This is a genomic window from Geobacter sp. (assembly GCA_009684525.1).
Classification (GTDB): domain Bacteria; phylum Desulfobacterota; class Desulfuromonadia; order Geobacterales; family DSM-12255; genus Geoanaerobacter.
The window spans coordinates 56,192-107,537 of the sequence record WKKR01000008.1; the positions used below are offsets into that span (position 1 = coordinate 56,192).

Annotated in this window: 42 protein-coding genes (1 of these 42 only partly in view); 27 read left to right on the plus strand and 15 right to left on the minus strand. The window is 62.1% G+C overall.

What is annotated here, in order from left to right:
• The 3 genes in view from GJT30_18390 to GJT30_18400 are tightly spaced (at most 36 nt apart) and all read left to right on the plus strand, a layout consistent with a single transcriptional unit that may run on beyond the window.
• Positions 1–624, plus strand: partial view of a 2-oxo acid dehydrogenase subunit E2 gene (locus GJT30_18390; protein MSM41589.1) — the 3' portion only. The gene continues 648 nt to the left of window position 1, outside the view; 624 of the gene's 1,272 nt are visible here — the last part of the coding sequence; its start codon lies off the left edge, out of view; its stop codon occupies positions 622–624.
• A 36-nt stretch (positions 625–660) separates the two neighbouring features.
• A complete protein-coding gene (locus tag GJT30_18395) occupies positions 661–3,084 on the plus strand; it encodes an AAA family ATPase (GenBank protein MSM41590.1) in 2,424 nt (807 codons plus the stop codon).
• Entirely contained in the window at positions 3,081–3,428 is a 348-nt protein-coding gene (locus GJT30_18400; GenBank protein ID MSM41591.1) for a c-type cytochrome, read from the plus strand. The genes GJT30_18395 and GJT30_18400 overlap by 4 nt, the downstream gene beginning before the upstream one ends.
• A 9-nt stretch (positions 3,429–3,437) precedes the next feature.
• On the opposite strand, the gene GJT30_18405 is transcribed toward GJT30_18400, so the two are convergent.
• Positions 3,438–4,529: a glycosyltransferase gene (locus GJT30_18405; protein MSM41592.1), complete on the minus strand. Its 1,092-nt coding sequence runs from the start codon at positions 4,527–4,529 to the stop codon at positions 3,438–3,440.
• A gap of 134 nt (positions 4,530–4,663) precedes the next feature.
• Between GJT30_18405 and GJT30_18410 the strand changes: the two genes are divergently transcribed.
• Complete coding sequence (locus GJT30_18410; protein MSM41593.1) at positions 4,664–5,371, plus strand: response regulator; 708 nt, start codon at positions 4,664–4,666, stop codon at positions 5,369–5,371.
• A gap of 27 nt (positions 5,372–5,398) precedes the next feature.
• On the opposite strand, the gene GJT30_18415 is transcribed toward GJT30_18410, so the two are convergent.
• Positions 5,399–7,420 (minus strand): molybdopterin-dependent oxidoreductase, encoded by a 2,022-nt coding sequence (locus GJT30_18415; protein ID MSM41594.1) that lies wholly within the window; start codon positions 7,418–7,420, stop codon positions 5,399–5,401.
• A gap of 189 nt (positions 7,421–7,609) precedes the next feature.
• Between GJT30_18415 and GJT30_18420 the strand changes: the two genes are divergently transcribed.
• The 9 genes from GJT30_18420 to GJT30_18460 all read left to right on the plus strand — a co-directional run bounded on the left by GJT30_18420 (position 7,610) and on the right by GJT30_18460 (position 16,876).
• Positions 7,610–8,497, plus strand: coding sequence for a DUF815 domain-containing protein (locus GJT30_18420; protein ID MSM41595.1), 888 nt, complete (start codon positions 7,610–7,612; stop codon positions 8,495–8,497).
• Positions 8,498–8,553: 56 nt separating this feature from the next.
• Positions 8,554–9,543: a zinc-binding dehydrogenase gene (locus GJT30_18425; protein MSM41596.1), complete on the plus strand. Its 990-nt coding sequence runs from the start codon at positions 8,554–8,556 to the stop codon at positions 9,541–9,543.
• A gap of 13 nt (positions 9,544–9,556) precedes the next feature.
• Positions 9,557–9,847 carry a Dabb family protein gene (locus tag GJT30_18430; protein ID MSM41597.1) on the plus strand — a complete coding sequence of 97 codons (291 nt, stop codon included), beginning with the start codon at positions 9,557–9,559 and terminating at the stop codon, positions 9,845–9,847.
• Positions 9,848–10,155: 308 nt separating this feature from the next.
• Entirely contained in the window at positions 10,156–10,809 is a 654-nt protein-coding gene (locus tag GJT30_18435; protein MSM41598.1) for a DUF1956 domain-containing protein, read from the plus strand.
• Entirely contained in the window at positions 10,806–12,248 is a 1,443-nt protein-coding gene (locus tag GJT30_18440) for an efflux transporter outer membrane subunit (protein MSM41599.1), read from the plus strand. The genes GJT30_18435 and GJT30_18440 overlap by 4 nt, the downstream gene beginning before the upstream one ends.
• Positions 12,245–13,540, plus strand: coding sequence for an efflux RND transporter periplasmic adaptor subunit (locus GJT30_18445; GenBank protein ID MSM41600.1), 1,296 nt, complete (start codon positions 12,245–12,247; stop codon positions 13,538–13,540). The genes GJT30_18440 and GJT30_18445 overlap by 4 nt, the downstream gene beginning before the upstream one ends.
• Complete coding sequence (locus GJT30_18450; GenBank protein MSM41601.1) at positions 13,537–14,241, plus strand: ATP-binding cassette domain-containing protein; 705 nt, start codon at positions 13,537–13,539, stop codon at positions 14,239–14,241. The genes GJT30_18445 and GJT30_18450 overlap by 4 nt, the downstream gene beginning before the upstream one ends.
• Positions 14,241–15,443 (plus strand): FtsX-like permease family protein, encoded by a 1,203-nt coding sequence (locus GJT30_18455; protein MSM41602.1) that lies wholly within the window; start codon positions 14,241–14,243, stop codon positions 15,441–15,443. The genes GJT30_18450 and GJT30_18455 overlap by 1 nt, the downstream gene beginning before the upstream one ends.
• A 68-nt stretch (positions 15,444–15,511) precedes the next feature.
• Complete coding sequence (locus GJT30_18460) at positions 15,512–16,876, plus strand: MATE family efflux transporter (GenBank protein ID MSM41603.1); 1,365 nt, start codon at positions 15,512–15,514, stop codon at positions 16,874–16,876.
• A gap of 30 nt (positions 16,877–16,906) precedes the next feature.
• Here the strand turns inward: GJT30_18460 and GJT30_18465 are convergent, their stop codons facing one another.
• Positions 16,907–17,662 (minus strand): methyltransferase domain-containing protein, encoded by a 756-nt coding sequence (locus GJT30_18465; protein ID MSM41604.1) that lies wholly within the window; start codon positions 17,660–17,662, stop codon positions 16,907–16,909.
• A 55-nt stretch (positions 17,663–17,717) separates the two neighbouring features.
• Complete coding sequence (locus tag GJT30_18470; GenBank protein ID MSM41605.1) at positions 17,718–18,965, minus strand: hypothetical protein; 1,248 nt, start codon at positions 18,963–18,965, stop codon at positions 17,718–17,720.
• A 137-nt stretch (positions 18,966–19,102) separates the two neighbouring features.
• On the opposite strand from GJT30_18470, the gene rpsA reads away from it, so the two are divergent.
• Positions 19,103–20,302 (plus strand): 30S ribosomal protein S1, encoded by a 1,200-nt coding sequence (rpsA, locus tag GJT30_18475; GenBank protein ID MSM41606.1) that lies wholly within the window; start codon positions 19,103–19,105, stop codon positions 20,300–20,302.
• 22 nt (positions 20,303–20,324) lie between these two features.
• Here rpsA and GJT30_18480 read toward each other — a convergent pair whose 3' ends face one another.
• The gene (locus GJT30_18480) at positions 20,325–21,278 is read right to left on the minus strand and encodes a DUF1722 domain-containing protein (protein ID MSM41607.1); all 954 of its coding nucleotides are present in this window, start codon (positions 21,276–21,278) and stop codon (positions 20,325–20,327) included.
• Positions 21,275–21,769, minus strand: a complete 495-nt coding sequence (locus tag GJT30_18485; GenBank protein MSM41608.1) for a ferritin — start codon at positions 21,767–21,769, stop codon at positions 21,275–21,277. The genes GJT30_18480 and GJT30_18485 overlap by 4 nt, the downstream gene beginning before the upstream one ends.
• Positions 21,770–21,965: 196 nt before the next feature.
• Between GJT30_18485 and GJT30_18490 the strand changes: the two genes are divergently transcribed.
• From GJT30_18490 to GJT30_18500, 3 genes are all read left to right on the plus strand, one after another.
• Complete coding sequence (locus GJT30_18490; protein ID MSM41609.1) at positions 21,966–22,766, plus strand: DNA-binding protein; 801 nt, start codon at positions 21,966–21,968, stop codon at positions 22,764–22,766.
• Between the two features lie 176 nt (positions 22,767–22,942).
• Complete coding sequence (locus tag GJT30_18495) at positions 22,943–27,517, plus strand: CxxxxCH/CxxCH domain-containing protein (protein MSM41610.1); 4,575 nt, start codon at positions 22,943–22,945, stop codon at positions 27,515–27,517.
• A gap of 196 nt (positions 27,518–27,713) precedes the next feature.
• A complete protein-coding gene (locus GJT30_18500; GenBank protein ID MSM41611.1) occupies positions 27,714–29,927 on the plus strand; it encodes a CxxxxCH/CxxCH domain-containing protein in 2,214 nt (737 codons plus the stop codon).
• 38 nt (positions 29,928–29,965) lie between these two features.
• Here the strand turns inward: GJT30_18500 and GJT30_18505 are convergent, their stop codons facing one another.
• The 6 genes from GJT30_18505 to dusB form a co-directional block, all read right to left on the minus strand.
• Entirely contained in the window at positions 29,966–31,291 is a 1,326-nt protein-coding gene (locus GJT30_18505) for a radical SAM protein (protein MSM41612.1), read from the minus strand.
• 110 nt (positions 31,292–31,401) lie between these two features.
• Entirely contained in the window at positions 31,402–31,974 is a 573-nt protein-coding gene (locus GJT30_18510) for a rubrerythrin family protein (GenBank protein MSM41613.1), read from the minus strand.
• 176 nt (positions 31,975–32,150) lie between these two features.
• Positions 32,151–32,714: an isochorismatase family protein gene (locus GJT30_18515; protein ID MSM41614.1), complete on the minus strand. Its 564-nt coding sequence runs from the start codon at positions 32,712–32,714 to the stop codon at positions 32,151–32,153.
• Between the two features lie 48 nt (positions 32,715–32,762).
• A complete protein-coding gene (locus GJT30_18520; GenBank protein ID MSM41615.1) occupies positions 32,763–34,211 on the minus strand; it encodes a response regulator in 1,449 nt (482 codons plus the stop codon).
• Positions 34,212–34,281: 70 nt separating this feature from the next.
• A complete protein-coding gene (locus GJT30_18525) occupies positions 34,282–35,367 on the minus strand; it encodes a PAS domain S-box protein (protein ID MSM41616.1) in 1,086 nt (361 codons plus the stop codon).
• Entirely contained in the window at positions 35,364–36,347 is a 984-nt protein-coding gene (gene dusB / locus GJT30_18530; protein ID MSM41617.1) for a tRNA dihydrouridine synthase DusB, read from the minus strand. The genes GJT30_18525 and dusB overlap by 4 nt, the downstream gene beginning before the upstream one ends.
• 176 nt (positions 36,348–36,523) lie before the next feature.
• Here dusB and GJT30_18535 point away from each other — a divergent pair, with 176 nt between their 5' ends.
• Positions 36,524–36,769 (plus strand): hypothetical protein, encoded by a 246-nt coding sequence (locus GJT30_18535; GenBank protein MSM41618.1) that lies wholly within the window; start codon positions 36,524–36,526, stop codon positions 36,767–36,769.
• Between the two features lies 1 nt (position 36,770).
• On the opposite strand, the gene GJT30_18540 is transcribed toward GJT30_18535, so the two are convergent.
• Positions 36,771–38,432, minus strand: a complete 1,662-nt coding sequence (locus GJT30_18540) for an HD domain-containing protein (protein MSM41619.1) — start codon at positions 38,430–38,432, stop codon at positions 36,771–36,773.
• A 147-nt stretch (positions 38,433–38,579) separates the two neighbouring features.
• Between GJT30_18540 and GJT30_18545 the strand changes: the two genes are divergently transcribed.
• Together GJT30_18545 and hflX are read left to right on the plus strand one after the other, a co-directional pair.
• On the plus strand, positions 38,580–39,350 hold the full coding sequence (locus GJT30_18545) for an SDR family oxidoreductase (GenBank protein MSM41620.1): 771 nt from the start codon (positions 38,580–38,582) through the stop codon (positions 39,348–39,350).
• Positions 39,351–39,416: 66 nt separating this feature from the next.
• Positions 39,417–41,051: a GTPase HflX gene (hflX, locus tag GJT30_18550; protein MSM41621.1), complete on the plus strand. Its 1,635-nt coding sequence runs from the start codon at positions 39,417–39,419 to the stop codon at positions 41,049–41,051.
• A 504-nt stretch (positions 41,052–41,555) separates the two neighbouring features.
• Here hflX and GJT30_18555 read toward each other — a convergent pair.
• Both GJT30_18555 and GJT30_18560 read right to left on the minus strand, forming a co-directional pair.
• Positions 41,556–42,140 (minus strand): TetR family transcriptional regulator, encoded by a 585-nt coding sequence (locus GJT30_18555; GenBank protein MSM41622.1) that lies wholly within the window; start codon positions 42,138–42,140, stop codon positions 41,556–41,558.
• Positions 42,141–42,245: 105 nt separating this feature from the next.
• Positions 42,246–43,520, minus strand: coding sequence for an acetate/propionate family kinase (locus GJT30_18560; GenBank protein MSM41623.1), 1,275 nt, complete (start codon positions 43,518–43,520; stop codon positions 42,246–42,248).
• Positions 43,521–43,873: 353 nt separating this feature from the next.
• On the opposite strand from GJT30_18560, the gene GJT30_18565 reads away from it, so the two are divergent.
• From GJT30_18565 to GJT30_18595, 7 genes are all read left to right on the plus strand, one after another.
• The gene (locus tag GJT30_18565; protein ID MSM41624.1) at positions 43,874–45,382 is read left to right on the plus strand and encodes a transglycosylase SLT domain-containing protein; all 1,509 of its coding nucleotides are present in this window, start codon (positions 43,874–43,876) and stop codon (positions 45,380–45,382) included.
• 95 nt (positions 45,383–45,477) lie between these two features.
• Positions 45,478–46,206: a hypothetical protein gene (locus GJT30_18570; GenBank protein ID MSM41625.1), complete on the plus strand. Its 729-nt coding sequence runs from the start codon at positions 45,478–45,480 to the stop codon at positions 46,204–46,206.
• A 175-nt stretch (positions 46,207–46,381) separates the two neighbouring features.
• Entirely contained in the window at positions 46,382–47,596 is a 1,215-nt protein-coding gene (locus GJT30_18575; GenBank protein ID MSM41626.1) for a DUF401 family protein, read from the plus strand.
• Positions 47,597–47,609: 13 nt separating this feature from the next.
• Positions 47,610–48,470, plus strand: coding sequence for an OmpA family protein (locus GJT30_18580; GenBank protein ID MSM41627.1), 861 nt, complete (start codon positions 47,610–47,612; stop codon positions 48,468–48,470).
• Positions 48,470–49,171: a DNA mismatch repair protein MutS gene (locus GJT30_18585; protein MSM41628.1), complete on the plus strand. Its 702-nt coding sequence runs from the start codon at positions 48,470–48,472 to the stop codon at positions 49,169–49,171. The genes GJT30_18580 and GJT30_18585 overlap by 1 nt, the downstream gene beginning before the upstream one ends.
• A gap of 16 nt (positions 49,172–49,187) precedes the next feature.
• On the plus strand, positions 49,188–50,069 hold the full coding sequence (locus GJT30_18590; GenBank protein ID MSM41629.1) for a DUF362 domain-containing protein: 882 nt from the start codon (positions 49,188–49,190) through the stop codon (positions 50,067–50,069).
• 689 nt (positions 50,070–50,758) lie between these two features.
• The gene (locus tag GJT30_18595; protein ID MSM41630.1) at positions 50,759–51,235 is read left to right on the plus strand and encodes a hypothetical protein; all 477 of its coding nucleotides are present in this window, start codon (positions 50,759–50,761) and stop codon (positions 51,233–51,235) included.
• Positions 51,236–51,346: the final 111 nt, after the last annotated feature.

Here is a 51,346-nt window from a genome sequence, read left to right on the forward strand (position 1 = left end):
GTTACCGAGGCATGGCGCACCATCCCCCACTTCTTCGTCACCGTGGAGATCCAGATGGACGAGGTCGAGGAGGTGCGCCGCGAACTGAAGGAGAGCGGTTCACCGCTGTCGATCAACGACATGATCGTGAAGGGGACGGCCCTGGCCCTGGCCCGGTTTCCCATGCTCAATGCCTCGTTCGTCAACGACCGGATCGTCAGCCATGACGAGATCAATATCGGCATGGCCGTCAGCCTGCCGGACGGGCTGCTGGTGCCGGTAATTCGGGGGTGCCAGGCGTTGACGCTGCAGGAGATTGCCGTGCAGAGCCGGCGCCTGGTGGAGCGCGCCCGCAGCGGCCGGCTGAGCGAGGCGGAGATGAGCGGGGGGACCTTTACCATCTCCAACATGGGGATGTTCGACGTCACCGAATTCGCCGCAGTGATCCATCCCCCCCAAGCGGGAATCCTGGCCGTGGGGAGCGTCTATGACGGCATTGTGGTGAAAGACGGCCAGCCGGTGGTGGCCAGGCTGGCACGGATGACCCTTTCCGCCGATCACCGCCTGGTGGACGGTGCCTATGCGGCCCGGTTCCTCAAAGAGTTGAAACGCATACTGAAAAAGCCGGTTCTGATGCTGGTATGATGATGAACAGATGCCCCATATCCAAAGGAGGGCCACATGGCCAACGAGCAGCAGAAGTTATCCGTTGAACAGCTCCGCTGGGAGTGTGATGAGACGCAGTTCGCATTCGAGTCCACGGCCGACCTGCCGGAACTCGAAGGGACGATTGGTCAGGAGCGGGCGCTCAAGTCTCTCGATTTCGGCCTAGGGATCACCGACTGCGGCTTCAACCTTTACCTGGCGGGCGAGCCCGGCACCGGACGTTCCTCGACCATCAAGAACCTGCTGAAAAAGATGGCCAAGGACCAGCCGACCCCGCCGGACTGGTGCTATGTCTACAACTTCAAGGACCCGGATCTCCCCATCTCCCTTGCCATCGGTGCCGGCAAGGGGGCGGAGCTGGAAAAGGACATGAAGGAGCTCCTAGAGGGGGTGAAGGCGGACATCCCCAAGGCCTTGGACAGCAAGGATTACGAGACCCACAAGGCTGCCATCATCGAGGAGTACCAGGAGAAGAACGGCGAGCTGTTCAGCGCCCTAGAAAAGGATGCCGAGGCCAGGGAGTTTTCGCTGCAGCGGACCGTCTCCGGCCTGGTGATGGTCCCCCAGAAGGAGGGGCGCAACTTCACCCAGGAGGAGTTCGAGGCGCTCTCCGACGGGGATCGGGAGAAGCTTGAGCAGACCGGCAAGGAGCTGACCGACACGCTGAACGACGTGCTCCGCCAGGTGCGGGACAACGAGAAGAGCACCAAGGAGACCCTGTCGCAGCTCGACCGGGAACTGGGGCTGTCGGCGGTGGGGCGGCACATCGAACCGCTGAAGGAGAAATACAGCGAGTTCACCAAGGTGGTGACCTACCTGGATTCGGTGCAGGAGGATATCCTGCTCAACCTGGAGGATTTCAAGCCGCAGCAGCCGCAGCAGCAGATCCCCGGCATCCGGCTCCCGCGCCAGGAGCCATCCTTCGAGCGCTACGCGGTCAACGTCTTCGTGGACAACCGCGATACCAAAGGCGCCCCGGTGGTCTTCGAGACCAACCCCACCTACAACAACCTGTTCGGCCGGATCGAGCATGTCATGCAGATGGGTGGCGTGGCCACCACCAACTTCACCCTGGTCAAGCCGGGGGCGCTGCACCGGGCCAACGGCGGCTACCTGATCGTGGATGCCCGCGAGGTGCTGATCAATCCCTTTGCCTGGGACGCCCTGAAGCGCTGCATCCGGAGCGGCGAGATCAAGATCGAGGATGTGCTGGAGCAGTACCGCTTCATGACCGTTGCCTCGCTGAAGCCGGAACCGATCCCCCTGGCTGCCAAGCTGGTCATGATCGGCTCCCCCTGGATCTACTACCTCCTCTACTACCTGGAGCCGGACTACCGGAAGTTCTTTAAGGTGAAGGCCGATTTCGACAGCCGGGTCACCCGCAATCCCGAGATCGTCAGGGATTATGCCCTGTTCGTCGCTACCCACTGCAAGAACGAGAAGCTCCTCCCCTTTGACCGGAGCGGCGTGGCCGGCCTGCTGGAATACTCGGCGCGCAGCGTGGAGGACCAGCAGAAGCTCTCCTCCCAGTTCATGGAGATCGCCGACCTGATCCGCGAGGCGAGCTACTGGGCCGGCAAGGAGGGGAGCCCGGTGGTGACGCGCGATATCGTCAAGAAGACCATCGCCGAAAAGATCTACCGGAGCAACCGGGTGGAAGAGCGGCTGCAGGAGCTGTTCGAGGACGGCACCATCCTCTGCGACGTGGATGGCGGGGAGGTGGGGCAGATCAACGGTCTCTCGGTCCTGACCATGGCCGACTACATGTTCGGCCGGCCGTCCCGCGTCACGGCTCGGGTCTTCATGGGTCGCGGCGGCATGGTCAACATCGAACGGGAGGTGAAGCTCTCCGGCCCGATCCACGACAAGGGGGTGCTGATCCTCACCGGCTACCTGGGGGGGAAATTCGCCCACGACAAGCCGCTCTCCTTCTCGGCCTCCATCTGCTTCGAGCAGAATTACGAAGGGGTGGAGGGGGACAGCGCCTCGTCCACCGAGCTCTATGCCCTCCTCTCAGTCCTTTCCGGGCTGCCGATCCGGCAGGGGATCGCGGTGACCGGCAGCGTCAACCAGTTGGGCAAGGTGCAGCCGATCGGCGGGGTCAACTATAAGATCGAGGGGTTCTACGCCGTCTGCAAGGCCAAGGGGCTCACCGGCGAACAGGGGGTCATGATCCCGTCGAGCAACGTGCGGCACCTGATGCTGAACGACGAGGTGGTGGAGGCGGTCAGGGAGGGGCGGTTCCATATCTGGAGCGTGGAGACCATCGACCAGGGGATCGAGATCCTGACCGGCGTGCCGGCCGGCGACATGCAGGAAGACGGCAGCTATCCCGAGGGGAGTGTCAACTTCCTGGTTGACCGGCGTCTGCGGCAGATCCTGGAGCAGATGAAGAAATTCGGCGCCAGCGGCGAGCGTGAAAAGGACGACAAGAAATGAGGTGCAGGACCCGGCAGGCAGGGCCGCTGATGCTGGCGGCCCTCTCCCTGCTGGCCGCCTGCACGGCGCAGGCCCCGCAAGAGACTGCCGTGCGGGCGACGCCGGAAGGGGAGCGCCTCTTTCTCCGCTTCTGCAGCGGCTGTCATCCCGATGGCGGCAACAGCAGGTATCCCCAGAAAACCCTGAGCCGGATGGTGCTGAAGGCAAACGGGATCGTCACCGTGGCCGATGTTGTCGCACTTTTGCGCAACCCCGGCGAGGGGATGCCCCGTTTCGACCGCCAGACGGTTTCCGATGCCGAGGCGCGTGCCATTGCCGGGTACGTCCTTGCCACCTTCCCCTGATATCCCGTTTCAGGTTGCGTGTTGTCCGCCTTGTCGGGCATGGAGCCTGGTGAGATGGAACCAGCACCAGGTGAGAAGGGCAGCTGCGAGCCTGCCGACGGTGTTGTCGATGAGCGGTTCGCCCAGGCGATCGTAGCGGCCCAGGAAACGGGCCGGCCCCTCCCCCGGACCCAGGCCGCGCCGGAAATCGCACCGGACGTCGAGGAAAAAGGCGAGCTGCCAGGCATTTCGCCGGACATAGGCGCCGGTGGCATACCAGAAGGCCAGGCGCCTCTTCAACGGCATCTGCCGGATGAGATCCGCGGTGGCATCCAGGAACGGGGTCAGGTCGAGCCCGGTGGCCTGGCTCTGGGGGCGGTAGAGACCGGCAGTGACGTGGAAGAACCGTTCCCACTCGAGGTGTGAGCAGTTCATCAGGATGGCGTTCATGACCTGACGCTGGTAGATTCCTTCGCTCTCGAAGCGGCGGGCCGAGGTGAGGATCTCGGCGGGGAGGAGCAGCCACTTCCCCTGTTCGCGGACCCGCTCAGCCAGAAGGGTTTCCGCCAGCATGGGGGGAAACGGGGGGAAGGGGCCGATCCGGTCGAAGAAGCTCCTGGCGATCAGAAACCCCTGGTCGCCGTGGGTGCACTCAGGCCGGTGGAGACGGGCCTTGCACTCGTAGAAATAGTAGGGAAGGGAGGGGGCTGTCGTGCTGCGCGAGAAGCGGAGCGCGAAATGGCCGGCAACCGCATCCCCCCCCAACTCGCCGCAGGCCGCGGCAAACCGGTCGAGCCCCTTTCTGAGGGCCTGGGGATCGGGAAATCGCGAGTCGGCATGGAGAAAGAGGAGGACCGGAGCACTGGCGACGCCTGCGCCGGCGTTCAACTGGGGACCGCGCCCTTTTTCGCCGCTGATGATGCTCACCTTCAGGCCGTACTGTTCGCCCAGGCGCTCTGCCGTGGCGACGGACCCGTCTCCGGAACCGCCATCGCTGACGACGATCTCGCACGAGACCTCCTGCTGGCTCGCCAGGGAGGCGAACAGGCCGGCAAGGGTAGCTGCCTCGTTGTAGACCGGGACGATGATCGTCAACTCCGGTGCTGGTGTGGGATGCTGCATGGCATGGTGCTCCGGTGAATGGCCTCAACTTTTTGCCGGGCTGACCGATACAAATCAGGTGTGCCGGTTCCGCGCCGTGTACCGCACTTTATAATGGAGCAGAGCCGCTCCTGACGTTCAGGAAGGAGTTACGCGTGGCTACCCCGAAGATTCTCCTGGTTGATGATGTCAAGCTCCTTCTGGAGTTGGAAAAGAGTTTTCTCAAGCACTCCGCTGTCCGGATACTGACCGCCACCAACGGGAAAGAGGCGTTGGAGGTCATTCGCAGGGAACGGCCGGACCTGGTCTACATGGACCTCAACATGCCGGTCATGGATGGCAGGGACTGCTGCGCCGCCATCAAGGCCGATCCGCTGCTCCGTTCCATCCCCGTCATCATGGTCACCACGGCGGGCAGCGCCTCGGACGAACAGCGCTGTCGCGATGCCGGGTGCGACGATTACCTGACCAAGCCGATCGACCGCCGCCTCTTCCTGGACAAGGGGCGCCGTTATGCGCCCGACATCGACCGCCGGGAACCGCGGGTCGCCTGTATGACGGAAGTGGCCATTGTCGGGGCAGGGTCGCTCGACAGCGCCGCCAGTTCCGACATCAGTCTGGGGGGGCTCTACCTGGCAACCGATCGCAACCCATCGTCGGATAAAGAGGTCCGGATCGCCTTCACCCTGCCGGGCACCAGCACCCGGATCGAGGCAAAGGGGCGCGTGGCCTGGATGAACACCGACCAGGAGCGAAAGAAGCCCCGGCTCCCCATCGGTTTCGGGCTTGAGTTCACCGAGATCGATACCGACGCCATCAAGGCGATCCGCTACTATGTGGACAAGCAGCGCACCGGGGGCTGACGGACCGCGCGCAAGCCCCGGCTTCGGCTAGGCAGCCGATTTCCTCACATCCACCTTGGTGTCGTAAAAGGTACTCCCCTCACCCATGTCGGTAAGCCGCTGGCTGGTCAGCGCGTTCACCGAGCGCGCCCCCGGCGCGAACTCCAGCCACCAGACCCCCTCGCTCACCACCACCCCCGTTGGGACCTGTTCCGTTACCTTCAACAGAAAGAGCACCTCCCCCCGGTCGTTCCAGGCCATGACCGCGTCATTGTCTGCCAGCCCCCTGTCTGCCGCGTCTGCCGGGTGCATCATCAGATACATCCCTTCCTGCCGGAGCCGGAGGTCGTCACGTTCGTAGAATGACGCATTGAGTGCAAAGAGGCTGGGTGCGCTCATCAGGCGGAACGGGTAGGCCGTGTCTGCCTCGTGGTGGGGGGGAAAATGGCGGATGAGCGGCTCGGAAAGGTGCGGGTTGTGGATCTCGATCCTGCCCGAGGGGGTGGCATAGGGCCTGGCCGGATCGTGCACCATGGACAGTTCCACGGCGCGCCCCGCATCAAGGGGGGTCAGGTCCACCCCTTCACGCCAGGGAGACGGGATGGCGAGGAGATGGTCGATCAAGGCGTCGGCGGTCTGCCCGAAGAACGGCTCCCGAAAGCCGAGCCGCTGTGCCAGCAGGGAGAAGACCTCCCAGTTGGACTTGCTCTCGCCGACCGGCGGGATGGCAGGCCAGGCGCGCTGGATGCAATAGTGGCCGTAGGAGCGGTAGATGTCGCTCTGTTCCAGCGAACTGGTGGCGGGAAGGACCAGGTCCGCGTAACGGGCCGTGTCGGTCAGGAAGCGTTCATGGACCACGGTGAAGAGGTCCTCCCGGGCAAGTCCCGCAAGAACGGCGTTCTGGTCCGGCGCAATGGCCGCCGGATTGGAGTGGTAGACGTAGAGGCTCATCACCGGCGGATCGTCGAGTTTTGTCAGGGCATGTCCGAGCTGGTTCATGTTGACGATCCTGGTCGGTTTGGGGAGGAAATCCTCGCGCACGACCTCTTTCATGGCAAAGGCGCCCGAGGTGGAGACGCCGCAGAGGCAGCCCCCGCCGTCGACGGCATAGGCCCCTACCAGCGCGGGAAGGGCGACGATGCAGCGGACGGTCATGGCGCCGTTGCCGTAGCGGGAAAGGCCGCTTCCCACGCGGATGAAGGGGGCCCTGGCCCTGCCGAAGGCTGCTGCCAGCTCTTCGATGTCCGGCTCCGGGATACCGGTGAGCGTGCTTACCCTGCGGGGGTGGTAGTCCGGGAGCACTCCCGCGGTCAGTTCGGCAAAGCCCTGAACCGACCTGGCCACGAAGCCCCGGTTCACCAGTCCGTCGCGCGCCAGGATGTGCATGATCCCGAGGCTGAGGGCCGCATCGCTGCCCGGCCTGACCAGGAGGGTCCGGTCTGCTGCCGCAGCGGTCGGGGTCCGGTAGGTGTCGATCAGCCAGACCCGTGCCCCTTTGCGACGGGCCTCGTTGACCCGGTTCAGGAAATGGACGCTGGTGGCAGCGGCATTGATCCCCCAGAGGATGATGAGGTCGCTTTTTGCCACACTGTCCGGGTGGGGTGCCGGCGTCTCTCCCATGACCGCCTGCCAGCCGGCATCCTTGGCCGGCGAACAGATGGTTCGCGCCAGCCGGGAGGCTCCCAGGCGATGGAAAAAGGGGTGGCCGCTGTTGCGCTGGACGATCCCCATGGTACCGGCATAGGAGTAGGGGAGGATCGCCTCGGCGCCGAAGCGGGCGATGATCTCCTGCCAGCGCTCGCAGATCAGGTCAAGCGCCTCGTCCCACGACACGGGCCGGAAATCGCCGCTCCCCTTGTTGCCACGACGGACGAGCGGGCTCGTCAGCCGGCGCGGCGAATGTACCGTTTCCTCGTACCGGTTCATCTTGACGCAGAGGGTGCCGCGGCTGTAGGGGTGGTCGGGATCGCCGGCTACCCGCACGGCCCGGTCGTTTTCCACGGTGACCAGCAGGCCGCAGGCGTCGGGGCAGTCGTAGGGGCAGACCGATCTCTTGATGCTCTGATCCATTGTTTCGTCTCCTTGCAGATGACCGACGCTTCCCAGTATAGCGGAAAAATGCCGCGTCGTCGTCGGGAAACAGCGTTTGTGTCCCGCTCGGCTGGGAGGCTTTTTGCTTGCCCGAACCGGTGCTTCCTGCTATATAATCCGGGGCAGAGGAGTGTATACACTGTTATCGCTCCGCAGAAAGGATTTACCATGGAACTGGATCGGGAACTGACCGCTCAGCTGAAGCGGGTGCTGACTTCCCTCGAACAGCTCCTTCCCCGGCCGGTGGGACGCATCGACTGGAAGGGGTGTTATGCCGCCAACTGGCACCGTCATTCCTTTGCCGGATACCTTGAGCCGCTGGACATGATCGAAGGGATCAGGCTGGACGATCTGCTCGGCATCGACAAGCAGAAACGGATGGTAGAGGAGAATACCCGGCAGTTCCTGGCCGGATTTCCCGCCAACAACATTCTCCTCTGGGGAACCCGCGGCACCGGCAAGTCGTCGCTGGTCAGGGCGCTGCTCAACCAGTACGCCGATGCGGGGCTCAGGGTGGTCCAGGTGGACAAGGACGACCTGGTGCACCTGCCCGACATCGTCGACGAGGTCAGGGAGCATCCCTACAAGTTCATCGTCTTCTCCGACGATCTCTCCTTCGAAACCGGCGAGTCGAGCTACAAGATGCTCAAAAGCGCCCTCGACGGCTCGGTCTATGCCCCGCCCCCCAATGTGCTGATCTACGTCACCTCCAACCGCCGTCACCTGTTGCCCGAGTACGAGAGCGACAATCGCGGCGCCATGCTGGTCAATAATGAGCTCCACCACGGCGAGGCGGTCGAGGAGAAGATCTCGCTGTCGGGCCGGTTCGGCCTCTGGGTCGGGTTCCACCCTTTCAGCCAGGACCAGTACCTGGAGGTGGTGCGCCAGTGGGTCGAATCCTACGGCCGAAAGCACGGGGTTACGGCCCCCTGGGACGATGACGCGCGTGAGGCGGCGATCCTCTGGTCCCAGAAGAAGGGGGACCGGAGCGGCAGGATCGCCAACCAGTTCGCCAGCGACTGGGTCGGGAAAAAACTGTTGAATATCGGCTCGTAGCCGAAGGCTGCGGGTCCCGGAATAGCCACGAATATGCAATCAAGGAGGAATTACCTATGAAAGCAGTCCTGATGGAGGGTTTTGGCGGCCTGGAAGTCCTGAAGGTCGGAGAGGCCGAGCGGCCCACGCCGGCGGAAGGGCAGGTCCTGGTAAAGGTGATGGCGACCAGCATCAACCGCCCCGACCTGGTACAGCGTGAAGGCAAGTATCCGCCGCCGCCGGGGGATTCGGTCATCCTCGGCCTGGAAGTGGCCGGGGTTATCGAGGAGCTCGGTCCCGGCGTCACCGGCTGGCAGAAGGGGGAGCGGGTCATGTCGCTGGTTGGTGGCGGCGGTTATGCCGAATATGCGGTTGCCTACGCCAGCCACCTGATGCGGATACCGGAAAGCATGAGCTTCGAGGAGGCGGCATGTGTCTGCGAATCCTACATCACCGCCTTCCTCAACGTCTTCATGATCGGCGGCCTGAAGGACAATAACACCACCATCCTGCATGGCGGCGGCGGCGGGGTGAACACCGCGGCCATCCAGCTCTGCAAGGCCCTGGTTCCCAATACCCGGATCATCGCCACTGCCAGCCCGGCCAAGATGCCCAAGGTCAAGGAGCTGGGGGCCGACCTGGTCATCGACTTCACTACCACCCCGGACTTCTCCGAGGCGGTCAAGGAATTCACCAACAAGAAGGGGGTGGATGTCATCCTCGATCATGTGGGTGCCAAGTACCTTGCCCCCAACATGAACTCCCTCGGTTATGCCGGCAGGCTGGTCATCATCGGCGTCATCAGCGGGATCAAGGCCGAGCTGAACCTGGCCCTGATGATGGTGAAGCGCCAGCAGATCATCGGCAGCGTGCTCCGTTCCCGTCCGGTAAGGGACAAGGGGGAGATCGTCGCCGAGTTCACGAAGACCGCGCTCCCCAAATTCGCCGACCGGACCATCGTGCCGATCATCGAGAAGGTCTTCACCATCGACCAGGTGGTGGAGGCGCACCGGATGATGGAAGAAGACAAGCACTTCGGCAAGATCGTCCTGAAGATCGGCGCCTGAGGGGGATCCGCACATGATAGCCCATATCGTTCTGTTCAAACTCAAGGAGGCGACTCCCGCAGGGATCGCCGAGGTCCGCGACAAGCTGCTCAGCATGGAGGGGAAGATCCCCATGCTCAGGCACCTGGAGGTCGGGGTGGACGTGATCCGCTCCGAACGCTCCTACGACGTTGCGCTCTACACCCGCTTCGACTCGATGCCTGACCTGCAGGCCTACCAGGTCCACCCCTACCATGCCGGCGAGGTGGTGCCGCTCATGAAGGCAGTCTGCAGTTCCATCATTGCCGTCGATTACGAGATGTAGCGTTACCTTCCGACCACGCAGTGAAACGGCCTGTTCCCGCAGGCCGTTTTTTTTATGCGCTCTCCCTCTGCTGCCGGAATTCCACGTGAATTTTTGGCATTGCACCAGTTCGCGCCGTTCTCCTCCTTCATTTCCTTCGGGGTGGGCACTATCCTGAACCGTCGGATGAAGCGTCGGATCCTGCTTCATGTCAACGAATCCTGCCGAATTGCGCTTTCACAGAAGCAGCGAAAATTTCCGCTTGACAAATTCAAATGGCCATTTTAAATTATCGATTAAAACACGTGATGCGCTGTGCCGGAGGAGACATGACACGGAAGAGATCTGTTGCAACCAAGGAGAAGCTGCTGGCAGCGGCCAGCGACGTCTTCCTCGAAAAGGGGTATCGCGATGCGACGGTGGCGGAGATCTGCGCCCGCGCCGAGGCCAACATCGCCTCGATCAATTACCATTTCGGCAGCAAGGAGACCCTCTACCAGGAGGCGTGGCGGCACTCCTTCGCCCAGTCGATCAAGGCCCATCCCCAGGACGGCGGGGTGAGCGAGGCTGCGCCGGCTGAGGAGCGGCTGCGGGGGCAGATGCGGGCACTGATCGAGCGGATCGCCGACGAGAACACCAAGGACTTCTTCATCTCCCAGATGGAGTTCGTCAATCCGACCGGGCTTCTGGCCGAGGTGATGCGGTCCGAATTCGTCCCGCTACGCGAAAAGACCCTGGCAGTGGTCCGGGAACTCCTGGGGCCGCAGGCGACGGAGCAGCAGGTTGCCTACTGCGAGACCTGCATCATCAGCATCTGTCTCCACCCGCTGCTGGTCCATCGAGTCCGCAAGAGAGCAAGGCAGGGCGATATGCCGGTGGTCATCGAAGACCTCGGCGACTTTGCCGACCATGTGACCACTTTCGCCCTGGCAGGGCTCGCCGCCGTGCGCGATCAGGCCCGGCAAGGAGAGGGACGCGCATGAACATTCCGCATCTTCGATACCTGCCGGTCGTGATGGCAACCCTCGGGCTTACCGCCTGCGTCACGGTCGGACCGGATTACAAGCCGGCAGCGACCGACCTGTCGGCCGGCTGGAGCCGGCTCGATCAGGCGGCACAGCCGGTGGCGATCGCCACGGAGACCGGCGATCTCAGCCAGTGGTGGCAACGCCTGAACGACCCGCTGCTGACCGGACTGGTGGAGGAGGCCCTGCAGACAAGCCTTGACCTGCGTAGCGCCCAGGCCAGGCTGCGCGAGGCCCGCGCTCGCCGCTCGGTTGCCACGGCCGACCGGTTCCCGAGCGTGACCGCATCCGGCAGCGCCAGCCGGAGCCGTTCAAGCGAGGATACCGGCAGCGGCAACACGAACAACCTGTTCAGTGTCGGTTTCGACGCCAGCTGGGAGCTGGACCTGTTCGGCGGCATCCGCCGCAGCGTCGAGGCTGCCACGGCCGACCTGGAGTCTTCGGCGGCAAGCCTGCAGGAGACCAGGGTTTCGCTGGCGGCCGAGGTGGCGCTGAACTACGTTGAGGTGCGTTCCCTGCAGACCCGGCTCGGCATTGCCAGTGCAAACCTCGCCAGTCAGACCGAAACGTTGCAGCTCACCGACTGGCGCGCCCAGGCCGGGCTCGTCAATAGCCAGGACGTAGAGCAGGCGCGAAGCCTTCGGGAACAGACCCGGGCCCAGATCCCCAGCCTGGAAATCAGCCTGGCAGAAGCGGAACACCGCCTGGATATCCTTCTGGGCAAGGTACCGGGGACGCTGCACCAGCGGCTCGCCGTAGCCGGCAGTCTGCCGGTTGTGCCCGACAGGGTCGCAGTGGGCATCCCGGCCGACACGCTTCGCCAGCGCCCCGACGTTCGGAAGGCGGAGCGGACCCTGGCGGCAGAAACCGCCCGTGTGGGTGTGGCCGAGGCAGCGCGCTATCCCACCTTTACGCTCTCGGGCTCCATCGGTCTCGAAGCGCTGACCGTGGGGGCGCTCGGCAACAGCGGCTCAGCCGCGTCGTCGCTCTTTGCCGGCATCACTGCCCCGGTCTTCAATGCCGGCAAGCTGCGCAACCAGGTGGAGATCCAGGATGCGGTGCGCGAGCAGGCCCAGGTGGCCTATGAACAGACCGTGCTCAGTGCGTTGCAGGACGTGGAAAACGGGCTGGTTGCCCTGGCCCGCACCCGCGAGCGGGGCGAGGCCCTGGCAAGCGCCGCCGAGTCAGCGCGGAATGCGTCGCAACTTGCGCGCCAGCGCTACGGCGCCGGCCTGATCGATTTCCAGTCGGTGCTCGACACCGAACGGAGCGTGCTCACCATCGAGGACAGCCTCGCCAGCACCCGCGCCGACGGCGTGCTGGCACTCATCCGTTTATACAAGGCGCTGGGCGGCGGCTGGTCGCCCCAGGCCGAAGCAGGCAAGGAGACCCCATGAACGAATCAACCACTCCTCAAAACGACCAGGGTGCTGCCCTGAAACAACTCATCGAGACCCGGCACGGCGGGCTGCTCTCACGCCGCTGGCTCTGGCTGGCCGCTGCGTTGCTGCTGATCGCCGCTGCAAGCATCTTCTTCTTTCGCTCCAACACGAAAGGGGCAACGCCGCGTTACACCACCGAACCGGCAGCGGTCGGCGGGCTGATCGTCAAGGTTTCGGCCACCGGCAACCTGCAGCCGACCAACAAGGTGGACGTGGGGAGCGAGCTCTCCGGCATCGTCGACAAGGTGTTCGTCGACGACAACGATCGGGTCAGGATGGGGCAGGTGCTGGCCCGCCTCGATCTCTCCAAGCTGCGGGACGCGGTGGCGAAGTCGCGCGCCAGCCTGGCTGCGGCCGAGGCTCAGGTTCTGCAGATGCAGGCCACGGTGACCGAGTCGCGCGCTGCACTGGCGCGGTACCGGCAGGTATCCCAGCTCTCCGGCGGCAAGGTGCCGTCCAGGAGCGAGATGGACACTGCCGAGGCCAACCTGAAGCGCGCCGAGGCCAACGAGGCCAATGCCCGCGCTAGCGTCACGCAGGCACGGGCCACGCTGCAATCGGACGAGACCAACCTCTCCAAGGCCAGCATCCGCTCCCCCATCAACGGCGTGGTGCTGAAGCGGAGCGTGGAGCCGGGGCAGACCGTGGCCGCTTCCTTCCAGGCACCGGTTCTGTTCACGCTGGCCGAAGATCTGGCAAAGATGGAGCTGCAGGTAGATGTGGACGAGGCCGATGTGGGGCAGGTAAAGGTCGGCCAAAAAGCTACGTTTACCGTCGATGCCTGGCCCGGCCGCCGGTATGATGCCGTCATCACCCGGGTCGGCTTTGGCTCCCAGGTAAAGGACGGTGTGATCTCCTACCTCACCGTGCTCCAGGTAGAGAACTCTGATCTCTCCCTGCGTCCCGGCATGACCGGCACCGCCGAGATCACCACCCTGACGCGCGACAATGCGCTGCTGGTGCCGAACGCTGCGCTCCGCTTCACCCCGGCGACGACTGCCGCAACGCAGAAAAAATCCGGGGGGAGTGTGGTGGGTGCGTTGATACCGCGGCCGCCGAGCCAGGCGCCAAAGGCCCTGGCAAAGGTCGAAGGGGGCATGCAGCGCGTCTGGGTGCTGCAAGACGGCCAGCCCGTAGCCGTCGAGGTCAAGACCGGCGCCAGCAACGGCCGAATGACCGAGATCGTCGGCGGATCGCTCAAGGCCGGCATGCAGGTGATCACCGAGGCGCTGGAGAGTTCGTCATGAGCGACATCCCCCTGATCAGGCTCTCCGGCATCACCAAGACCTATGGCCGCGGCCAGGCCGCCTTCCAGGCGTTGAAGGGGATCGACCTGGCCATCGAATCGGGCGATTTCGTCGCCATCATGGGGCACAGCGGTTCCGGCAAGTCGACCACGATGAATATCCTCGGCTGCCTCGACACGCCCACCAGCGGCAGCTACGAATTCCAGGGGGTGCGGGTGGAAGAGCTGCAGCGCAACCAGCGGGCGCTCCTGCGGCGCCATTATCTCGGCTTCGTGTTCCAGGGGTTCAACCTGCTGTCGCGCACCACCGCGCTGGAGAACGTCGAACTGCCGCTGATCTATCGCGGCGAGGCCGCAGCCTCCCGCCATGCCGCGGCGCGCGAGGCTTTAAGGCAGGTGGGCCTGCAGGAATGGGAGCACCATACCCCGGCCGAGCTGTCCGGCGGGCAGCAGCAGCGGGTCGCCATTGCCCGCGCCATCGTCACCCGGCCCGCGGTGCTCCTGGCCGACGAGCCGACCGGTAACCTGGACACCCGCACCAGCCAGGAAATCATGGAACTGATCGGTACGTTTAACCGTGAGCAGGGCATCACCGTGCTCATGGTCACCCACGAGCCCGACATCGCGGCATATGCCAAACGGGTCATCCGTTTTGTCGACGGCCGGGTGGAGAGCGACCGTCGGAACGGGGAGGCTGCCTGATGCTCTGGAATACGCTGCTGCTCTCGATGCGCGCCATCCGGCGCAACCTGCTCCGTTCGTTCCTCACCATTCTCGGTATCGTCATCGGCGTCGCCGCCGTCATCACCATGGTCACGCTTGGCAACGGCGCCACCAGGTCCGTGTCCGACCAGATTTCCAGCATGGGGAGCAATCTGCTGATGGTGATTCCGGGCCAGCGATTCGGCCCTGGCTCCGATGGGGCGCCCAAATTCAAAAGCGCCGATGTCGAGGCCATCCGCAACCAGATCACCGCTGCCGAAAAGGTTGCGCCGGTGGTCAGCAAAACCGTGACCACCGTCTACCAGGCCAATAACTGGTCCACGGTCATCAGCGGCAGCAATAGCGACTATTTCCAGGCCGGCAACTGGGAGCTGGCTGCAGGCAGGAGCTTCAACGAGGCTGAAGAACGTTCCGGCAAGGCGGTCTGCGTCATCGGCGAGACCGTGCGCACCAAGCTGTTCGGTCGGCAGAACCCGGTGGGGAGCGAAATCCGGATCAAGCAGTTCTCGTGCGAGGTGATCGGCCTGCTCAAGTCCAAGGGGCAGTCGGCCATGGGCTCGGACCAGGACGATACCGTGGTGATGCCGATTCGTACCGTGCAGCGCCGCCTCACCGGCACTCAGGATATCGGTCGGTTGACCGTCTCGGTGAAGGATGGCGCATCCATCGATGGGGTGAAGAAGCAGCTTACCCTGCTGATGCGCGAGCGGCGCAACATCGGCGAGAACGAGGAGGACGACTTCCGCGTCATGGATACCCGGCAGATCGCCGAAACCCTCACCAGCACCACCAAGATCCTTACCATGCTGCTCGGTGCGGTGGCTGCGGTGAGCCTGCTGGTGGGGGGCATCGGCATCATGAACATCATGCTGGTGTCGGTCACCGAGCGGACCCGCGAGATCGGCATCCGTCTCGCCATAGGCGCGCTGGAACGGGAGGTGCTGCTGCAGTTCCTCATCGAGGCAGTGGTCCTGTCGAGCCTCGGCGGTGTGGTCGGCATAGCTCTGGCAACCGGAGCCTCCATCGTCCTTGCCGGCCTCATGGGGGTGCCCTACCAGTTCTACGTCGGCATCAACCTTCTCTCCTTCATCTTTTCCGCCGCCATCGGCGTGATCTTCGGCTATTTCCCGGCGCGCCGGGCAGCCGGGCTCAATCCGATCGACGCGCTGCGGTACGAGTGAAAACGACCATGGCAATACGGTCTGGCAGGATTAACGCTGGGGTCTTGCCGGCGACGGCGAGGTTCTGAATGAACCGGGTATGCAACCACATCCCACGTCTGCTGAAACTCGCAGGCCCCATGATCCTTTCCTCCTCGGCGATCACGATCATGCAGATCATCGATGCCATTGTGCTGTCGCGGCATTCCAGCGAGGCGGTTGCGGCGATCGGGCCTGCCGGCCTGGCGGTGATCCTGTTCCAGGGGGTTCTGTTCGGGACTGCCGGCTATGCGGGCACGTTTGTGGCGCACAACCACGGCCGAGGAGACAAACGGGGCGTCCGGAGATCCGCCTGGCTCGGCATCCAAACCGCGCTGATTTCCGGGATCGTGGCCCTTGCGGTCGCGTGGCCGATTTCGCAACTGTTCCAGCTGGCAGGACACGAACCGCTAGTCGCCCATGACGAACGGCTCTATTTCCAGATATGTATGGCCGGCTCGTTTTTCCCGGTTTTTGGCTCAGCCTTGGCAGGCTGGCTTTCGGGGATTGGCAGACCCGTCCTTGTCACGGGGGTGACCTTCATCTCGTTTGTGGTCAATGCGCTGTTGGCCTGGGGACTGGTCCTGGGGGAATGGGGGCTGCCGCGCATGGGAATCGCCGGGGCAGCGCTGGCGACCGTTGCCGCGCAGACGGTGGCAGCAATCCTCTGTGCGCTCCTGTTCGCGCGGGCTGGTGGATTTTCCGACTCCATTGCCCGTCGGTTCGAGTGGGCGGAGTTCCGCCGTTTCCTGTCGCTTGCCGCGCCGTTCGGGCTGCGGATCAGCGGGGAACTGCTGGCATGGACGCTGTTTCTGGTGGTGGTGGGGAGGTTGGGAACCGTAGAGCTGGCTGCATCCAGCATCGCCTTCCGGATCAACGGCGCGGCATTCTTCCCGGCTCTCGGGCTCGGTCAGGCAGCGGGGATTCTGGTGGGACACGCTCGCGGCGCCGGCAGGGACGACGACATCCCGGCCATTGCCTGGCAGGCGCTGGCGGTCTGCGAGATCTGGATGCTGACGATGGCGATCCTGTTCGCGACCGCTTCGGTGCCCCTGGTGACGGTATTTGCGGGCAATGGCCCTGAAAGCGCGCGGATCGTCGAGACCGGGGCACTGATTCTGAAATTCGTGGCCTTCTATTGCATATTCGATGCGGCGAATGTTATGATCGGCTGCGTCCTGGCTTCAGCAGGAGATACCCATTGGATCGCCCGCGCCTTCATTGCCTGTTCCGGCGTATTTCTCGGCCTGCTCTGGCTGATCGATCGGGTGATGCCCGGCCTGATGGCGGAATGGTCGCTTGCCACGCTTTTCGTCTTCGCCACAGCGGTGATCTGGTCGCTCCGCTTTCATGCCGGCAGATGGAGAAAGGTGCAACTGCTGCGAAAATCGGAGATCGCTGAAATCCGCACGTAAATCAGGTCCGGATCGGCCGGGGCATGCAGTTCACTCCACCCGGCCCACCTTAAGCGCCAACGGCCAGCGCACGGTCCGCTTGACCGTACCATCCCCCCAGGCCGTTTCCAGTTCCTTCCTGACCAGCTCCAGCGGATCGGTCCCATGTGCATGGATGAAGCCGCGCACGGCGGACCAGGTGCCGAGATAACCCATCAGGCGATTGAGGGTCCAGTGATCTTTCATGGTCAGCGCCGGCGGATCGAGCAGAGGGAAGGGGAAGGGGAGATCCGCGTACCCGCTGTCCACGTGGTGGCGCTCCGGCGGCCAGAAGGGACCGACGATCTCGCTGTGGAGCGAGCGGATGACCCGGTCGATCCCCGGCGAGATCTCCAGCAGGCCGTAGCTTATGGCGGCAATGACCCCGTTGGGGCGCAGGACGCGTCGCACTTCGCCATAGAAGAGGTCGAGGTCGAACCAGTGCATAGCCTGGGCAGCGACCACCAGGTCGGCGCACCGGTCGGCCAGCGGGGCAGCTTCTGACAGCGCTGCCAGATAGGTGATGCGGGGATTGAGCTGGGCCTGGAGCAACTGGGGGATGCTCTGGTCGGTGGCGACGACCCTGTCGAACCAGCCGGCCAGCCCGCTGGTGAACTGGCCGCTGCCGCAGCCGCAGTCCCATGCCAGGGCGCGGCCCGGCGACCGCGATGCCAGGAAGCCGATGAGCGCGGGCGGATAGACCGGCCGGAACGCATGATAGGCCGCGGCCTGTTCGGAAAAATGGTTGGTGCTGTGGATGGGTGTCATGGCCGGTGAGAGGTGTGTGAAGGGTCCCGGTTGCTGCCGGGACCCTTCGCCTTGGCTAGTGTTTGTACGTCTTGGCGCTGTGGCAGGTCATCTTGCAGCTGCCTCCCCTGATGTCCGGAGTAAAGTTGAGCATGATCGTCATGTTGTCCTTGCCGATGACGGACTCGGGGAACAGCTTGGCCTGCGGCGAGGCGTGGGGGTTGTGGCACATGCGACAGGTGACATTGGCCCCCTTGACGTGCAGGGCATGCAGGTTGGTCTTGCCGTCGCGGAAGCGCGTGTCTGTGTTGTTTTCTTCCTGGGTGTAGGCTGCCTTGTCATGGCAACTGATGCAGAGGGCATAGGTCGTGTCGGTATATGGTGCCTCCGGTACCATGGCATATGGCATTTTCAGGAGCTTGCCGGTATCGGCGCCATGCACGTCGTGGCAGACGTCGCATTCGCAGGCTCTGACCGGCATGTGTACCGAGACCCCTTGGGCGATCTTGGGATCGTGGCATTCGAGGCACATCGGTTTTGTCTTGAATTTCAGCAGGCTCCTCGTGTCGGACTGGTGCGGCAGGTGACAGTCCGAACAGCGGCCTGCGATGACCGGTTCGTGGGTTGAAGGCTTCTGGTAGTTTTTCTTGTCGTGACAGAGGAAGCAGAGCTCCGTGGGGGAAGCCTTCAGCAGCTTTTTATGGTCGGAGCCATGCACGTTGTGGCAGCCGGAACAGTCTTTATCGAAGACCGGCACGTGGACCGATTTCCCCTTGGAGATGCCGCTGTCGTGGCATTCATAGCAGATGAGCTCCTTGGTCGGCTTGATAAGGTTGGCAACCGTCGACTGGTGCGGGACGTGGCAGTCGGTGCATCTCCCCGCGGCAACCGGCTCATGGGGGACCGGTTTGGTGAACATCTGCCGCTCGTGGCACTTGAAGCAGAAGTCGGCCGGGGCTGCGCGGAGCAGTTTTTTGTAGGGGGAGACGTGCGGGGCATGGCATCCGCTGCAATCATTGTTCTTGATCGGCCCGTGAACGCTCTTCTGCTCGTTGAGAGGATCGTGGCAGTCGTAGCAGAGGGCAGCGCCCGGCTTCTTGACCCCGTTCAACTCCTTGTTCGTCTGGTGCGCGTTGCCGCCCGATTTGTGGCAGGCAACACAGTCCTTGTCAGCCACCGGGGCATGAACATAGGTGCCGATAATCTTGCTTTTGTGGCACATATAGCACGGCTTGTCCGCGCCGGTGCCCATGGCCGGGAGCAGGAAGACGCAGAACATCAGCACAACGGCTCTGATCGCAGTTTGAGGAGCTTTCATCAGCATATCACTTTCCTTTCTTGCAGTGATGAATCATAATTATAGAGTATCAACCGTGTTTTGCCACAAGCCAATGATATTTTCCCAATCATTACGATTTAATGCTGACGGTGCGCGGCTTAGAATACACTAAAGGAGAGACTATGACAACGGACAACAATGAGAATTTGCATGGAGAAGAGGAAGATTTTGCCGCGCTGCTGGCAGGAAGCGAGCGGGCACTGACCCGCTTCGCCCCCGGACAGAAGATTGCGGCCCTGGTGATCAAGGTCAGCAACGACTGGATCTTCATCGATACCGGCACCAAGGGGGAAGGGGTCCTGGACCGGAAAGAGTTCCTGGCTGACGACGGTTCGCTGACCATTGCCGAGGGGGATACGGTCACTGCCTGGTTCGTGGGGAGCCAGCATGGCGAGATGCGCTTCACCACACGGCTCGACGGTTCGGCCGGCGGCAGCGGCCAGCTTGAGGATGCCTGGCGGGGGGGGATCCCGGTGCAGGGCCTGGTGGAAAAAGAGATCAAGGGGGGCTTCGAGGTCAAGATCGGCGGCAGTCACCGCGCCTTCTGCCCGTTTTCGCAGACAGGACTCAGACGCGACGAAGGAGCGGAACAGTTTATCGGCAGCCACCACCAGTTCCGCATAACCGAGTACCGTGAGAACGGGCGCAGCATCGTTGTTTCCCGCAGGGTATTGCTCGAAGAGGAGCGCCAGGCAAAGCGCGAGGCTGCATGGGATACTATCCGGGAAGGGGAGGTGATGAGCGGCACCGTGGCCTCTCTCCGTGATTTCGGAGCCTTTGTCGACCTCGGCGGCATAGAGGGGTTGATCCCGATGTCGGAACTGGGGTGGAAGCGGGTAAAGGATGCCGCAGAGGTGCTCAGTGCCGGCCAGCAGGTGAAGGTGCTGGTAAAGAAGGTCGATCGTGAAGCCGGCAAGATATCTCTCAGCCTGCGCGACACCCTGGCCGATCCCTGGGAGACGGCGTCGGCACGGTTCGTTGAAGGGACATATGTCGCGGGTGTCGTATCCCGTTTGGCGAATTTCGGCGCTTTTGTCACCCTGGCGGACGGGATCGACGGCCTTGTTCCGATCTCGCGTCTTGGCGGCGGCAAACGGATCAATCATCCGCGCGAGGTGCTCAAGGAAGGGGAACCGATAGAGGTGAAGGTGGAGAGCGTTGATCGTGCTGCCCGCAGGATATCCCTGTCGCTCGGGGCTTTAGGTCGGGCGGCGGAAGAGGAGGAGAGCGATCTTGCCTCATTCCGGCAGCAGGCGGCAGAGGGGTCGTCGAAATCCCTCGGTTCGCTGGGAGAGCTGCTCAAGGCCAAGCTGAAAAAGTAGAGGCGGTTTCCCGGTTCAGAGGCTACAGATAGGTGCGGAGCATCAGTTCGGTCGGGTGGGGCTCCAGGTAGAGCTGCCCCTTGAGGTAGGTCTGTCCGTACCGGGCTACATAGTGGCGCAGGAGCACCAGCGGCACCACCAGCGGCACGAGCCGCTCATGGTACTGCCGGATAACCTCCAGGAGCTCTCCCTTTTCCCAGGGGGAGAGCTCCTTCTTGAAGTAGCCCATAATGTGCTGGAGCACGTTGACGTTCTTGGCCACGGTGGCGTGCAGCGACATCCCTTTCATCAGCAGTTCCTCGTAGCGGTCGAACAGTTCTTCCCGCTCCATCCCTTTGCCCGTTGCCACCAGCTGTCCCATCTGCCGGTAGATTTCCGGGCTGTGGGCCATCATCAGCAGCTTGTGGCCGGTATGAAAGGCCACCAGCTCTCCCAGGTCGCGCGGTGACCGGCGGAACTCCTGCCAGCGGTGCATGGCAAAGACCCGCTCCAGGAAGTTCTCCCTGAGCACCGGGTCGGCCAAGCGTCCCTCCTCCTCCACCGGCAGCAGGGGGAATCGTGCCGTAACCGCTGCGGCAAAGAGCCCCTGTCCGCTTCTGGCGGGCATCCCCGCATTGTAGACCTTGACCCGGAACAGGCCCGAACTCGGCGAGCCTTTCTTGAAGATGAAACCGCACAGATTTTCGCCCGCCAACTCCGCCACTTTTCTCTGGCAGAACGTTTCCATCTGCTGCGTCAGGTCGCGCCGGCTCCGGATCGCCACCAGACGGGGCGCTGCGGGGTCACCTTCCAGGTGCATCGCCTCACGCGGGACCGGCAGCCCACACTCCACTTCAGGGCAGACCGGGACAAACCGGAAGAACCTTCCCAGGGTGTCGGTGAGGTAGCGGTCGTGCTTGTGGCCGCCGTCGTAGCGGACCTTTTCCCCCAGGAGGCAGCTGCTGATGCCGACGGCAATGGGTGCGAGTGCGCTCATTCCCGCACAAAGGTGTCCATGTCGGACTCGTCGACCATCTTCATGATCCGGGCATACTCCGCCTCGATCATCAGGTAATGGTTGTGGGTTTCCCGAGCGTTCAGCTCGAAGATCTCCCGTACCGCCGGTTCCTTGATCCTGGCCGCGGTTTCCCGCAGGCTCTTCTCCAGGGTCTGTTCGTTGGACATGGCGAGTTCCAGGGCCTTCTGCTCGTTGACCTCCTGGCCCAGGAGCTTGTCGAGGGCCGCGAGCCAGCCTGCCCGGTTGTCCGGCTCCATGTCCATGAATGCGGCAAACGAGGGGATGTCGGTCCCGGTGTAGATCTTGTAAAACATCTCGGCATGGCCGCGCTCTTCGCCTGCCAGGACCGTGAAGACCCGTCGTGCCTCGGCATCCTTCATCTGGCCGGCGCCGAGCTGGTAGAACTGCATGGCACTCCGCTCGGTCTGCAGCGACCTTCGGACCGCTTCCTGGATATCGCTATCGTTCATGACATGCTCCTTTCGTGGAAACGTACCTCTGTGTCCTTTCCTAATACAGTAGCCGAAATTGCCGTGGAGTCAATTGCTTCCGCTGGCAAGCATCTCCGTTTGACAAGGAGGTGCCGTCTGCCTTATAACTTAATGAAGAGCTTTCCCAGTTCGTACGGTCGGACCTGACCGGTCCGCCGAAACCCAAGGAGATTGTATGAAGCGTATTGCCTCGATGATTGCCCTTTCACTAACCCTTGTGCCCCTTGCCGCATACGGCTTTGGCTCCATGGCCCCGCCGGTGCAGGGTGCCATGTCCAGTGCCGCTCATGCCCAACCGGTTGCCCAGCCTGCTCCCCCCGCCATGAGTGGCAACATTACCGGCCATGTGGTGCAGACCATCGACAGCGGCGGTTACACCTATGTACTGCTGAAAAAGGCCGACGGCACCAAGCTCTGGGTGGCAGCTCCCGAGCTGAAGGCCGCTGTGGGAGAACAGGTTACCTTTGGCGGCGGCATGGAGATGGTCAATTTCAAGAGCTCCACCCTGAAGCGGACCTTTGACAAGGTGATCTTTTCCAACGGCCTGATCAAGGACGAGAAGGCGAAAGGAGCGAAGGGGAAGGAAGCCGCCACGGAATCGCAGTCGCCCGGCAGCCAGGGAGCGGCGGTGGCGGTTGCCGACGAGAAGATCAAGGTGAAGAAGGCCGCTGGCGCCAATGCCTACACCGTTGCCGAGATCTTCAAGAAAAAGGACAAGCTGAAGAACAAGCCGGTGGTCGTCAACGGCAAGGTGGTCAAGGTCTCCTCCGGCATCATGAACCGGAACTGGGTCCATATCCAGGACGGGACCGGCAACCATGCGACCGGCAATAACGACCTGGTGATCACTTCCGACGCCATTCCGCTCGTGGGCGATATGGTCACCGTGTCCGGCAAGCTGGAGACGAACAAGGATTTCGGCTCCGGTTACTTCTACAAGGTCATCATCGAGAAGGCAAAGATTACCACCAAATAGTCGTTCCATACATCTGTTGCTCGTCAAAGCCCCCGGATATCGGGGGCTTTTTTTGTAATTTGCCCCGCTTTGTGGAATATATTTTGCTCTTTTAATGGCGCTGAATCTGTGCGTGTTTCGTATAATGAGGAATATGCAAGGATATCGGTCAAGTATGCAGTGCGTGAGGAGGCGTGATGCAGGCCCTGTTCGGATACGTGCCGCGATTTACCATGATTTATACAGTGTTATTGCTATGTGTGGCAGGCCGGGCAGGTGCGATCGAATGTTATCAATGCCATGGTACGGCTTCCTCACGTGACATCCGCCCCCTCGATGCAACGGAACGGAGCGTCTCCACCGGCGGTTTCAGGGGCAACCACCGGAGTCATGTCGATCCCGGTTCTGATGCCGGTTCCTGTGTCAAATGCCACTCCGATGCCGCGGCCTATGGTCCCGGACACCGTAACGGTCAGATTGACCTCTCGGCCGACATCAATGCTTCTCCTGTAGTAGCCGTCTATCGTAACGGTTCTACGACATTCCCCCAGCGTGCCAATCCGAGGCTGGGGAGCTGTACGAATGTCAACTGCCATTTCGAGCGTGAGACGCCGGTCTGGGGCAGCCCGTCCCTGGCGGCTCCGAGCGGCTGCAGCCAGTGCCACGGCACACCGCCGGCCGGCGGCGGCAGCGGTGCGGCAGGAAGTCACGCAAAACATGCGGAGATCTTTCCCGGCACTGAGGGGTGTGCTGTCTGTCATGATGACCACCTTGCCGAGGTCAACCCCTTTGCCCATGCCACCAGCGCTGGCCGGCGCCCTCTGAGCCTGCGGCTCCCCGGCGGCAGCTACAGCGGCAGCCTTGACGACTACCTGCCGAAAAGCGCCGACAATCAATTCGGCAGCTGCTCCGGGGTGTATTGTCACAGCGACGGCACCAATATCGTCACCGGTACACTCTCCACCGGCACGCCGGTGTGGGGTGCTGCTGACGTTTGCGCCGCCTGCCACGGCAACCCGCCTGCCTATGCCAGCGGCTCGCCCAAGGCAAACAGCCACCAGAAACACCCCTTTGGCTGTAACCGCTGCCACACCGCTACCACCACCAATGGCACGGCCATTACCACAAAGGCCAATCACCGCAACGGCAGCTACGAGCTCTCCGGCCCCGCCGGCGAAGCGTTCTCCTATGGCGGCGTGCGGCAGTGCACCAACAGCTATTGCCACGGTAACGGGACCAACGTCGCCACCGGCGCGGCAGCCAACGGCACCACGACCCCTTCCTGGGGGAGCGGAGCCGCGCTCAGCTGCGCTGCCTGCCATGCCTTCCCTCCTGCCTACGCCAAGGGGACGCCCAAGGCCAACGCCCACCTGCTGCACAACTCCTACGGGTACACCTGCAGCCAATGCCATTATGCAACCACCCGCGATGGCGCCACCCTTGCCGACGCAAACACCGCTCACGCAAACCGTGCCTATGACGTCTCCGGCCCGCCGGGCAAGCCGGTGACCTACACCTATGGTGCCACAGGCGGCAGCTGTACCGCGTATTGCCACAGCTCCGTCCAGGGAAAGTTGAATCCGGCCGATCCGCCGGTCTATGCCAGCCCCAAATGGAGCGACAGCTACATCCGCAGCTGCCGGAACTGCCACAAGGCCGGCTATCATGCCTATGACAGCTTCCTGATGGATACCGGCAGCCACTTCAAGCATCTGCAGTTCGACTCCACTTCTCATACCTGCCGGATGTGTCACTACACGGCCAGGTACGGCAGTGCCGGCAGCTGCTACGAATGCCACAATCCCAATACGACCTTCATCGGCTCGAATCCGCACTACGACACTTCGCCCCGTGGCCCGGAACATGCCAACGGTGTCGTTGACGTGGCGTTTCATCCCGATTTCCCGGCAGCCGGCGCCACCGGCAGCTATTCGGGCGACACCATGCCCGGCACGGCCTACGGGACATGCACCAATCTCTACTGTCACAGCCAGGGGACCAGGGCAACGCCTCCCTATGCTCCGGCCAATATCCCGACGGTCACCTGGGGTTCCGGTCCGCTGCCCGTGGACTGTTCCGGCTGCCATGGCGGCGACATCAACGCCTCCATACCGATGGCAACCCAGTCGCACGACAGGCATATCGGCTTCGATTGTGCCAAATGCCACGCCGGCACTGCCTACAACAGCCGGAGTGCCATCCCCAACAAGCCCTTGAGCGTGGAATACCAGATGTACTCAAAGGGGAGTTATCACGCCAACGGGAATGTGGAGGTCTGGTTCCTCAATACGACCACTGCCATCAACGGTACCTATGCCGGGCAGACCGTCACCATCAACCGGGTGCCCGGCACCACGCCGGGACGCTGCACCAATATCTACTGCCACTCCGACGGCACCGTTGTGGTTACCGGTGCGGTCTTTACCAACAACTCAACGCCACTCTGGGGGACGAGCGGGCGGCTCGATTGCGGTTCATGCCATGGCAACCCGCCCGCCTACCCGGACGGCGACCCAAAGGGGAATGCCCATCAGAAGCACAGCGCCGACTGCAAGTCGTGCCATTATCAAACCACTGCCGACAACAGCACCATCAACGACAGGAAAAAGCACGCCCAGCATCGCTATGAGGTGAGCGGAGCGCCGGGGATCACCCTGACGTACTCCTATGCCGCCAACGGCAGCAGTTGCTCCAATGTCAGCTGTCACAGTAGCGGCGGAGCCTCCCGCGACTGGGGAACCAGCTGCATCCACTGTCACGGCATGCCGCCGGCCTATCCCAACTACAACCCGAAGGCCAACAGTCATCTGGGGAGCCACGCCGCGCTCGGCTGCCAGCATTGCCACTACAGCGTCACCATTACCGGCAAGACGATCAGCGATACCTCGCTGCATAACAACGGGAAGTACACGATCGCACCCGGACCGGGTGTCGCCTTCACCAACAACACCAGCAACACCAGGCGTTGCAGTAACGTCTCCTGTCACAGCGACGGCACGTCGGTTGCCACCGGCGCGCCCCACTCGGTGGGCATCTCGGACTGGGGGAACACTGCCCTTTCCTGCTATGGCTGCCATCGGGACATGTACAACCTGGCAACCTTCGATTATCCCAACGGTTCTCCCAAGGCCAACAGCCACTACGCCCACTGGTATAAGGGGATGAACTGCCGGAGCTGCCATTATTCCGTTACCACCGACGGTTATTCCATCAGCACTCCGGCCAAGCACAAGAACGGACAGTACGACCTGACGGCGCCGACCTGGGCCAAGCCGTTTACCTATACCTTTGCCAGCGGCGGCGGCACATGCGCTTCCCTTTCCTGCCATTCCGACGGGACATACATCGCCACCGGGGCAACCGTCACCTCGTCCGCCACCTGGGGAGGGGCAAGCCTCGGCTGCGGCTCCTGCCATGGCAATCCGCCCGCCTATGCCAATGGTGCGCCCAAGAAGAACAGCCATACGGCTCATGCCGATTATGTCTGCCAGTTCTGCCATTCCAGCGGCGGAAGCGGTTACACGCATGCCGACGGCAGCTATTCCGTCTATCCGGCCTATTCGAACGCCCCGCTTTCCTATTCCTTCTCGGTTGGCGGTGGCTCCTGTAGCAACACCTACTGCCACAGCGATGGCACCTATGCGGCAAGCGGCGTTATCGGTAGTCCGAAGACGCTTTCCTGGGGCGGTTCGTCCCTCAACTGCACCTCGTGCCACGGCATGCCGCCTGCCTATGCCGACCGCACTCCCAAGTCGAACCTGCATGCGGAGCATGCTGCCTACGGATGCCAGGTCTGCCATGCCGAAATCACCACGGATGGCGTAACCATTGCCAACAGGGCACGCCACGCCGACCGTTTCTACGATGTGGCGAGCGACGGGACGGCAACCTTCACCTACACCTTCAATACCGGCGGGAGCAGCTGTGCCAGCGTATCCTGCCACACAACAGCGCCGGCAAATGCCAACTGGAGCCATTATGCCAACGCCCCGGTCTCGATCTACAATGACCCCATCACCATTCCGACAGTATCGGTGACCGTGACCGTCGTGGCGAAATTCAGCGAGGATATGGATCCTTCCACCCTTAACCCGGAGACCTTCACCCTGGCAAACGGAGCGACACCGGTCTCTGCTGCGGTCAACTACGACCCGGCGACGCGGACCGCTACCCTGACCCCGACTGCGCCCCTCGAATATGGCAATCCCCATGTTGCCACGCTCACCACCGGGGTGCGCAACGCCCTGGGCGGCACGCTCTCCCGTGCGTACACCCTGAACTTCACCACACAGTCCTCGCCGCAGCGGGTTACCCTGCTCCTGGCGACATTTCCGGGCTGGTGGATCTCGCCGTTCGGTGGAAACGGCTGGACCGGCATCTATCCAGGCTACAACGGCGGTACCGCACTTTACAACATGACCGACGGGTACGTGAAGACCACGGAGTCAGGCACTATCGACAACCAGCTCATATCCCCGCCGCTGGATTTCACCGGTTACCAGTCGGCCCTGGTCTCTTTCAGTTCCGCACTGTCGATCACCAATGTCAGCACTGTCGCCGATATCGACGTCAGCGTCAACGGCAGCGGTGGCCCCTGGATGAACGTCGCCCGAGCCACCTACGGGAACGCAAACCTGAGCGGTGCCAACTTCTCGCTACTGGCCAAGGGAAAGAGCAACGTGGTGCTCCGTTTCAGGTTCACCTCAAGTAACAGCTCAGCAACCGGCTACTGGGGACTCGATAACATCTACATCTACGGCGATCCCCGTTGACAGGAGCGGGGTGCTGCCTGTGCCGCGGTTCCCGTGCCAGCGGCAGGGAAGAATGCCACAGAATGGCAATGTCGAAGATAATGAGAGAAAGTGTTCGTTTTGTCGCGCTTTTTTGCTCGGCTCGGCGGTTTGGGAGGGCATGGTAATTGCTTAATTGATATGGTCTCATGTTTAAATTTTTTGCCATGGCGTCTGAATGCGCTATCTGGCGGCATCTGCGGGGTGCATGCGCATGTTTCGCTTGAAGCCGGGTCTGTCATTTGCCTGTCAGATGACACTGTTTCTGCTCGTTCTGCCGTTTCCCGCAGCTGCCATCGAATGTTACCAGTGTCACGGCAGTTCAGGCAGTGCGGATTACCGACCGCTCGATGCCCCCTACCGCAATATCACCAGCGGCGGCTTCCAGGGGAATCACCGGACCCATATGGCAGGGCCGGCCAGCGCTGCCGCCTGCGCCGCCTGTCACCCCGGTGCCGCTGCCTATGGCCCGTCGCACCGTAACTCCCTAATCGAGCTCTCTCCGAACATCAACGACTCCCCCCTTGCTGCCGTCTACCGGAACGGTTCGACCGCCTTTCCGCAGCGCACCGCGCCCCGGCTGGGCAGTTGCAGCAACGTCAACTGCCACTTCGAGCGGCAGACCCCGATCTGGGGCAGCCAGCCTTTTACTGCTCCGGGCAGTTGCAGCCAATGCCACGGCGCTCCCCCCCAGGGTGGTGCCAGCGGTCTGATCGGCAGCCATACCACGCACAACAACTATTATGGCGGGATCGACAAGTGCCGCCTCTGCCATGCCGACAACCTCGGCGCATTGGCCCCCTTTGCCCATGCCACCAGCGCCGGCAGGAGGCCGCTCATCGTCACGCCGCACAACCCCGCGGGGGTCCCCGGCGGCACCTATGCGGGACCGCTCGATGATTACCTGCCCAGTAGCCCTGCCAAGCAGTTCGGCAGTTGCAGCATGGTCTATTGCCATTCCACGGTTCAGTCCGGGAGCGACGGGACCGGCCCGCCGGTTTACGGGACACCTACCTGGGGAGCCGCCACCGGTTGCAAGGGGTGCCATGCCGAGATTGACGACCATGGCGGGATTGCTGCGGATGGGGAACGATGGATTGCCACCGGGAACCATCGAACCCACAATGCCTATCGCTTCGATACCTACGGTTCAGTCATCGTCAAGTGCACCATGTGCCATTCCTGGACACTTGGCCCGCTCGGCGGCGGCTGCGGCGGCCGCTGCCACACGGACAACCAGAAGCTGTATGCCAACCATGCCAACGGCAAGGTAGATGTTGTCTTCAAGCCCGAGTTCACCGTTGGCAGCTACAGCGGCAGCGGCATTCCGCGTAGCGGCTTCGGCAACTGCTCCAATACCTACTGCCACAGCAACGGCTCCTCGGTGGCGACCGGTTCCATCCCGGCCAACACCACGGTGCGTTGGGGATCGCCAACACTTGCCTGTAACGGCTGCCACGGCTATCCGCCGGCCTATGCCAACGGCTCGCCCAAGGCAAACAAGCATGGCAACCATAGCTTCGGCTGCAACGTCTGCCATAGCGCCACCACCAGCGACGGCGCCACCATAATCGCTCCGGGCGGCTACTACGGGATCGAGAATCACGTCGACAAGGCCTACACGGTCGTTGCCGGTGGTGGCGCCTCGTTTACCTACGCGTTTGCGACAACTGGGGGGAGTTGCACCAGCATAAGCTGCCATCAGGGGGGGAATGCGAGTTGGGGAAGCAGTACCAGTCATGCTGCCGAGCTGGGGACAGGCGTCATTCTGATGGGCCTGGACAACAGCGACCATGGTACCGGCTTCGGGATCGAGGAGAACTGCTCGCTATGCCACTACGCCAGCCTGGCTGCCCAGCATGCCAACAACTGCGCGCTCTGCCATGCAGGCGCCAACTTGGCCGGGTCACTGATCGGCAGCTGGAACCGGACCTGTCAGCAGGGAGCGTGCCACCCTTCGTTCCACACAGAAATGACCGGCGATCACAACGGCATCTACTGGGATTCATCATCCAGTTGCGCCCTCTGCCACGATACCAGCGGCGGGGATTTCCCCGGGCCTGGGGACAACTGCCTCCGCTGCCATAACCCGTCCCTCACGGCGGCTGCGGTCGGCGACCATCTGCCGCCCACAACGGTCACGGATGCGCTTGCCCTCTATGTCGGGCCGGGCGTCATCCATCTGACCGCCACGGACGCCGGCACCTCCGGGGTCTCGCTCACCCGTTTTTCCCTGGATGGCAAGACCTGGGTGCTGGGGAACGCGGCCTATTTTTCCGCACCGACCAGCGGGTCGCGCAGCCACACCCTGCAGTTCTACTCTACCGACCATGCCATGAACATCGAGGCAGTGCAGACCATCACCTTTGTCGTCCAGGCAGCAGGGGGCTAGCGGCGGACTGCCCGCAGCGCTCCGCCCTGCGTTCCGTCTCAGTCGATCGGCCACCCCTTCTCAAACCCCTCCGGAAAGAATTTCTCCCTGGTCCGGTTAAAGTAGCCGTACTGGATGTGCGGGAACGCCTCCTTGATCCTCTGCATCATCCGGTACATGCCGATCCCCCGCCCCTTGACTCCCATTCTCTTGTTGTAGAAATCCGGATCGATGGAGAGGTTGCGCATCTGGATCATGTCCACTCCGGTCCGGCCGATAAAGGCGAGCAGCTTCTCCACCTCGTCGGGATGGTCGGTGACGCCGGGGGAGACCAGGTAGTTGATCATAGTGAAGCGGTCGGCCTCTTTCGCTATTTTCAGCGATTCCTCCACTGCATCGAAGCGGTACTGCACCGGCCGGTAATAGGCATTGTAGAGCTCCTCGCGCACCGAGTTGAGGGAGAAGCGGAACGAGTCCATGCCGGCGTCGCAGAGCAGTCGAATCCGGTCGGGAAAGGAGCCGTTGGAGTTGAAGTTGACCGTGCCGCGGCTGGTGGCCCCCTTCAGCCGCCGGGTCGCTTCGGCTACGGTCTCCGCCTGCATGATCGGGTCCCCTTCGCACCCCTGGCCGTAGGAGACGATCGGCTCGTCCGCTTCGTTCAGGTGCGGCAACATCAGCTCGCAGATCTCTTCCGGGGTGGGGACAAAGCTGATCCGCTCGTGATTGGAGGGGCAACAGTCCGACGGCTGCAGGCTGATGCAGCCGAGGCAGCGTGAGTTGCAGGCCGGTGAGGTGGGGATGGGGGCCTCCCAGCGGCGGTAGAAAAGGTTCTTGGCGGCAAAGCAGTGGTAGTCGACGGCGCAGCGGGCAAGCTGCACCAGCAGGCGGTTGCCGGGGAATTCTGCCACCCGCTGCCGGACCAGGGGGTCGAGCAGGCGGTCGTCGTAGTTGCGCGGCAGCCAGTTTTCGTTGGTGTCCACCCTGGTCGCCGCCACCACGAACCGTTCCGTCTCTTCGTCCCAGCCCACGGCGGTGTAGGACCACAAGGGGAGGTGGACCTTCTTCCGACTGTAATCGCAGGCTGGCAGCAGGGTCCGAACGTAGCCCGGCGCCATGAAGGCGGAAACCGCCTGGATGCGCATATCGCGCCGTCCCTCGCGGACCGTCTCCACCGTGGCGAACTTGCGCTGCCGCTCGTCCCAGGCAATGGGCGGGGTCTGGGGGATGGTGAAGAGCCGGCTGTCCTCCGGAAGCGGGATCAGTTCCACGGTCTCGGGGAGCACCGGTTCGGTGCCGTTCATGCCGGCCATGCAGAGGTAGGGATGGTCGAAGATATTCCCTTTGGCATCGGCATAGAGGAGTTTGGGGAGGGGGCGTCGTTTCATAAGTCTCTCTGTACAGTGCTGGGGGAGCAGTCAGGCCCGCTGCTGCCGCAACGGCAACAGGCCGCCCCGATCCGGAGCGGCCTGTTGCGGGTTCATGCCGGCTGGTGCTGCTACCAGTTCTCGGCGAGCAGCTCGAAGTGTGCCCTGGGGTGGACGCAGGCAGGGCAGGAGTCGGGGGCGTCGTTGCCGGTGTGCAGGTAGCCGCAGTTGCGGCAGCGCCAGACCACTTCCTGCTCGCGGTGGAAAACCTGGTTGTTCTGGATGTTTGCCTGCAGGTCGCGATACCGTTTTTCGTGCTGCCGCTCTGCCACGGAGATCGCGTCAAAGGCAGCGGCAATCACCGGGAAGCCCTCGGCACGCGCCGTGGCGGCAAAGCCGGGGTAGAGGACGCTGTGCTCGTGGTATTCCCCTCCGGCGGCGGCCAGCAGGTTGTCGCTGGTCGAGCCGATCGTGCCGGCCGGGAAGCTGGCGACGACCTCCGCCTCCCCCCCTTCCAGGAACTTGAAGAAGCGCTTGGCATGCTCCTTCTCCTGGTTGGCGGTCTCCTCGAAGATCTCGGCGATCTGCACATACCCTTCATTACGCGCCTTGGCGGCGAAATAGGTGTAGCGGTTGCGTGCCTGGCTTTCGCCGGCAAAGGCAGCCATCAGGTTCTTTTCGGTCTGGGTCCCTTTCAGGCTCATGCGTGTTTCTCCTTTCGTCTCCCGGGTTGTTGAAAAACAGCCATCTCGCCGCCGTCCTCGAAAGGCCTCCTTGTGCGGCGTAGCGTGGCTCAAGCCTCCGCGGCGCCTTCTGCGGGTGCGACGATCTGACTATTTTTGAACAACCTGAGGTTTAATAACCTGTTATCTGTTTACTGTCAGCGGACCAGTTTGGACAATTTCTTGAATTCTTCGGTGCCCGCCACCTTCAGCAGCTGGAAGAGCGCGGCTTCGGTGGAGGTGATGACGGCGCCGGCAGCACGGGCGGTTTCCAGGCCGACGAACCAGTTGTCCTTGCGCCGGCTCATGACGGCGTCACGGACCAGGTGGACGACAAAGCCGGCATCGAGGAGTTCCAGCACCGTCTGCAGCACGCAGACATGGGTCTCCATGCCGGTGATGATCACCTGTTTCCGCCCCAGCGCCTTCAGGCGGTCGGGGAAGGGGGTCTCGCCGCAGCAGCTGAAGGTCATCTTCTCGATGGCCGGCTCGGCGAGCCTGTCCTTGAGGAGGCAGAGGGTCTCGCCCAGCCCCTTGACATACTGCTCCGTGGCGACCTGCGGCATGCCCAGCTCGCGGGCCGCTTCCTGCAGGATGCCGATGTTGGTGGTGAGGCGCTCCAGCACCTTTTCGTCCATGGCGCGGCAGAGCTTTTCCTGCACGTCGATCACTACCAGCACTGCATCGTTTCTGTCGAGAAAGAACTGCTCCTTGATGCCCATGGCGATCTCCTTATCGTACTGTCGTCGCTGCAACGGACGTGGCCGCTGTCAGTCCTTTTTCAGTTCGATCCCCAGCTCCTGGATCTTCTTGCGCAGGGTGTTCCGGTTGATGCCGAGGATGTCGGCGCCGCGGACCTGGTTACCGCGGGTCTTTTCCAGGACGAAGCGGATCAGGGGGCGCTCCACCTGGGCTAGTACCATGGTGTAGATATCGCCGCTCTGCATCTTGTCCATGTTGGCAAAGGAGGTCCGCAGCTTCATCTCCACGATCCCCTCCAGGGAAAGCTCCTCGCCGGTGGTCGCATCGGTGGCCGGGCGCTGCTGGGTGCGCAGACCGGGGAAGTCCTCGGTGGTCAAAAGCTGGTCCGATGAGAGGATGACCGCACGCTTGATGGTGTTTTCCAGCTCGCGCACGTTCCCCGGCCAGGCATGGGAGCTCAGCAGTCGGAGCGCGGCCGGGTCGCACTGGCGCACGGGAATCTCCAGCTCACTGCAGGTCTTGGCCAGGAAGTAGTCCACCAGGGCCGGGATATCTTCGCGTCGTTCCCTGAGCGGAACCAGGGTGATCGGCACCACGTTCAGCCGGTAGAAGAGGTCTTCGCGGAAGGCGCGGCGCCGGACCATCTCCTCCAGGTCCTGGTTGGTGGCGGCGATGACTCGCACATCCACGACGATGTTCTGGCTGCCTCCGGTGCGGGTGACTTCACGTTCCTGCAGCACCCGCAGGATCTTGGCCTGCAGGTCCAGCGGCATGTCGCCGATCTCGTCGAGGAAGATGGTGCCGCCATTGGCCTGCTCGAATTTCCCCAGTTTCCGTTCGGCCGCGCCGGTGAAGGCCCCTTTCTCGAAGCCGAACAGCTCCGATTCCAGGAGCTCCTTGGGGATGGCGGCGCAGTTGAGGGCGATGAACGGCTTGCCCAGTCGCCGGGAGTTGAAGTGGATCGCTCTGGCGATCAGCTCCTTGCCGGTGCCCGACTCTCCCTGGACCATCACGGTCACGTCCGACGGGGCCACCTTGCCGATGGTCTTGTAGACCTCGCGCATGGCCGAGGAGTTGCCGATGATAGTCTTTTCCAGCTGGTAGCGGTCTTTCAGCTCCTCCTTGAGCAGCGAGACCTGAGAGGTCATCTCCCGGGCCCGGTTGACCTTTTCCACGATGGCGTCGATCACGTCCAGGTCGAACGGCTTGGTGAGGTAGTCGTAGGCACCGCGCTTCATGGCCTCCACGGCGTTCTTCATGCTCGCCTCGGCGGTCATGATCACCACCAGGAGGTCCTGCTTCGACTCCCTGACCCGGTCCAAGAGGTCGAGTCCCGAGATACCGGGCATCTTGATGTCGAGGATGGCCAGATCATAGGTGCTTGCCTGGATCATCCGGAGCGCCTGTTCGCCGTCGGCGGCCAGGTCCACGGTGAACCCCTTCTTTTTCAGGGCCTTGGAGAGGACCCAGCGCATGCTCTCCTCGTCGTCGGCGACGAGAATCCTGTTCAGTGCCATAACAAACCTCGAGAATCGTGAGTGGTGAGGCGAAAAAGCCTCGATCCTGCTGCCGGACCGGGCAGCGATCCTATTGTATCAGGGGCAGCATGACGGTGAAGGTCGTCCCTTTTCCCTTGACGGAGTTGACCTTGATCATGCCGCGGTGCTCGGTGACGATCTTGTGGCAGAGCGCCAGACCCAGGCCGGTGCCGCGCGACTTGGTGGTGAAGAAGGGGGTGAAGAGCTGTTCGACCTGCTCCCTGGACATCCCCTGGCCGTCGTCGATCACTTCCACGGCAACCATCCGGAGCCGCTGCTCCCCCTTCTTGGTCATGGTGTATTCGGCCAGCACCCGGCTTGAGACCCGGATCATGCCATGTTCCCCCACCGCCTCCACGGCGTTCTTGATCAGGTTGAGGAAGAGCTGGGTCAACTGTTCCTCGTCGGCCAGGATCGGCGGGATGCTCGGGTCGAACTGCTGCTGGAAGGTGATGGTCCGCTCCCCGATGCCGCTCTTCTGCAGCATGACGATGTCGCCGATCACCTGGTGCAGGTTCACCTTGGTGAGCTGCAGCCTGCGGGGGGTGGTCAGCGCCAGGAGTTCCTCGACGATCCGGTTGACCCGTTGTACCTCCTTGATCATGACCCCGGTGTAGTCCAGGAGTTCACTACCAAGAGGGAGTTCTTTTTCCAGGAGTTGCGCCGCCCCCTTGATCCCCCCCAGCGGGTTCTTGATCTCGTGGGCGAGCCCTGCCGCCAGGGTCCCCAGTGCTGCAAGCCGGTCCGCGGTTCTGACCGCCTCCTCAAGCTCCCTGATGCTGGTCAGATCGCGCAGGGTCAGGATCGTGCCGGTCCGTTCGCCGTTTTCCAGGAGCAGCGGCGAGGTGGTGGCGCTGACCGGGATCGGATGGCCGGTCCGGGAGAGGACCAGGTTCTCGTGATCGGAGATGGTCATGCCTGTCTCGGCCGTCTTTGCCACCATCTCCAGCAGGAGAACCTCCCCCTTGAAAATGGCGGTGAAGGCCATCCCCTGGGCCATGCGCCGGGAGATGCCGGTGAGTTGCTCGGCTGCCGGGTTCATCAGTGTCACTGCGCCGCTGGCGTCCATGACGATGACGCCGTCGCCGACGCTGTCGATGACGTTGGCGTAGAATTCCTGAATCTGATCGGTCAGTCCGCCCATGTTCCCTTCCGCATGAAGAAATTGCAGACCTCGGCAATCAGCTGCTTCCGGTCCTCGATCCGGTTGACCAGGTCGCGGAACCTGCTGGCGCCGGGAAGCCCCTTGGCGTACCAGCAGAGGTGCTTGCGCATCTCCCGCACCGCCACCCGCTCGCCGGCCAGGGCGATGAAGGCCTCCAGGTGCTGAAGCGCCACCTGGAGCCGTTCCTCGGTGGATGGCAGGGACGGTTCCTCTCCTGCCATGATCTGCAGCGCCTCGCGGAATATCCAGGGGTTGCCCATGGCGCCGCGGGCGATCATGGCGCCGTCGCAGCCGCTTTCTGCCAGCATGGCCGTCACCGCCCGGGGAGTGAAGAGATCGCCGCTCCCCAGTACCGGGATACGCACCTGCTGCTTCAGCTCGGCGATCTGGCTCCAGTCTGCCGTGCCGTCGAACATCTGGCAGCGGCTCCGGGGGTGCAGGGTGATGGCGTCGCATCCCTCTGCCTCGGCAATCCGCGCCACCTCGAGGAAGGTGCGGTCGCCTGCCTGCCAGCCCGATCGGATCTTGACGGTGAACGGCAGGTCGGTTGCCCGTCGTACCGCCCGGACGATGGTGGCGATCTTCCCGGTATCCCTGAGGAGCGCGCTGCCGGCACCGCTGTTCACGACCTTGCGCACCGGGCAACCCATGTTGATGTCCACCAGGTCGCCGTAATCGCCGGCAGTCCGGGCCGCCTGCGCCAGAAGGGTCGGATCGTCGCCGAACAGCTGGACTCCCAGCGGCCGGTCCGTCGGCCCGCTTGCCATCAGCGCCAGGGATTTTCTGCCGTCATGGGCCAGGCCGTTGACGCTCACCATTTCCGTGAAGCAGAGCGATGCCCCGTAGTGCCGGGCGAGAAGCCGCATCGGACCGTTGGTAATTCCGGCCATCGGCGCAAGTATCAGATTGTTGGCCAACTGCAGGGGGCCGATGGTAAGTTGTCTCTGCATGGGGATATGGAAATTTCTGCCTAATTTTTGGGCATAATAGCACGGGGGTGTAAAAAGGCAAGGGAAATTCTGTCCCTTGATGCAGGGGAGAGATCGGTTGACATTTCGATATGGGGGGAGTATACAGCGAAAAACGGCCGGGTTTTAGCCGGTCGCGCCACCGGTAAGGAGCAGCGATGGAAATCATGGGTGGTTTCATGGTGATGTTCAGTGTCCTCGCCTTTTTTCTGACCGTGGTCTGGTTCGTCTTCCCCTTTGTGGTCTTCGCCATGAAGGGAAAACTCGACCGGGCCTATCTCAAGCTCGAGGACATGGAGCAGCGGCTGGCAAACATCGAGGCCCGTCTCGACGTTCTGTGCCCTCTCGACCGCTCCGAAACACCTCCTCCTCCCGCAGACCCTCCCGAGGCCTCTGCCCCTTGACTTACGGTTTCGGCCGTTTCTTTTCCGCAGTCTTCCGTGCCGGTTTTTCCCCCTGCTCGGGGGGGAGCTTTCTCCGCATATAGCCGCAGAAACAGGCGACCACGCGGGCATCGAACTGGGTTCCCGCCCCTTTTTCCAGTTCCTTGAGCGCCTGGTGGGGTGACAGCGCCCCCTTGTAGGGCCGCTGGGACACCATGGCATCGAAGGAGTCGGCCACGGCAATGATCCGCGCGGTCAGGGGGATGGCGGTGCCGCGTAACCCCTGAGGATAGCCGGTGCCGTCGATCCGCTCGTGGTGGGACTGTATGCCGGGGAGCACGTCATGGAGCTGCTCGATGGGGGCGAGGATGGCCACCCCTTTTTCCGGATGGAGCCGCATGGGGGGGAACTCGTCTTCGGAGAGGAGTTCCGGCTTCTCCAGCAGCGCCTCGATGATGCCGATCTTGCCGATGTCGTGCAAAAGCCCACCCAGCCTGACCTTTTCCACATCTTCTTCCGACAACCCCAGCTCGCGGGCAATGGTGGCCGAGACCTGCATCACCCGCTCGGAATGCCCCTTGGTCCAGGGGGACTTGGCGTCGATGGCATTGGCCAGGCTGGTGACGGTGCTGATGAACAGGGTGCGCATCTGCTGGTAGTGGCGGGCATTTTCCAGGGCTACCGCCATCTGGGCGGCGATCTTCTCGATGGTGAAAGCGTCCTCCCGCATGAACTGACCCGGCGTGGTATCTCCCAGGAGGAGCACCCCCCTGGTGATCCCCTTGGCAACGAGAGGGATGGCCAGGGCGGAGTGTATCCCGGCCGCGGCCAGGGAGCGGTCGATGGGGGAGAGGTTGGGCTCCGCGGCCAGGGAGGGGAGGTAGCAGCTCTCGCCGTGCTGGAAGGCGGTGCAGGCAAGGCAGTGCCCCCTGACCTTTTTGCCCGACTGCAGGGCGGAAGGGATGATGATGTCGCGCCCCCTGACGGTCATCACCACCAGGCTCCCCTGCTGTTCCTCCAGCATGGCCACCAGTTCGCACTGGATGATCCGCTCGATATGTTCCATGGCGGTTTCGATGATGGTGGTCGGGGAAAGGGACGACGAGATCGCCTTGTTGATCTCGTCCAGGGTGAGGATTACGTCCACCCGCCGCGCCATCTCCACCGCCATGTCCAGGGATTCGTCGAACAGCCTGATATGGCTGGCGGACAGCGACGCATGGGAGACCATCTCGCGGATGATGGCGATCTCCTCGGCGGAGAAGGGGGGATAGTGGGAGGAGCGGGCGATGAACACGGCGCCGATGACCTGGTTGCGAGCCACCATCGGCACGGCCAGCAGGGTGAGGTGCTGGAGCATGCCGCGGAACTCGGGGGTAAGAAGCTCGGAGCTGGCAGTTTCGGTTATGAGGAGGTGCTGGCGCTTGCGGAGCAGGTTCTTCACCAGCGGGATCTGTTCGGACTTGAGCGGCACCTCGCGGAAGAGGTTCACGTAGCGTTTGGGAAGACCGCTGATCCGGGCCGGCAGGAAGTCGCGGTGTTCCCGGTCGAGCAGGTAGACGGCAACCCAGCGGCTCTTCACGGTTTTCTTGAGGAGCCGGGAGAGGCCGTTCACCACCTCGTCCACACTTCCCAGTCTGGCTATCTGTTCGGTGCGCTGCAGGATCGTATCGATGTCAGTCATGCGGGTAAAACTCCATTCACCCCTAGTAAACCACAAAATCGGCCATTACGCTTGCCAATATGACGAATTTTTATTAGTATGCCCGATGCTCGATGGCGTAGTGCAGCAAAATTCAGAACATATGTACAAATGCAGGAGGAAAGCCTGATGGGGCTTCTTGAGGGGAAAAAGGCGCTGATTTTCGGCGTTGCCAACGACAAAAGCATTGCCTGGGCCATTGCCGAGGCCTTTAAACGGGAAGGGGCCGATCTGGCCTTTGCCTATGCCAATGAAACCGTGGCCAAGCGGGTGATCCCTTTGGCCGAGAGCGTGGGAGCCGAACTGGTACTCCCCTGCGACGTCCGGAGCGACGAGGATATCGCTTCGGTGTTCAGTCAGGTGCGGGAGCGCTGGGGAGGGCTGGATATCCTGGTCCACTCCATCGCCTTTGCCAACAAGGAAGAACTGAAGGGATCGTTTCTCAACACCACCCGCGAAGGATTCGCCCTTGCTCTGGACGTCAGCGCTTATTCGCTGATCGCCCTGGCCAAGGAGGCGGCACCGCTCATGGAAGGCCGCCGGGGGGCGATCCTGACCCTTTCCTATTTCGGTGGCCAGAAGGTGTTCCCGAGCTACAATGTCATGGGGGTGGCCAAGGCGGCCCTTGAGATGAGCGTCCGCTACCTGGCCGAGGCTGTCGGCCAGGACGGCATCCGGGTCAATGCCATCTCTGCCGGTCCTCTCAAGACCCTGGCCGCTGCCGGGGTGGGGGGATTCAACCAGATCGCCGGCATTGTGGCGGAAAAGGCTCCACTTCGACGCAATATCACCCAGGAAGAGGTTGCCGGTGCGGCCCTTTACCTCTGCAGCTCCCTTTCCTGCGGGGTGACCGGCGAGGTGCATTTCGTCGATAGCGGTTACAATATCATCGGCCTGTAAGGTGCAATTCCTGTTTTGCACCAGTAGCGCGAGGAGCAACCGATAAAACAGCTGCACGGCAATCTCATTGGACTCAAACCGAGCCAGGTCAATGCGTTGGAGCGGCTCTACCGGCGGCGTGTGCCCGAGGGGGAACTGGTCAACCTTGAGCTGGCCCGGCTGCTCCAGGAGCTTTCCCGCGAGGTCCGTCGGCAGATCGGCATCCTGGTCAACCGTTTCGGCGAGCTGGCCTACGTGATCGTCGGCACCGACCGCGGGATCATGATCCCCGAACTTGCCGACTACCCCCTGGGCAGGCGGATGCTGCGCGGACTCCGCCTGATCCACACCCACCTGAAATACGAACCCCTTACCGACGACGATCTCACCGACCTGGCCATGCTCCGGCTCGACCTGGTGGCGGCGCTTTTGGACAGCGAACCGCCGCAGGTCCAGCTCGCCTGGCTGGTGCCGTCTGCAGCCGGTGCCCATCCCTATCACCTGGAGCCACCGGTTCCACTCTCCCGGTTCCAGTTCGATTTCCCCGCATTCATTGCCAGCCGCGAGGCGGAGCTGACCAAGGCGGCACCGGCTGCTGCCGAGGTGGGGAAGGGGGGGGAGCGGGGGATACTGATCTCGGTCACCCAGGCCGGCCATGAAGAGGCGGCCGACTCACTGGAGGAGCTGCAGGAGCTCTCCCGTACCGCCGGGGTACAGGTGCTCGACACGGTGGTGCAAAGGCCCCGCAGCCTCAACCCGCGGACGCTGATGGGGGAGGGGAAGCTGCGTGACGTGGTGATACGGGCACTGCAGCTCGGGGCGACCATGCTGGTTTTCGACCAGGAGCTCTCCCCGGCCCAGGTCCGCTCCATCTCCCAGATGACCGAGCTGAAGGTCATCGACCGGAGCCAGCTGATCCTCGACATCTTTGCCCGGCGCGCCACCAGCCTGGACGGCAAGGTACAGGTGGAGCTGGCCCAGCTCAAGTACCTCTTGCCGCGGCTTACCGGTCGCGGGGTGCAAATGTCCCGCCTCATGGGGGGGATCGGCGGCCGCGGTCCGGGTGAAACCAAGCTGGAGATCGACCGCCGCCGGATTCGCGACCGGATCGCCAAGCTGGAGCGGGTACTGGAAGAGCTTTCCGCCGGACGCTACCAGCGCCGCCAGAAACGGGTGCGGGCCGGGGTTCCCATCGTCTCCATCGTCGGTTACACCAATGCCGGCAAATCGACCCTGCTCAATGCCCTGACCAGGAGCACTGTCTTTACCGAGAATCTCCTCTTCGCCACCCTGGATACCTCCACCCGCCGTCTCCGCTTCCCCCGGGAGCGGGAGGTGATCATCACCGATACGGTCGGTTTCATCCGCTCCCTGCCTGCATCGCTCATGGGGGCCTTCAAGGCGACCTTGGAGGAGTTGCAGGACGCCGACCTGCTCCTGCACGTGGTCGACTGCTCCAGCCCCCGCTGCGCCGAGCAGGTGGAGCAGGTGGACCGGATTCTCGAAGAGCTGGGCCTGGCTGACAAGCCGCGTCTGGTGGTCTTCAACAAGAACGACCTGTTGGCCGGGCTGAAGCGGAAGAACCCACTGGCCTTCATGAAAGTCCGCCAGCTTACCCGGCGCTTGGGCGCCATCACCCTCTCCGCTTGCGACGCCACCACCTTGGAACCGCTTCTCATTGAGCTGGAGCGACGGTTCTGGCCCGGTAAGGGCTCTCCTTAAGCCGTTTCGAACCCCTCCTCAGTGTTCTCCCGTAACCGGGGCCTTGCGCGCCGGGTGTCGTGCCGCGGGCACAAAAAAACCGCCCGTCTGACTGCTACGGGCGGTGGGGAACGATCTATCGTCTGGCTACTTGCAGATCATCAGCTTGATCTGATCCTTGGTCTGGAGCTTGTCTGCCGCGATGACCTGGGATGCGAAGGATACCATTGCCAATGCTGCCACGATTGCGACCATCAGTTTGTTGATTTTCATTGTGTTGTCCTCCTTGTGGTATGTTGAATCTGTCTTAACAAATTCCAAGGAGCGTACCAACAGTGATGCCATCCGTAACCTGCCGAAAATATTGCGTGCGTTTGTTCGTGATTAATAGCTAAGGTGTGAATTTAGCGCAAAAATTGCATCTGTGCATACTCAAATTTGCACCAGTGGCGGTTGCTGCCGAGGCAGGCAAACCAGGATACCCTTCGGTATTTTTCAGCGACAGGCTCTACCGGCGGAGAGTTGTCAGGCCAGTATCCCTTTGGTGAGGAGATCCATGTAGTGCTGCAACAGCATGTCGTCGCGTTCCGGGGACTGGTTGACCACCTCCTGGGTGGCGACCGTGCTGAGGAAGTAGTAGTTGATCATGCCGACGATGGCGAGGACCGTGTCCACCGGGTTCAACCCCTTTCGGAACTGTTTCAGCAGCACCCCTTCGTTGATGGTTTCCATCAGGAAGATGATGGCCCTGCTGACGGCGGGCTGGACGATGGCGCGATAGTAGGGGGTCGGATTGGAGAGTTCGCTGCTGTAGAACTTGATGAGATTCGGGTTGCTCCGGTGTCGCTTGATGACCCAGCCGATGTACTCCCTGACCTTGCCCAGGGGGTCCAGCTCCATCTGCCGGATGGCTTCGATGTATTCGTAGCAGGAAAACTGCTCCTTCAGCACCGCTGCGTAGAGCCCCTCCTTATCTCCGCACGCGGCAATATCCTTCAGGCTGACCTGGGCAGCCGCTGCCAAGTCCCTGGTGCTTACGCCGTTCAGGCCCCGTTCGGCGAACAGCTGGGTAGCAGCTGCCATCAGCCCGCTTCTGTTCTTCTCTTTCATGGTGTCCGTTCCTTCGTTTCTTGAGGGTGCGGCCGGTACGGTCCTGCCAGTCGGGCGCCGGCAGCTCTGCACCTGCTACGGAGCGGAGAACCGTCTCGTGCAGAATCATGCCCGGTCGACAGGTTTGAACCCCGGACGGGAAAATGAGTAATCGCGGTGCGCATGATCGGTGCAATCCCCGGACAGCACCGCCATCACCTCTTCGGCAATGACCCGTTCCTCGTCGGAGGGGATGACGAAGACGGCGATCGACGAGTCGGCAGCGCTGATCCGTGCTTCTGCCCGGCCCACCGCCCCGGTCCGGTTTTTCTCCTGATCGAGCAGGATGCCGAAGCACTCCAGCCCGGCAAAGGTCTCCTGCCGGGAGATCCATTCCTGCTCACCCGTGCCGGCGGAGATGGCGATCGCATCGACCGGCCCGACAGCGGCCAGGTATGCGCCGATATATTTCTTCAGGCGATGGGATTCCATCTGCAGGGCCAGGACGCTCTGGGGGTCCCCCTCCATGGCTGCTGCCAGGTAATCGCGTCGCTGAACCTGCCTGCCGAGAATGCCGGTGATGCCGCTTTTCAGGTTGAGGATGCGATTCAGCTCCGTCATGGAGAGATCCTCCGCGTGGATCATGAAGGCCGGGATGCCCGGATCGATGTCGCCGCACCGCGTATCCATGATCGCGCCTTCCAGGGGGGTGAGACCCATGCTGGTGTCGACGGAAACCCCGTTGCGGAGGGCGCAGAGCGATACCCCCCGGTCGCAGTGGATGGTTACCAGGTTGCAGTCGACAACCGGCCTGCCCAGAAGGGCTGCAGCGCGTCGCGAGAGATAGAGATGGGACGGGCCGTGGAAGCCGAACCGCCGGACACCGTATTCTTCGTACCATTCGTACGGCAGGGGATAGAGATAGGCGCACTCCGGCATGGTCTGGTGGAATGAGGTGTCGAATACGGCGATGTGGGGGATTGCCGGCAGGAGATTCATGCAGGCCTCGGTGCCGGCGATGTTCGGCTCGTTGTGCAACGGGGCCAGCGGTGCGAGCGTGCGCATGGTTGCCAGGATCTGCTCATCGATCCGTACCGGCTGGCGGAACTCCTCCCCGCCATGCACGATCCGGTGTCCGACGGCGGCAATCTGCTGCTTGTCGTCGATAACGCCATGCTGCGGGTCGGTCAGGGTTGCAATGACCAGGTCGATGGCGTCCCGGTGATCGACACATTCCACCCGGGCCGAATAGCCCTCCCGGCCGGGGCTGCGCTGGCTGATGGATGTGCCGCCGATAGCCACCCGTTCCAGTTCGCCCGTCGCCAGTATCGACCAGTCGACTCCGGAGCAGAGAGTATAGTGAATGGAATGGATCCAACAGTTGAGGGTGAGGATATTCATGGCAGAGACCTCGTGCGGTAGTGAAGTGTCGGCTTCATTCTGTCGGCACTCTGCGCAACCCCGGATGCTGCGGGATGCCTGAGCGTGAATCATCGCAAAAAAAGCGATGCGGGGCAAGCATTCACGCACGTGTATTGTTTATTTTTAATAATTCGTCCGGAATTGCCCACTGGGCGGGGTCTGGCAAAAATCTCTCGGAGAAGGTCGTTATCCAGTGCTGCGCGAGAAGCCCAAGAGTGGCTAAAACCCCGGATGGCGGGCTCCCGTTAGCCGTTGACAGAGGCGCTCGCATCCATTATACTGACCCCTCCTCGGGCGGCTGCACTACCCTGCGGTGCGACGAAAGAGTCCTTATGCAGAGCATTGGTATCATAATCTTGGCGATGTTGCTGGCCTTTCCGGCACTGGCGCCGGCCGGGACGTCACGGTTGGCAGCGCTGACGTCGGAGACCGGTGCGCCGTCCCTGGGGGAGTTGCCGGCAGTCGACGGCCGTCCCGACCGATCGACGACCCGCCTGGCTGCGCTGGGGCGCGAACGGCAGCTCCATCAGGCTCTGGAACTCGCCCCCTCCGATTTCTTCGTCCAGGACGAACTGGTCGAGGCCGAGCCGGAGATCGAGCTGACCCTCCCCGAGAATGAACTCCCTGATTCCGATATCCCCCTGACCTTCAACAGCAAGGTCGAGTATTTCATCTCCTTTTTCCAGGGGAGCGGCCGCAGTTCCTTTACCCGCTGGCTTTCCCGCTCCGAACGCTATATCCCGATGATGAAGGAGGTCCTGAAGAAGAACGGCCTCCCGGAAGACCTGGTCTACCTGGCCATGATCGAGAGCGGTTTTTCGCCCCACGCTTACTCGGTCGCCGCGGCGGTCGGCCCCTGGCAGTTCATGTCCGCCACCGGGAAACGCTATTCCCTTCGCATCAACCCGTGGATCGACGAGCGGCGCGATCCCCTCAAGTCATCCGTTGCTGCGGCTTTGTATCTCAAGGAGCTCTACGACCTGTTCAACAAGGACTGGTACCTGGCTGCGGCTGGCTACAATGCCGGCGAGAACAAGATCCTGCGCGCCATCGACATGTACAACAGTCGGGACTTCTGGCAGCTCTCCCGTGGCTCCTATCTCAAGCGCGAAACCAAGGATTACGTGCCGAAGCTTCTGGCTGCGGCCATTATCGCCAAAGACCCGGCGCGTTACGGTTTTGCCGATATTGCCTATCTCCCGGCCATCGAAGTCGATACCGTGGTTATCCCGTCCCGCACCGACCTGGAGGTCATCTCCCGGCTGATCGACGTCCCCTACCAGGCGCTCAAGGAGTTGAACCCCGAACTCCGCCGCTGGTGCACCCCCCCGGATTATCCCGATTATGAACTGAAGATCCCCCTGGGCAAGAAGGCCCTGTTCGAGGCCGAATACGCCAAGCTGCCGGAGGGTGAGCGCTTCACCGAGAAGGTCGTCTATGCGCGCTACAAGTTGAAGCGCAAGGAAACCCTTGCCACTGTTGCCAAGCGCTACAGCACCACGGTCGAGCATCTGACCGAATTGAACCACCTGAAGAAGAAGTCCCGCCTGCGCGGCAAGTCGATCCTCGTGCCGGTGGTGGCGCAGAACGGTCCGCAGGTTGCCGTGGCTTCTGCTGACAAGCCGGCAAGGGCAAAGAAAAGTTCCCGCGAGTTCAAGAAGTACTACACGGTCAAGCGGGGGGATACCCTCTATTCCCTGGCCCGCCGGTTCAAGGTTTCCGAGAAGATCCTCTCAGCATGGAATAATCTGAAGGGGAAGGTGGCGCTCAGGGCCGGCCGGCGCATCATTATTGCCAAGTACGTGGAAAAAGGCGGCGAGATGATGCCGGTGGGGGGGTAATGCCCGCCCGTGGCGGCCCGTGGCTGTAACCGGCACTGCACACATGCAGCACATGTAATGTTGTATCACTTCAATATTTCTGAGAGGGATTTTTCATGTACAACCTGCTGATCTCCTGCGGCGTCGCCGTGCTCCTCTTCCTGCTCCTGAAGTTCGCTGCCGGCCTCTACTGGCTGATGTCCCTGCTCATTGCCACCCTTGCCTTCATGGGGGTGTTCTACTTCCTTTCCCGCTATATCATGAAGAAGGTCGCTGCCGTTATGGATACCGCCACCAAGGACCTGCAGGCACAGCGGGTGGAAAAGGGGATCCGCGAGTTGAAGGGGGCCTTCAAGTACGCCAAGTGGCAGATCTATCTGGAGGGGCAGTTGAACGCCCAGATCGGCAGCATCTACTACATGCGGCGCGACTTTTCCAATGCCTTCCCCTACCTGGAGAAGTCCTTCTTCAAGAACTGGGTTTCCATGGGGATGCTGGCCATCACCTACATGAAACGGAACAAGCCGGAAACGATGCGCTCGACCTTTGAGAAGGCGGTGCAGGGTTCTCCCAAGGAGCCCCTCCTCTGGAGCCTGTATGCCTACTGCCTCTGCGAGATCAACGACCAGGAAGGGGCCAAGTCGATCCTGGAGAAGGGGTTGAAGAAGATCCCCGGCAACGAGTCGCTGAAGTCCAACCTGGAACTGCTGCGCGAAGGGAAGAAGATGAAGATGCGCCAGTTCGGCGATATGTGGTTCCAGTTCCACCTGGAGAGCGTCGGCGCCATCCAGAAGCACCATGCCTCAGCCATGGGCGCTCCCCGACGACGGGTGATCAGGAAGTAACCCCACTGACTCCGCGGTGGCGGGGAGGAAATGGCAGCATTCCCCCCCGCCTCTGTTTCGTGCAGCGCGGCCAACCGTTTTCCCCTCCGGGCAGCCGCAGTTCTGAGCCCTGCAGGGCTGCCCGCGTTGACTTTTCCCCTCCGGCTGCTACACTGAATCTGCATCGGAAGCGGATATGACCGACCTGCTGAAGACCCTCGCCGTTCTTTCTCTCATCTTTTTCCTGCTCCGCCGACGGGTATTCATCGGTACGGTCATGGCGGCAGGCTCGCTCGTCCTGGCACTCCTCTATGTCACTCCACCTGCGCTCTTTCTCAAAGGGGTCTACCTGGCACTGTTCTCACCACGTGCCCTGGAGATGACCAGCATGCTGATCTGCACCATGATCATGGAGAACATCATGCGGCGGACCGGCACCATGCGGGAGATGGTGACCAGCGTTGCCGGGATCTTCCCTGACCGCCGATTCGTGATGGCAGCCATGCCGGCGACCATCGGGCTTCTGCCGTCGGTCGGCGGCGCGGTCTTTTCCGCTCCCATGGTGGCGGAAGCTGCCGAGGGGCTGGCGATCCAGGGAGAGCAGAAGGCGTTCATCAACTACTGGTATCGCCACATCTGGGAGTATGTCTCTCCGCTCTACCCCGGCATCATCCTGGTTTCGGGGATGACCGGCCGCAGTTTCCGCGATCTTGCCCTTGCCCATGCACCCTATGCCGTGGCGGTCGTTCTCGTCGGGGTCTTTTTCTGCTTCCGCGGCGTGCCGTCCGACGGGGTTGTTTCGCGGGGCGAAGCGCCGCTTCGGTCGGCGATAACGTTTGTACTGGCCATTTCTCCCATCGTGCTGGCCCTGGTCCTGGTGGTGATCGTTCGCGTCAATCCGGGGCTGGCCCTGGGAGGCGCGGTGCTGGTCCTTCTGCTCTGGCACCGCTATACGCCGGCGCGGATCGTTGAGACGCTCCGGGAGAGCGTTTCGTTCAAGGCGGTTTTCCTGGTGGCTGGTGTACTTCTCTTCCAGGAGACCCTTGAGGCGACCGGCGCGTTGCACGGGGTTTCGGACTTTCTTGCCGGCAGCGGCCTGCCGATGCTGCCGCTCATCATGGCGATCCCTTTCCTGGCCGGCATGATGACCGGCCTTACCGTGGCCTTTGTCGGGATCACCTTCCCGTTCCTGCTCCCGCTCATGAGCGAGGGGGGGGTAGTCGGTCCGGGGCTTCTGGCGCTGGCCTTCGGCAGTGGGTTCTGCGGGGTGATGCTCTCTCCCTTGCATCTCTGCCTGATCCTGTCCGGAGAATACTTCAATGCGGATTTCGGCACAGTCTTCCGCCGTCTTCCCATCCCGTCCGCCCTGGTCCTGGCATCGGGCTTTATCACGTGGTACCTCTATTCGTGAAAGGAGAACAAACATGAACACACTGCAGCGTCTTCTCATTCTGGTGGCGGTCCTCTCCCTTGCCCTCGGCGGTTGCGTCTCCAGCGGCAAATACCAGTTGAAGGAGCAGGAAGCGACCCATCTGGGGAGCGAACTTGCCGATCTCAAGCAGAAATATGCCGATCTCACCACGGCGAATGATGGCCTGAAGGCAGAGATTGCCAAGCTCAATAACAACGTGTCAACGCTGACCTCTGAAAAGGAAAGACTGGCCGCTGACAACAAGGACCTGAACGATGTCCTGAAGGCCAAGTCCGATACCCTGTCCAAGAACATTGCCGACCTGCGCCAGAAGGTGGCCGACCTGGAAACGGAGAACGGCCGGTTGAAGCAGGAGATCGCCACGCTCCAGAAGGCCAAGGAGGAAAAGGTCCAGGAGGTGAGCAAGACCTATGAGCAGTTGATGGACAAGATGAAAAACGAGATCTCCCAGGGGCAGGTCACCATCTCCGAACTCAAGGGGAAGCTGACCGTCAACATGGTTGACGCGATCCTGTTCGATCTCGGCAAGGCCGAGGTCAAGCCCGAGGGTCTGGTGGTCCTGCAGAAGGTGGTCGATATCCTCAAAGGGGTGCAGGACAAGGCGATCAGGATCGAGGGGCACACGGACAACAACCCGATCGTCGGCAACCTGGCCAAAAAGTATCCGACCAACTGGGAACTGTCGGCGGCCAGGGCCATCAATGTCACGCGCTATCTGCAGCAGCAGGGGATCGATCCGCTCAATCTGGCGGCGGTGGCCTACGGCGAGTACAAGCCGGTTGCCGACAATGACACTCGCGAGGGGCAGGCAAAGAACCGCTGCATCGAGATCATTCTGGTGGCCAAGGACTGATGACCCGCAAGAAGGGAAAAACGGTCAAGGCAAAGGCCAAGGAGTTCTCTGCACGGCCCTTTTCCGCCATCAAGGGGCTGCAGGTGGAACAGGCTGCTCCGCCTGCACCTGCTCCACTTGTCCCCGCGAAAGGCGTGGAGAAGAGCGAGTTGGACGACGATGCCCTGTTCCTTCGGGAGATGGCCGGTCTGAAACGGGTCAGGCCGGCAGGTACGGGGGAGATGGAGAGGAGGAAGGCTCCGGCCCCTGACGGGCCGGTATCGCCCCAGGTCCCGGTGGAGGAGCGCAGGCTCTTCCTGGATACGGTGAAGAGCCTCAAGCTCGATGTCCGCTTTTCCGACGAACTTCCGCCGGGTGAAAAGGGGGGGCGCCGGGTTGCCGTCAACCGGCTTCGCCAGCTGCAGCGGGGGCTCATCCGCATCGACCTGGAACTTGACCTGCACGGTCTGACCCGTGAAGAGGCGCTGCAGAGCCTGGCCGCCTTCATTGGCGGTGCTTACCGGCGGGGGCAGCAGGCCGTGCTGGTGATCACCGGCAAGGGGAACAATTCGCCCGCCGAACCGGTGCTCCTGACCGCAGTTGCAGGCTGGCTGCGCGAACAGGGGAAGGGAATGGTGGCCGAATTTGCTCCTGCGCCGCGCCAGTTGGGAGGCGAAGGCGCCTACGTGGTCTTTCTGAAGGCAGTGAAAAAAGAAGCGTAAAACGACAGGAGGGGATATGGATCGACGCGCATTCCTGAAAACCGCTGGCTTGGCGACTCTTGCCGCGCAACTGTCGCCACAGGAACTGTTGGCAGCACCGGGGCCGGTGGTGGCGATCGCCGAGGGGAAGGACTATGCCCGGATCACCCGCGAGGCGGTCGGAGCGCTGGGAGGGATGAAACGTTTCGTCAAGAAGAACGACGTGGTGGTGGTGAAGCCGAACATGGGCTGGGACCGGAATGCGTCCCAGGGGGCGAACACCCATCCCCAGGTGGTGCGTGCCCTGGTGGAAGAGGCCCTTGCCGCTGGGGCGAAGCGGGTCAAGGTCTTCGACCGGACCTGCAACGACGAGCGACGCTGCTACGTCAACAGCGGCATAGAACCGATTCTGAAGGGGCTGAAAAACGTTGAGGTCAAATACCTGGAGGACGAGCGCTTCAAGAAGGTGACCTTGAACGGCAAGGCCCTCCGGGAGTGGGAGCTGTATGGCGAGGCGCTTTCCGCCGACGTCTACATCAATGTGCCGGTGGCGAAACACCACGGCTTGGCGAAACTGACCCTTGGCCTCAAGAACGTCATGGGGATCATGGGGGGGAATCGCGGCAGCATCCACAAGCAGATTGATGTGGCGCTGGCCGACATCAATGCGGTCTTCAAGAGCCATCTCACCGTCATCGACGCCACGCGCATCCTGACGGCCCACGGCCCGCTCGGGGGAAACCTGAAGGACGTCAAGGTGCTCAACAAGGTGATCGCCTCCACCGACATCGTCGCAGCCGACGCCTACGCCACCACCCTGTTCGGCATGCGGCCCGAAGAGATCCCGATCACGGTGGCTGCCTTCAAACGGGGGATCGGCGAGATGCGGCTGGATCGGATCAGGATCGTCAAGGCGTGAATCGTATGCCCTGACCTCAGGTAACGCTGGGTATTTGGGGGACGTAATACTCATTTTGGGGGCGGCCTTTAATTGCATGGATGTCCCCCGAATCCCCTCGTCCGGAACGCCTCCGGGCGGGCTTTCAGCAGCAACATACCAGACGTGCAAAAGGCACGGAGCTACGGCTTCCGCGCCTTTTTTGCGTCCGGGCACCTTTCCGCCGAGAGCGGCTGCGCGGATCGCCCGTTCCAGGCCGTAATATTTGGGAAGAGAACACCATGCTGCTCATGAAAAAATGTCAGTTAGCGTGATGCAAACAATGCCATATTTGGAATCTGGGCAGAATGTGCTGTCACAAGCCTTTGATATGACAGATACCGGTATGGAACTGACCAGCATGTGACTGTAAATATGATACTTTTGCCAGAAAAACCCGTTGCCAAACGGCAGGAGGTGGTGTAGTACTTCTCAGTAAACTGCGGAAAGCCTGTGGGGCTGGGTTTTGAAGTTGATAGTTCGAGAGTCACGTTGCCATCCTGGATGCCAGCCCCCGGAAACCCGCGCGATTGAAAACCTGACGGGACGTGAGTTGAAGATAAAGCCCGCAGGAAGGCCCTCTAAGTCAGCATAATGGGTATTGTGTCCCGCGATTATGCATAATGGGTATTGTGTCCCCCGATCATGCGCCGAAATCGTTGAGCGAGAACATGAAGAAAGAAGGAATTATGCGAAATTTCATGGCGATAGCTTTCCTGTTTGTGGCCGTGAACGCTTACGCAGACGGATATATGCTTAAAGCAGGACGATTCCCCGAGGGAAAGGTGACAGTTCTGACCCTAACGACCGAGCAGCAGCAGCTGATCGACCTGGATCGCCGGTGCAGAAAGAACAAATATACCCCCTATATTTTCCGACTTACTCCAGAACAAAGTGAACGACTGCGAAAAGAGGCTGGATCAAGCCCAAAGAGATTTGCCATTTTTGAGAGTTATCAGGGAGATCGAGGCATAGACATTGAGTTTAATGTCATAAATCGATTCAATGAAAAAACCATTGAAATACCTCACAAGTTACTGATTCCAGAGCGTCAACTTCGTGACTGGGAAAGGAATACCATGGGGTGGGAACCGAACCCACTGGACAAACCAGGAATAGCAAAATTGGTGACTGGTAAGTGTCCTTAGGGGTGAATTCGGGGGGGTGAATTCGGGGGACACAATACCGATTTCACCTTGGTGAATTCGGGGGACATCCATGATAAGTAAAGTCAAGGGGAAAACGGAGATTTCCCATAA

What these genes read in the sequence shown, in the direction of transcription:
- GJT30_18395 (MSM41590.1), top strand. Translation starts at nt 661, where the DNA reads ATGGCCAACGAGCAGCAGAAGTTATCCGTTGAACAGCTCCGCTGGGAG.
- GJT30_18400 (MSM41591.1), top strand. Translation starts at nt 3,081, where the DNA reads ATGAGGTGCAGGACCCGGCAGGCAGGGCCGCTGATGCTGGCGGCCCTC.
- GJT30_18405 (MSM41592.1), bottom strand. Translation starts at nt 4,529, where the DNA reads ATGCAGCATCCCACACCAGCACCGGAGTTGACGATCATCGTCCCGGTC.
- GJT30_18415 (MSM41594.1), bottom strand. Translation starts at nt 7,420, where the DNA reads ATGGATCAGAGCATCAAGAGATCGGTCTGCCCCTACGACTGCCCCGAC.
- GJT30_18420 (MSM41595.1), top strand. Translation starts at nt 7,610, where the DNA reads ATGGAACTGGATCGGGAACTGACCGCTCAGCTGAAGCGGGTGCTGACT.
- GJT30_18425 (MSM41596.1), top strand. Translation starts at nt 8,554, where the DNA reads ATGAAAGCAGTCCTGATGGAGGGTTTTGGCGGCCTGGAAGTCCTGAAG.
- GJT30_18430 (MSM41597.1), top strand. Translation starts at nt 9,557, where the DNA reads ATGATAGCCCATATCGTTCTGTTCAAACTCAAGGAGGCGACTCCCGCA.
- GJT30_18435 (MSM41598.1), top strand. Translation starts at nt 10,156, where the DNA reads ATGACACGGAAGAGATCTGTTGCAACCAAGGAGAAGCTGCTGGCAGCG.
- GJT30_18440 (MSM41599.1), top strand. Translation starts at nt 10,806, where the DNA reads ATGAACATTCCGCATCTTCGATACCTGCCGGTCGTGATGGCAACCCTC.
- GJT30_18445 (MSM41600.1), top strand. Translation starts at nt 12,245, where the DNA reads ATGAACGAATCAACCACTCCTCAAAACGACCAGGGTGCTGCCCTGAAA.
- GJT30_18450 (MSM41601.1), top strand. Translation starts at nt 13,537, where the DNA reads ATGAGCGACATCCCCCTGATCAGGCTCTCCGGCATCACCAAGACCTAT.
- GJT30_18455 (MSM41602.1), top strand. Translation starts at nt 14,241, where the DNA reads ATGCTCTGGAATACGCTGCTGCTCTCGATGCGCGCCATCCGGCGCAAC.
- GJT30_18460 (MSM41603.1), top strand. Translation starts at nt 15,512, where the DNA reads ATGAACCGGGTATGCAACCACATCCCACGTCTGCTGAAACTCGCAGGC.
- GJT30_18465 (MSM41604.1), bottom strand. Translation starts at nt 17,662, where the DNA reads ATGACACCCATCCACAGCACCAACCATTTTTCCGAACAGGCCGCGGCC.
- GJT30_18470 (MSM41605.1), bottom strand. Translation starts at nt 18,965, where the DNA reads ATGCTGATGAAAGCTCCTCAAACTGCGATCAGAGCCGTTGTGCTGATG.
- rpsA (MSM41606.1), top strand. Translation starts at nt 19,103, where the DNA reads ATGACAACGGACAACAATGAGAATTTGCATGGAGAAGAGGAAGATTTT.
- GJT30_18480 (MSM41607.1), bottom strand. Translation starts at nt 21,278, where the DNA reads ATGAGCGCACTCGCACCCATTGCCGTCGGCATCAGCAGCTGCCTCCTG.
- GJT30_18485 (MSM41608.1), bottom strand. Translation starts at nt 21,769, where the DNA reads ATGAACGATAGCGATATCCAGGAAGCGGTCCGAAGGTCGCTGCAGACC.
- GJT30_18490 (MSM41609.1), top strand. Translation starts at nt 21,966, where the DNA reads ATGAAGCGTATTGCCTCGATGATTGCCCTTTCACTAACCCTTGTGCCC.
- GJT30_18495 (MSM41610.1), top strand. Translation starts at nt 22,943, where the DNA reads ATGCAGGCCCTGTTCGGATACGTGCCGCGATTTACCATGATTTATACA.
- GJT30_18500 (MSM41611.1), top strand. Translation starts at nt 27,714, where the DNA reads ATGCGCTATCTGGCGGCATCTGCGGGGTGCATGCGCATGTTTCGCTTG.
- GJT30_18505 (MSM41612.1), bottom strand. Translation starts at nt 31,291, where the DNA reads ATGAAACGACGCCCCCTCCCCAAACTCCTCTATGCCGATGCCAAAGGG.
- GJT30_18510 (MSM41613.1), bottom strand. Translation starts at nt 31,974, where the DNA reads ATGAGCCTGAAAGGGACCCAGACCGAAAAGAACCTGATGGCTGCCTTT.
- GJT30_18515 (MSM41614.1), bottom strand. Translation starts at nt 32,714, where the DNA reads ATGGGCATCAAGGAGCAGTTCTTTCTCGACAGAAACGATGCAGTGCTG.
- GJT30_18520 (MSM41615.1), bottom strand. Translation starts at nt 34,211, where the DNA reads ATGGCACTGAACAGGATTCTCGTCGCCGACGACGAGGAGAGCATGCGC.
- dusB (MSM41617.1), bottom strand. Translation starts at nt 36,347, where the DNA reads ATGCAGAGACAACTTACCATCGGCCCCCTGCAGTTGGCCAACAATCTG.
- GJT30_18535 (MSM41618.1), top strand. Translation starts at nt 36,524, where the DNA reads ATGGAAATCATGGGTGGTTTCATGGTGATGTTCAGTGTCCTCGCCTTT.
- GJT30_18540 (MSM41619.1), bottom strand. Translation starts at nt 38,432, where the DNA reads ATGACTGACATCGATACGATCCTGCAGCGCACCGAACAGATAGCCAGA.
- GJT30_18545 (MSM41620.1), top strand. Translation starts at nt 38,580, where the DNA reads ATGGGGCTTCTTGAGGGGAAAAAGGCGCTGATTTTCGGCGTTGCCAAC.
- GJT30_18555 (MSM41622.1), bottom strand. Translation starts at nt 42,140, where the DNA reads ATGAAAGAGAAGAACAGAAGCGGGCTGATGGCAGCTGCTACCCAGCTG.
- GJT30_18560 (MSM41623.1), bottom strand. Translation starts at nt 43,520, where the DNA reads ATGAATATCCTCACCCTCAACTGTTGGATCCATTCCATTCACTATACT.
- GJT30_18565 (MSM41624.1), top strand. Translation starts at nt 43,874, where the DNA reads ATGCAGAGCATTGGTATCATAATCTTGGCGATGTTGCTGGCCTTTCCG.
- GJT30_18570 (MSM41625.1), top strand. Translation starts at nt 45,478, where the DNA reads ATGTACAACCTGCTGATCTCCTGCGGCGTCGCCGTGCTCCTCTTCCTG.
- GJT30_18575 (MSM41626.1), top strand. Translation starts at nt 46,382, where the DNA reads ATGACCGACCTGCTGAAGACCCTCGCCGTTCTTTCTCTCATCTTTTTC.
- GJT30_18580 (MSM41627.1), top strand. Translation starts at nt 47,610, where the DNA reads ATGAACACACTGCAGCGTCTTCTCATTCTGGTGGCGGTCCTCTCCCTT.
- GJT30_18585 (MSM41628.1), top strand. Translation starts at nt 48,470, where the DNA reads ATGACCCGCAAGAAGGGAAAAACGGTCAAGGCAAAGGCCAAGGAGTTC.
- GJT30_18590 (MSM41629.1), top strand. Translation starts at nt 49,188, where the DNA reads ATGGATCGACGCGCATTCCTGAAAACCGCTGGCTTGGCGACTCTTGCC.
- GJT30_18595 (MSM41630.1), top strand. Translation starts at nt 50,759, where the DNA reads ATGAAGAAAGAAGGAATTATGCGAAATTTCATGGCGATAGCTTTCCTG.